Consider the following 57,511-nt stretch of genomic DNA (forward strand, 5'->3'; position numbering starts at 1 on the left):
AGCAATCGCCTCTTCCAGATCAGCAATATCTACTTCTTCAATCAACGCGCCGACGTTTAGCGCCGCCAATAACGTCGCTTCGCCCTTCACCGTCAAATCGTTATAAAGCTGTTGCAGCGCAGTATTCGCAAACACGCCGTTGACGGTCGGATCAGAAATATCGGCCACGCCGTAACGATCCATTTGCAGTTTGATCGCGTCCATATGTTGTTGTTCTGATTGCGCAATTCCGGCAAACGGCGGTGCATTCCACAGCGTATCAAATTGCAAATACACATCACGCGCCACCCGCTCTTCTTCACGCATAAACACCAGCGTTGCGCTTTCGTCTGCGCTCAATGTCGTGGTGACGGGCTGAACTGTGGGCTGAACCGGCGGCGTGGTTGGCGCAGCGCCGCGTCCGTTGCCAGCAAATGCGGCAGGCGTAGCGGTCAACAGAGCGGTCAGCGCGATCGGCAGTAAACGGGATGCAGTGGACATGACGATTTCCTCGTTGATGAATGAACACAGGGTTGTTGCTCATTCAGTTGCACGAGTGATGCCAAGTTTTTAATGCAGTTAAATCAAGTGGTTGGTTCAAAAACGCGGCGGGCAGTTCGACAACAGCGGTTGCGGTTCGACAAAACTGTCGAAATTGGCGGCTGAACGCACCAGCCGCCAAACCGATTTATTGCGGCGCTGGCGCATCCGCCACCAGCGTGATGACAAAAGTGACTGGCACTGCCGAACTGATGGCGCTTAAACCGGCTAATTGACGCAGCTTTTCAACGCCTTCGGTCATTCCAAACTTGGCGGCATCGACAATCAGCGGCTTCACATTCGCCACCATCACCGTTTGCGCATTCACTCGCGCCACTTGCAGCGCCAGCGTCAACGGCTGCGCCAGCCCGTGCAGCAGCAGCGTTCCTTCCGCATTGATTGACGCGATGCTGCCGACCGCCAAATTTGCCAGTTGCTGCGGATCAATCTGCGCCCGCAACACCGCTTCCTGATAATTGGTCGTTTCAAATAAAAACTGGCGCATCCGCTCATTGCGAATAGGAATCAGCGTTTCGACGCTATCGAGCGCCAGCCGCATCGTCACCTGACCAGCGTCAGTCACGCGCCCTTCGATTTTGCCGAACGTGTTGATTTCCGCCACGTTATTGGCTTTGATCGACACAAAATTGAGCTGAGACCGCGCTGGGTCAAGCGTCCAATCCGCGTGAGCGGCTGGCGCGAGCAGGAATCCAAATAATAAACAAGGCAGTAATGGATGACGCATCGAAAGCTCCAGAAAGATAAATGGTTGAGCAGAGAAACTGGTCGCAAAAATTCCAGAAACAAGCGCGAATTACGGCGTCGGTCGAAACAGCCGTGCTGCGTTAATCCGTTCGTCGATCAATTGAATCATTTTTTGATAAACCACATTGTTTTGATTGCCGAAATTCGCAGCAAATGCTTGTTGATCCATTCCTTCCGGCAAACCGTCAATTACCGGCATGAAATCATCTTCGGTCAAGCCAGCCGCGATGCGCTGTTGCACTTGACGCGCACTGTCTGGCGATGCCGTCGCCCGCTGCGCCAGCCGAATGCCTGCACGATTGGCGGACATATCCGCAAAACTAAAACCGCTGCCGCCGTTGGCATCGGACATTTCTTTATACCAACCAATCATTCCCGAAAAGGTATCGCCGCCCTGCGTGACCAACGCAGCCGAAGTCATAAAATGTTGGCCGAGGTCTTGACGCTGGCGCAGCAGCACTGGATGCGCGTAGGGCAAGCGCGTTGCTTTGGTGTCGGCGGGATCGCGGATCGGATGACCGTTGACATAGGCAGCGAGCACGAGAATCACCGCTCGATTTTCGGCGACGGGATCGGCGCTGTCGGGTTGTTCGGCAGCTTTGGTAAACAACAGTTTTAATAAATCAGCGAGTTGCACTGGACGCCCGCGTCGCAGCGTCACCAGCGCGGCGCTCAAATCTCGTTGATAACGCAGCAGCGTTGGCAATGCTGCATCGGCCACAAAACCACTGCCGATGCGTTCCAACAAATCCGGTCGCCACAGATAATTCACGGCTAATTGATCGTGCTGCAAACTAACATGTTGAATAGATTGGGTGCTTTCGATCGCAGCGAGGGCGCGATCCGCCAACATTTGCACCAAGGCGCTCGGCATCGGCAGACCGGCAAGTCGCGCATTATCAATCTTCGGCAGTGCGCCGTTTTCCACCAAATCAAACGCAAGATTGACGAAACTGTCATTTGGGTCCCACGGCAGCGCCAGCGAAATCGTGACCTGCGCCCGTTGCGGTTCCAATTGAACCGCCACGCGCCCACGATCCTGCACAAATTGCGTGAGCAATGTATTGGCAATCAAATTGGTTTGGCGTTCCGACAGATTAAAACTGACTGCGTCGCCGATGCGTTTACGCCGGGGCGGATTATTCGCCAACCATTGTTTCACCCACGCACGTTCGGCTGGCGTCACGGTTTGATCTTGATTGATGAGCGGTTCGTGATCGAGCAGCATCATGCTTCCGACCGTTAACACCGCGATAATCGTCAAAACCACTAACCAACTAAAAGTCGAAATCACACGACGCATGGAACACATACCGGAGTTGAAAAAATAGCGGGCGCTAACATTAGCGAATCGTGTGGATATTAAACCGCAATGAGACCGGAAGATTTCATCGAAATTAGGCGTGACGCAGTTGGCACGAATTTTCCCCCTTAGCAAAAGGGGGGCAGGGGGGATTTAAAGATTTAAGTCTTTGGCATCGAAGATAAATCCCCCTAGCCCCCTTTTTCAAAGGGGGGAATTTTGTAGCACTTGGGAACCAATAAATGCTCAACCGCGTCACTCCTACATTTGTTCATCTCACCTGAATCGGCTCCAACAGCCGCGCTTCAAAATCGGTTAACACGCTGAATTCCACCCGCCGCGATGCGCCAGAAATTTCTCGTCCCGCTGCATCTCGAATCGGACGCGATGAGGACAATCCCACTGCGGCGATCCGCTGCCGAAACCATTGTTCTGATTGCAAATCGGGCAAGTTGTAAGCAAAACGCAACACCGCTTGGGTGCGCTGCTGGCTCAATTCCATGTTGGCGAAATATGCCTCCATCGCGCTGCTTTCCGGTCGCCATTCGCTCGACGTGTGTCCTTCGATCCGAATTTCTCGAATCACGGCTTGAAACGGACGCAATTGCGCGACGTAACGCGGCAGAAAATCCCGCAAAATCGCATCAAACTCCGGCTTAATCCGCGCCGAATTGCGATCAAACAGCACATCCGGTTCCCGAAACCGCAGCGTCAAGGTCGCTTGATCGAACTCGGCATTCCACCGCCGCAAATCCGCCTGAAATTCGGTATCCAATGCGCGATAAATGGCTTGCCGTGCCTCAACCGCAGTCATCCGCACATTTGTTTCAACCACATGATTTTTGTTGACTTGCAGCATGTGCAGCAGCGCGAGAAAGAGAAAAATCATCATCAGCGACGACATCAAATCCGACAGCGCGATCCAGTGAAATTCATCGTCTGCGCCAGCGGTGTTCAGGCGACTGTTGGCGTTCATGTCAGCGTCCTACCACTGCAAATTCAGGATGATGCGACTGCCGAGTGCCAACCTGTTGCGTCACACGCTGCTGGGTACTCAACGCGGAAAGCACTGCATTTTCAATGCTATCGAGCATCGTTTTCAGTCGCTGATCAATCGCCGGAAACGCATCTTTCGCCTTGCCGCGCAATTCCGCGATGCTGCCAAGTAATGCTTCCAATTCAATGCTTTCGCGCCGCAAACCGACCATCGTTTTATTTTGATCTTCGATGTAGCGCGAAATCTGCCGCGCCTGCTCGGTCAACGCCTGCAAACTGGCTTCCGACTGCGCTACGCCGTTGATTGCGTGGTCAATTTGCTGCGTGAGCGTTTCCATGTGCTGACGATATTGATCTTGCCAGCGCACTAATTTTTCCACTGAAACATCCAGTCGCCGAAGTTTTCGCCAAACTGCGCCCCCAAATTGGTATTGAAATCGCGGATCACGGATTCCAATGCCACAATCAATTGCCGCGAACCCATTTCACCCAATTGCGTAGCGAACTGTTGAAACGCCGCAAGCTGTTGATGATGTTGCTGTTCCAGCGTTTGAATTAAGCGATTATCCAATTGCGCAATTTGCGTGACCAATTGGCGCGTCGCGGTCAATTGTGCATCCGCCATGAGCGCCTGATGCTGCAACAACATCGTGGGCGTGACATCGTGCGGCAGCGTGTCGCCGTTGAGTGCAGTCGCCGCTGGCGCAGATGCCGTTCCCGCTTCTGGCCCCAGCACCAGCGCCAGCCGCAGAATAACCGCCAATAAAATGCCAGTAATGCTGGTGATGAATGCCAGTTTGAGCCCGTCAAGCAGCAGCGGAATGCTCGCCTCGATATTGCCGACATCGAAATGCAGCAAGCCGGTCGAGATGCCTAAAAAAGTGCCGAGAATGCCGAACGTGGTCAACAGCGTCGGAACGCTGCGATAAAAGGTCTCGGCGCGGCGCAGCGTGATTAGAATTAACGCGCTGATAAATAAACCGAAAAGCAGAATAGTGAACGTGCCGATGACCAGCATCGCGTCGTTCAAACTGCCGAGAGTGGCGAGTAAACCGTTGGCAATGGATTCGAGCATGGCAATGTTCCGCTGCGTGACATCAGAATGCCCGTAATGAAGCGAGGGCGTTGGTTGCAGTAAAAGCAGAATCTACGCCATGCCGAGATTTAATCACGTAAACAAACATTTAGACTGCATCTTGAACCAGCAAACGCTGCTACTGTCAAAATTATGACGCTGCGTGATTGCGCCAGCCTGCGCTCACAGTACGCCGAACACGCGGCGCAACATTTGCGAAATAGTATGATGTCGCCAAATTCAGACGAAGCAAATCGTCATCAATACCACGAGCTTTTTATGACCAATTCCATGCCCAACCTCCCGCGCCGCCCAGTGCTTCTCGTCATTCTGGACGGTTTCGGTCTCAATCCCGCCAAAGCCAATAACGCCGTCGATCTTGCCCACACGCCGACACTTGATCGCTATTTCGCCACGCATCCGCACACGGCGATTCAAGCCGCTGGGCTGGCGGTTGGATTGCCGGACGGTCAAATGGGCAATTCCGAAGTCGGGCACATGTCGCTCGGTTCCGGCTGCATCGTGCGGCAGGATTTGGTGCTGATTGATGAAGCGATTCGGGACGGCAGCTTTTTTACCAATCCGGTGCTGGTCGCTGCTGCCCAAGCTGCGGCAGCCGCGCAGCGTCCGATTCATTTGATGGGTTTGGTGTCCGACGGCGGAGTGCACAGCCACGTCACGCATTTGGTCGCGTTGATTCAACTGTGCCAGCAGCAGGGCGCACGACCGTTGGTGCACCTGTTCGCTGACGGACGCGACACGCCGCCGCGCTCGGTGCTCGGTTATTTGGACGCAGTGGAAACCGCGCTGGCGCAGGCTGGCGGACAAATTGCGACTGTTTCCGGGCGCTATTACGCGATGGATCGGGACAACCGCTGGGAGCGCACCGAATTGGCATGGCGGGCGCTGGTGGACGGCGAAGGTCGCCGCGCTGCCACAGCTCGCGCCGCGATTGAAGCGGCCTATGCTGCGGGAGAAGATGATGAATTTATCCGCCCGACCGTGATTGATGGCGCGGCGCAGATTCAAAACGGCGATCACGTCATTCACCTCAATTTCCGCAAAGATCGTCCGCGCCAGCTCGTTGCGCCATTATTTCAACCGAATTTCAATCACTTCGACCGACGCGGCGTGACCGCCGTCAACGTCACCTGCATGATGGAATATGACGCGACCTTTGGGCTGCCGTTTGCGTTCGATCACGATATGCCGAAAACCACGCTCGGCGCGATTTTGAGCGACGCGGGGCTGGCGCAACTCCACTGCGCGGAAACCGAGAAATACGCGCACGTCACCTTTTTCTTCAACGGCGGACGCAGCGAGCCATTCTCCGGCGAAGAGCGAGTGCTGATTCCGTCGCCCAAGGTCGCAACCTACGATTTGCAGCCAGAAATGAGTGCGCCAGCGGTCGCTGATGCGGTGATTGCGGCGCTCCACGAACAGCGGTTTCCGTTCATCGTCGTCAATTTTGCGAACGGCGACATGGTCGGACATACGGCAGTGCGCGAAGCAGTGATTGCGGCAGTGGAAGCGTTAGATCGTGAAGTCGGGCGCGTGTTGGATGCAGCGGTGGACTGCGGTTATTCGGTGATTTTGACGGCCGATCACGGCAATTGCGACGAGATGGTTGATCCGATCACCGGCGACCCGCACACCCAGCACACGCTGTATCCCGTGCCCTGTCTGATTATTGACGGAACGCCGTGGCGCTTGGCGATTGGCGGCGAGTTGAAAGATGTCGCGCCGACGGTGCTGGCGCTGATGGGCTTGCCGATTCCGCCACAAATGGACGGACGCTCGCTGCTGCTCGGCGCGGCGGTAAGTTGACGCCATGCAGGTTTATCTCGATTTGCTGCGCGAAGTGCTTGACCACGGCAACGACCGGGGCGACCGTACTGGCGTCGGCACGCGCTCGGTGTTTGGTCGGCAGATTTGGCCTTGATTTACAAGATTTTCCGCTGCGACCACCACCAAACGGGTACACGCCAAAGGGCTGATTCACGAACTGCTGTGGTTTCTGGCGGGCGCGACCGATAATCGGCTGCTGCAGGCACAGATGTGCACATCTGGGACAACTGGGCAACGGATGACGGCGCACTTGGCCCGATTTATGGCGCACAGTGGCGAGCTGGCGCAGTCCCGATGGGCGCGTGATTGATCAAATTGCGGAATTATCGCCACATTCGCGCCGCCCAATCGCGGCGGCTGGTGGTGTCGGCATGGAATCCGGCGGATTTACCGGATGAAACCATCAGTCCGCAGGACAACGCCCGCGCTGGGCGCATGGCGCTCGCGCCCTGCCATTGCCTGTTTCAGTTTTATGTGAATGCAGGAAAACTATCGTGTCAGTTGTATCAGCGCAGTGCCGATCTGTTTATCGGAGTACCGTTCAATATCGCCAGCTACGCGCTATTGACACATTTAATTGCGGCGCAGTGTGATTTGAAGGTCGCGAATTCGTGCACACGTTTGGCGATCTGCATCTGTATCAAAACCATCTGACGGATGAAATCGTGTTGGCGCAATTGGCGCGAACACCGCGTCCATTACCGCAATTACATTTGCGGCGTCGCCCAGCCAATGTATTTGAATACGCGTTTGAGGACATCGAAATCATTGATTACGACCCGCATCCGGTCATTCGTGCGCCGCTGGCGGTTAAGGATTCAGGTTTGGAATTGGGCAACCATTGGCGTTAGGCTTGAAACCAATTCCGCTGCTGCCCGATCAATATCCAATTTAATAGAGAGAGCCATTCCGTGAGCGATTCGCAACGACTGTTTGAGCAGGCTATTGAGCATCAAAACGCTGGGCGTGATGAAGCAGCGAATGGTTATATCGCGCTGTGGTGGCGCTCGATCCGCAACATGCTGAGGCAAATCATCGGCTTGGAGTGCTGGAATGCCAATCCGGTCAAACCGATCCGGGGCTGGCGCATTTGCACACAGCGGTGGATTGCGCCCCAGCATCGGTGGAGTTTCGGCTGGCGCTGGCGAATGCGCTGTTGCAAGCGCAGCGTCCACTGGATGCGCAGGCGGTGCTGGACGCCGCGCCAGTGACATTGCCGAACACGCCAGCGGTGACGGCATTGCGCCAGCAACTCACGCATTCTCAATCCAAATCAACCTGTTGCTGTCAGCCACGATCCGCTCAACGGCAAGCTAGAACAGGCGCTGAAGGAAGTGGGCGACACGCTGCTGGTCACGATTGCCGAGACGTGCGCGTGTGTGTGCCGGCCGATATTCATGCGCAAACGACTTACGTGCTGTTGGAGCAGGGCGATTGGTACGACGCCGAAATGACCTTTGTGCGCCAATTCATTCAGCCCGGCATGGTCGCAGTGGATTTGCGCCCAGCACGGCGCGTATGCCCTGACGCTGGCGAAACGGTTGAATGGCAATGGTAAAATCATCGCGCTGGAACCGGTACAACGTAACGCCGGATTGCTGGCGCAGAGCGTTATTGAAAATGAATTGAGCGACGTGATGACGGTGCTGCCAATCGGCTGGCGGTCACAGCGGACGCGCAGAAATCAGTATTCGCGCTGCGCGTAAACCCAACAGTTTGCAGGGCGATCGCAGCACCGAAGCGGCAACATTGCTCACACTCGATGATTTATTGAAAGATTCGCGCTGGCCAATGACTGCGCCAATTGATTTTCTGCGATCAATGCGGGCGGTCTGGAATTGGACGTATTGCAAAGTGGAGAAATCTTTTTTAAGACCCATGCGCCATTGGTGATGTTGCGTGTGAATGAAACGACATTGTCGCCGCAATTACGCGCTGCTGTGAATAAATTGAATTGGCAGTTTTATCGTTTAGTTCCGGGAATCAATGCGCTTGCGTCAATAGACCCAGATCAACCGCTAGATGCACATCAACGCAATGTTTTTATTTGCAGTAATGCCTGCGCGACAACTCTGCAACAGCGCAATTTGTTAATTGATAACACACAATTAACACCGCTGCCTGCGCTTTCACCTTATGAAATGCTGTGGCCATTAAGTTTGGCGGATTATCATTATGCACAACCGCTGTTGATTGGCTGGCAAATTGCCGATCATTCTAAAGATGAACGCTGGCAAGATTATCAAGCAGCTTTAGATTGTTATCTATTATCGCAGGATCAAAAGCTGCCATTAACTGTGCGTTATCAGCGGTTGCTTGAGAGCTTACGCCGGTTCCATGATCTTATTGAAGCAGGTGATGGACACTTGCAACGAAAATGAGTTTTATTCGCATTCTATTCGATCTTGGCGAACGACAATCTGCGGTGTATCAAATTGAAGAATTGGTGCAGAAAATGACGTGGTTATTAGAACCACTGCATGAAGATTTGCGCATTCAGATTAGCCGTCCATTTTTACCATTGACACATGATTTCGATCAACGTCCGGTGCAGGGTGATATTGGAACTTGGGTGCAAGCCGCAGTGATTGAGGCGTTGGAAACCAAACGTTCGCCATCGTCTTATTTCCACAACGATTTATATTTACTCAAAAAAATATTATCGAATCTGAATCACGGCGCAGCAATGGAACGCCGCGAACGGTTATTGAATCTGCGTTTAGGAATGCCAAAACGCGCTGCATCAACGACCGCTCCAATTGGACGGCGGCGGCAGAAAATTGATCCGAATGCGGCGGCGTGGGAACAGCTCGAAAATAACTCTTAAATCATTGCGGGCAACGTCAATGAAAGCAGTCATTCTGGCAGGTGGTTTGGGAACGCGCATTTCAGAGGAATCGCATTTGCGCCCCAAGCCGATGGTGGAAATTGGCGGAATGCCGATGATCTGGCATATTATGAAACTCTATTCGCATTATGATGTGAATGAGTTTGTCATTTGTTGCGGATATAAAGGCTATGTGATTAAAGAATACTTCGCCAATTATTTTCTGCACATGTCAGATGTGACCTTTGATGTCGCAAATAATCAAATGGAAGTGCATCAGCGTAAAGCGGAACCTTGGAAGGTGACGTTAGTGAATACTGGCGCGGATACCATGACTGGCGGAAGATTAAAACGCATTGCGAATTATGTGCAGAATGAAGAAGCGTTTTGTTTCACCTATGGCGATGGAGTGAGTGATGTTGATATTGGTGCGCTCATTGCTTTTCATCGGGCGCATGGGCGATTAGCTACCGTCACCGCAGTGCAAGCGCCGGGACGTTATGGCGCAATTGAACAAACTGGAAATGAAGTGACCGGCTTTATTGAAAAACCGCGCGGTGATGGCGGTTTAATTAACGGTGGTTTTTTCGTATTATCGCCGCAGTGTCTTGATTTAATTGACGGCGATGAAAGCAGTTGGGAAGGCGAACCACTTGCGCGTTTAACGGCAATGCGGCAATTGATGGCATTCGATCATTTTGGATTTTGGCTACCGATGGATACGTTGCGCGATAAAAATCAGCTTGAAGAACTGTGGTCTTCTGGGCAAGCACCGTGGAAACGTTGGCAATGAACCCAGAATTTTGGCGCGGCAAACGGGTTTTTATCACTGGACACACCGGTTTTAAGGGCGGCTGGCTGGCGTTGTGGTTGACGGAATTGGGCGCGACCGTATGCGGCTATGCGCTTGATCCGCCAACGAATCCGAACTTTTTTACCCTCACTCGACTTGCCGAACGGTTGTCGCAGCAGCAAATTCGAGACGTGCGCGATGCGTCGGCATTAAAACAGGCGTTGATCGCTGCTGCGCCAGACCTTGTGTTTCATCTCGCCGCCCAGCCGCTGGTGCGCGAGGCGTATCGCCTGCCAGTTGACACGTTCGCCACCAATGTGATGGGCACGGTGAATCTGTTAGAAGCGGTGCGCCACAGCGCCAGCATTCGCGCTGTTGTAATCGTAACTTCCGATAAATGTTACCAAAATCAAGATTGGCTCTGGCCGTATCGGGAAACTGATCGACTCAGCGGTCACGATCCCTACGCCAGCAGCAAAGCCTGTGCCGAATTAGTCACTGCTGCGTATCGTCACAGTTTTTTGGCTGCAGCCGAAATTGCCGTCGCTAGCGTCCGCGCTGGCAATGTGATTGGCGGCGGTGATTGGGCTGCAGATCGGCTCATTCCAGATTTTTTGCGAGCACTCGATGCTGGAGAAATACTGAACATTCGTTCGCCCAACGCGATTCGTCCATGGCAGCATGTCCTTGATCCGCTTGCAGGTTATCTGCAATTAGCCGAGCGTCTTCACGATGTAGCAGGTACGGTTTACGCCGAGGCGTGGAATTTCGGTCCCGCGGAAACGGACGCACGCAGCGTGGCTTGGGTGATGGAACGGTTGTGTGCCAAATGTCCCGAAGCCCGTTGGCGCTGCGATCTTGCGTCGCAGCCCCACGAAACCGCGATTTTGAAAGTGGATAGCGCCAAAGCCCGAATGCGCTTGGGCTGGCAACCGCGCTGGGATTTGAATGAGGCGTTGGATCGCACCTTGTCATGGCATCGGGCGTGGCGACAAGATATTGATATGCAACAGTTTTCGCTGGCGCAAATTGTTGCGCATCACATGGTTGATGCTTTATGTTAACAACTGCATCGCGTTTTCATTGCCAATCAACGCTAATTGCTGGCGTTGTAGTGATTGAACGGCGACCAATTCACGACCAACGCGGTTTTTTTGAGCGCGTATTCTGCGCCAATGAATTAACAGAATTCACGCATGGCAAACCGATTGTGCAAATCAATCACACGTTTACAAAACAATGCGGTGCAATTAGAGGATTACATTTTCAGTATCCGCCAGCGGCAGAAATTAAATTTGTAACCTGTGTACGTGGTGAATTATTTGATGTTGCAGTGGATATTCGCGCCGATTCACCGACTTTTTTACAGTGGCACGGCGAGCATTTAACTGCTGATAATTACAAAATGCTGGTCATTCCAGAAGGTTTTGCACATGGATTTCAGGCACTCAGTGATGATTGTGAATTGCTGTATATGAATACGGCATATTACACACCCGAACTAGAATCTGGATTTAACCCAACCGACAAAGCATTCGAGATTCGTTGGCCACAGACAATTACCGATTTATCGCCCCGCGATGCCGTTCACGCCCCACTCGATTCTCAATTTCTAGGAATTTAGTTGTAACTAAACATGACTATGCCACTAATTACAGTATTAGGCGGTCACGGTTTTATCGGAAGCCATTTACTGCAATTTCTAAAACAACAAGGACTTTCTTATTGCGCACCAGATCGAAATGATGCAACAGTTTTTACCCAACCGTTAGGTCACGTTATTTATTGTATTGGATTAACGGCAGATTTTAGAACTCGACCATTAGATACCGTAGAAGCACATATTTGTTTACTTCAACGATTCATTGAAAAAGCTGATTTTGAATCATTCACTTATCTTTCGAGTACCCGCGTTTATGCTGGCGTTGAGAACACACAAGAAGAACAGAATTTATTGGTTAATCCCAATAACGCGAGCGATTTGTATAATTTGTCAAAGCTCATGGGCGAATCCCTATGTTTGCACTGTGGTCGCCCGAATATGAAAATAGCTCGATTATCCAATATCGTTGGTGTTTGTAACGAACCCACTAACTTTTTAACGCAACTATTAGAAGAAGGTTATAAAAATGGCAATTTGCTACTACACACTTCTCTCGATTCAGAAAAAGACTATCTTGGAATTGATGACACGATACAGCTATTAACAAAAATTACGCTTTCACAAACGACTGGCATTTTTAATATCGCAAGTGGTGTCAACACAAAAACTGCTGAAATTGCGAATTTTTTAGCACAAAAATTGGGCTTTAAAATTACTGTAATTGAGAATGTGCCAACTTGGAGTTTTTCCGTTATTGATATTCATAAAATTAAGACTGAATTTCAATTTAATCCCCGACAACTCAATGACTACTTTCCAGATTTTTTGGATTCTTATCATCACCAGAGAAATCAATGCCATATTTAGAAACCACTCCAGATGCTGAAGCGGGTTATTTAGTAGAAAAAAAGACACGTATTGCTGCTTTTGCGCAAGATGAAGCATTTCGCGCCCTGTCGAACGCATGGCGCATTGAAGCCTTAAAAAAGAAATACATGAATAACTATTCATGGCTTGGGCGACCAATTATTCAACTGCCAACGGATATTGTTGCAATTCAAGAAATTATTTGGGCAGTTAAACCCGATCTTGTCATTGAAACTGGCATTGCGCATGGTGGTTCGCTGATTTTATCCGCATCAATACTTGAATTATTAGGTCATGGAAAAGTGATAGGTGTCGATATTGATATACGATCACACAATCGTCACGCAATAGAAAATCATCATCTCGCACATCGTATTCAAATTATTGAAGGCTCAAGTGTTGATCCTGATATTGTTGCAAAAGTTCATTCTGAGGCAAAAGATGCTGCGAAAATCGTTGTTTTATTAGATTCTAATCATACTCATGAACATGTGTTCGCTGAACTGAATGCTTATGCCAATCTTGTAAGTGTGAATAGCTACTGTGTCGTCTTTGACACCTTTATAGAAGATATGCCAGACGATTATATTTGGAATGAACGTCCATGGGGTAAAGGTAATAACCCAAAAACTGCTGTTTGGGAATGGATTAAACATCACCCAGAATTTGCAGTTGATCACTCAATTGAAGATCGACTGTTGGTGACATCAGCGCCAAATGGTTTCTTACAGCGCGTCTCCCAGTTATAGCGATAAAAACAATGAAAAATCTAATTTCAAGTGTCTTTTTTGGTGTTAAAAACCCTGATTTTCTTCAGGGTATTCAGCAAGCAATTAGCAACACTTCTCCTGATGGAATCTATGCAGGAGACAATATTTTTACAATTGGTCGAAATCTTAGTTTTCTTGAAAACGAAGCGTTTGTAAACGCTTGGAAAGCTCACGCTGAAACGAACATTGAACATGCGATTGTTTGGCGAATTTATGTCTTAGCATGGGTCGCAAAAAATGTGTTATCCAGAAAAATACCCGGTGATTTCGTTGAGTGTGCTTGTTACAAAGGTACTTCAGCACGGATCATTTGTGACTATGTTGATTTTGCTCACGTGGATAAAAATTATTATTTATATGATCTTTTTGAACATGATGATTCTATGGTGCATCACGCGATGCCTGATCATGGAGTAACGTTGTTTGAACGAGTTAAAAAACGTTTTGAGAGTTTTTCAAATGTCATTGTTACTAAAGGATTTGTTCCACAAGTTTTAGATAAAATCTCACCAGAAAGCATTTCGTTTTTGCATATTGATTTGAATAACGCACCGGCTGAAATTGGTGCGTTAGATCGTCTTTTTGATCGACTTTCCACCGGTGGTATCTTGATATTAGATGATTATGGCTGGCGGGCTTATCGAGAACAAAAGCTGGCAGAAGATGTTTGGCTGGCAGCACAGGGATACGAAGTATTAGAGTTACCCACTGGTCAAGGATTAGTGATTAAATAGTGAATAGTGAATAAGTTTGTATCTGCTAATGATAAGGTGTTACATGACTAACATTTCTTTGTTACTTAAAGAAGCAATTACTCATTATCATGCGAATCGCTTGAATGTTGCAGAGAGTCTCTATCGTGCAATTTTAGCCTTGGATCAAGATCACGCTGAAGCACATCATAACTTGGGCATGATTGAAATTAAATTAGAAAAACCTGAATCAGGATTAAAACATTTACAACGAGCTGTTGTTTTAGAGTCTCGCAAAGGTAGCTATTGGCTGTCACTAGCGGAAGAACTACTTGCTGCGAAGCGGATTGATGAAGCGCATGATATTTTAAACCATCTTATACGCATGAAGCTCAATACATCAGCTGTACAACGGTTAAGAAAGCAGATTAGCGAGCAAAAAAAAGGTATTTTTTCTGCAAAAGAAACCGCTTCCATTCAAGAACAAAAAGTAGTTGTTTCATTACTTGAAAAAAGGCAATTTATTGAAGCCGAATCGAAGGCTAGAAAACTTGTGGCACGTTATCCAACTGATGCTTTTGGTTGGAAAGCAACAGGAACGTTGCTTTTTAAGCGTGGTTTGTTTGAAGATTCGTTAAATTTTTTACTAAAAGCTGTTCAGTTAAATCCAAAAGATGCAGAATGTTTGAATAATTTAGGAAATACACTTCAAAACCTTAATCGTCCTAACGAGGCGTTGGATTGTTATAAACGATCATTAGAGATTGGTGCTGATTATGCAGCTGCCTATAATAGTGTTGGCGTAACTTTAGAAAGCATCAATCGAATAGAAGAAGCAATTGATAATTATCGCCGAGCGTTGGCACTTGATCCTAATCTATCGGATGCGTTTAGTAATCTCGGTGTTGCACTCAGAAAAATCCAGCGATTATCAGAAGCACTAGACTGTTTTCAGCGTGCATTAAAGGTTGATCCTGATAATGTTAAGGTATACAACAATATCGGTGCGGTTTTAGAAGAAATAGGGCAATTAGATGAAGCAATTGCTGCTTATGAAAAAGCAATTGTTTTAGATAAAAATTCACATTCACTAAACAGTTATTCAAACCTACTTTTTGCGTTAAATTACCATCCAGACAAACCAGCAGAAGATATTTTTTTAGCTTATCAAAAATACGATAAATATGTACAACAAGATCGTCAAATATTTTGGCAAACGCACAAGAACGATCCAAATCCTAATCGGCGTTTACATATTGGCTATATTTCACCAGATTTTCGTGCTCATTCAACATGTTACTTTTTAGAGCCTTTGTTAGCGTATCACGATCAAGACACCATAGAAGTTACGGCTTATGCAGAACTAAAAGTCGAGGATGAAGTTACAGCACGTTATCGCCAATATGTTGATCACTGGGTAGCAATCAGAGGATTGAGTGAAACAACTTTGGCAGAGCGGATTCGCGCTGACGGTATTGATATTTTAGTTGATTTAGCAGGCCAAACGGCAGATAACCGTTTAACAGTCTTTGCGAGGCGTCCCGCTCCAATTGCAGTGTCTTGGTTAGGATATGGGTATACAACAGGATTAAGCGCAATTGATTATTTTTTAACCGATGAAATCATGGTTCCTATTGGCTGTGAAACGCTTTTCAGCGAGCGACCATGGCGTATTGCCGTTCCCTCAATGGTATATCGACCCAATCCCAAGATGGGTGATATTGATAATTTACCTGCATTGACATGCGGAGCAGTTACTTTTGGCACACTTACGCGTGGTATTCGAATCAATCATCATGTCATTCGCGTATGGGTAAAAATTTTACAGCGATTACCAAATGCACGTTTAATTATTAACAGTGGTGGATTTCAAACAACACCAATACAAAATCAATTTTTAGAATTTTTTACGGCGCACGGAATTGCTTCAGAGCGGATTGATATTGGCTACAATACTCCAGGATGGGATGTGCTACAGAAAATGGATATTAGTTTAGATTGTTTTCCACATAATTCTGGTACAACTTTAATTGAATCCCTTTATATGGGTGTCCCTTTCATTACACTAGCATCTCGTCCAAGTGTTGGTCGAATTGGTAGTACGATTTTGCACGGCGCAGGACATCCTGAATGGATTGCACAGACCGAAGATGAATACATTGAAAAAGCAGTTGCACTTGCCAGCGATTTACCCCGTTTAGCTGTAATTCGTGCCAATTTACGCAGTGAACTAGAAGCGAGCCCATGGCGCGATGAAGTTGGATTTGCAAAGCGAGTTGAACAAGCCTATCGGGAAATGTGGCAGATTTGGTGTGCGAATCCCACTTAACCAAACGGTACTGGTCTCATTAACAGAGCCGTACAGATATTTATCTTTTAGTTACAAAGAATTAAGAAATTTTTACCTTATCGATTAGGATCACATTAACTAAGCAAATCGGTATCATTTAAGCAAGTTAAGTGATTCAAGAAATGGTGACACTGATGAGTTTGCCTACGATTGATGCAGTATTTGAATTGTTGAAACAAGGTCAATTTACACAAGCCGAGTATCTTGCTCATCAAATCACGCAACACGATCCACAAAACGCATCTGCTTGGAAAATACTTGGCACTATGATGATGCGTGATTTTGATCGTGTTTCAGCCGCATTGCCGGTGTTAGAGCAGGCGCGACAGTTAGCGCCTAATGATGCAGAAATTCTCAATAGTTTAGGACGAGCATATCAAACCTTAGAACGTTTAGATGATGCAAGTTGTGTTTATGATCAAGCACTGACATTACAACCGAATAGCGCCGAGATTTGGAATAATCAAGGTCTTGTTAAAGAAAAGTTAAAGCATTGGGAATCTGCATTAGAAAGCTATCAACGTGCATTAACACTAAAACCCAATTATATTAAAGCACTAAACAATTGTGGAAACGCATTGCAGGCACTAGATCGAATTGAAGAAGCATTATCTTACTATGTGCAAGTATTAGAATTGGATGCTGGTTTTCCTGATATACATTATAATTGTGGGTGTTTACTGCAACGTCTTAAACATTGGAATCAAGCTCAAGCATTTTTTGGAAAAGCAATTGAACTTAAAAACGATCACGTTGGAGCACTTAACAATTTTGGTTTTTTGTTGATAGAACAGGGATTACTTGATGAGGCGTTGACTTTTTTTGCCCGCGTTGTTCAGCTAAAACCTGAAATGGAAATTGCGCACTCCAATGCGCTATTCACGCTCAATTATCACCCCGACAAATCGGCAGCAGAAATCTTTACTTCCTATCGCGCATTCGATCAGCGCTTTGGCGAACCGCACCGCGCTAAATGGCTACCGCATATGAATAACTGCGATTCTGAACGACGATTGCGAATCGGTTACATGTCGCCAGATTTACGCATTCATTCTTCAAATCATTTTTTAGAACCCTTACTTGCTCATCACGATAAGCATCACTTTGAAATCACCGCTTATAGTCAAACGCGATGCGAAGATCTGATGACAACACGTTATCAATCTTATGTTGATCACTGGGTTGAAGTTGAACGCCTAAATGATGATGCGCTTGCCGAGCGGATTCGCGCCGATGAAATTGATATTTTAATTGATTTAGCTGGTCATTCAGCTGGCAATCGTTTATTAGTGTTTGCTCGCCGACCAACACCAATTGCAGTGTCTTGGTTAGGCTATGGTTATACGACTGGTTTAAGTGCCATTGATTATTTTTTAACTGACGAAGTTATGGTTCCGGCAGGCAGTGAAAACCTGTTCGCCGAGCGCCCATGGCGAATTGCAGCTCCATCAATGGTATATCGACCAGATGATAAAATGGGTGAAGTCAATTCATTACCGGCTTTGGAACGCCATTTTGTGACCTTTGGAACCTTGACGAGAGGGATTCGGATCAATCACCGTGTCATTCGTACTTGGGCGGAAATTCTAAAACGACTGCCAACAGCGCGGCTGGTTGTGAATAGTGATGCGTTTAATGCTCCATCTGGACAACAAGCACTTGTTGATCGTTTTGCAATTTATGGAATTGCCCCAGCGCAATTAGAAATTGGATTTGATAGCCCACCTTATGATGTACTGCGCGGAATAGATATTGCGCTGGATTGTTTTCCGCATAATTCTGGAACCACGTTAATTGAATCGTTGTATATGGGATTACCATTTATTACCCTCGCTGATCGCCCCAGTGTTGGTCGAATTGGCAGCACTATTCTTCACGGCGCTGGGCATCCTGAATGGATTGCAAATAGCGAAAACGAATACATTGAAAAAGCAGTTGCGCTGGCGAGTGATTTGCCGCATTTAGCCGCTATTCGTGCGAATTTACGCACTGAATTAGAAGCCAGCCCGTGGCGTGATGAAGCAGGATTTGCACGGCGCGTTGAACAAGCCTATCGGGATATGTGGCGGCGCTGGTGTGCCGGAGTTGCCCGCTAATACCTCAATAACACTGAGTTGCGCAGTTGAAAATTTGTCAGCAGTATTCGCAGTAATTCTATACACCTTCCCGATGCGAAAATGAAGTTGCCAATTTAACGCCCCGCATTCGCTAATTGGGATCATTTATGATGCGCTTAATTTTATTCATTGGATTGATTGCTGCTGCCTTGTGGAGTCGTCACTGGTGGCGCACTACTCCGCCTGCACAGGTGCGCAGCGTATTGAGTGCAATTTTATTATGGGGCGGAATTGGCTTGCTGGGGCTGGCGCTTATAAGCGGACATCTCAATCCATTATTAGCTGCAATAGCAACATTGGGATTGGCACTGGCGCGATTAGAGCGTGTATTGGAATTGATACCCAAATTGCGCCAGCTTTTTCAACCAGCGAATCAGCAGCAATCGCCACCATCAAATAATGGTCATTTAAGTGATGCGGAAGCCCGCGCCATTCTCGGCGTGGCAGCTAATGCCGACGCAGAAACCATTCGTGCTGCACATCGGCGTTTAATGCAACGACTGCATCCAGATCGCGGCGGTTCGGATCATTTAGCCGCGCAAATTAATGCTGCAAAAAAACGCTTACTCGGAGATTAAACGCCTCATGGCTGCACCCAAACCCCGCACCGCTTACGTGTGCAATGCCTGCGGCGCACGTCACCCGAAATGGGCGGGACAGTGCGCAGATTGCGGCGTGTGGAACAGTTTGACGGAAATGATGGAACCGCGCCGCCCTGTGTTGCGTGGCGGCTACACCGGCGCTGCCGACACTGCGCGAATTGAAATGCTCGCGGCAGTCAATCCCGAAGAACGTTCGCGCATTCAAAGCGGTATCGGCGAATTGGATCGCGTGCTCGGCGGCGGTTTGGTGGCGGGATCGGTGGTGCTGCTCGGCGGCGATCCGGGCATTGGCAAATCGACGCTGCTGCTGCAAGCCTGCGCCGCGCTCGCCGTTGATTTTCCAGTGCTTTATATCAGCGGTGAAGAATCGCCGCAGCAGATCGGATTGCGAGCGCGGCGGCTGGGTTTGACGGGCGACGGCATTCAGTTGCTGGCGGAAACCTGCGTCGAACGCATTTTGGAACAGGTTGCTGCTGCGCATCCGCGCATCATGGTTGTCGATTCGATTCAAACGCTGTTTACGGAAACGCTGCAATCTGCGCCGGGTTCGGTGTCGCAGGTGCGTGATGCCGCTGCGCAGTTGGTACGCTTTGCAAAACAACAGGATACCGTGGTTTTTCTCGTCGGGCATGTCACCAAAGACGGTTCGCTGGCCGGTCCGCGAGTGCTGGAGCACATGGTGGACACGGTGCTGTATTTTGAGGGCGAACACGGCGGCCCATTCCGCATCGTGCGTTCGATTAAAAACCGTTTCGGCGCAGTCAACGAGCTGGGCGTGTTTGCGATGGGCGAGCAGGGACTGCGCGAGGTGAAAAATCCATCAGCGATTTTTTTGTCGCGCCACGATCAACCGGTGCCCGGCAGCGTGGTCATGGTGACGCGAGAAGGAACGCGCCCGCTGCTGGTCGAAGTGCAGGCGCTGGTTGATGAAAGTCCGCTGGCGAATCCGCGCCGCGTCGCGCTGGGTTTGGATCAAAATCGACTGTCAATGCTGCTCGCAGTGCTGCATCGTCACGGCGGAATTGGGCTGTTTAATCAAGACGTTTACGTCAACGTGGTCGGCGGAGTGCGCATTGCCGAGACCGCTGCCGATTTGCCGGTCATCATGGCGGTGCTGTCGAGTTATCGCGACCGTCCGCTGCCGCTTGATCTCGCAGTTTTTGGCGAAATTGGTTTGTCTGGCGAAGTGCGCCCGTGCCGAATGGCGCAGATCGGCTGCGCGAGGCCGTGAAACATGGCATCCGTCGCGCTATTGTGCCCAAGGGCAATGCGCCCAAAGAAGGCGTTGAAGGGTTGGAAATCATCGCGGCACGCACGCTGGGCGAAGCACTCGATGCAGCAACCTAACGATTTGCCTGCTGCGCCAAGGTGATCATCATTTCGGCATTCATTCGCTCACGAACGGAATAAATCAGATGGCAGAGAAAATTGAAGAATTAACCGTCACCTATATTGATGACGAAATTGAAACCGTTAAAGAATTGGATAAGGTCGTTTTATCGAAAGGCAGCTGGACAACAATTCTATTCCGTTATCAGGAATGGGATCGCGCCAAAGCGCAATACGGCGCAGATAAATACACCATTCGCCGCTATCAAAAACGCGATGGTGAATACCGCCAGCAATCCAAATTCAACATTTCCAGTCGGGCGCAGGCACAAGCATTATTGATGCACTACAACGCTGGGTGATTGAAGAATGAAATACTTGCTCCACCCAGCAATAGTACTGCTGTTTTGTGGAATGAATACGCTCACCGTTGCAGAGCAATTGCCGCTGCAATTGGTCGATGGTCAACCGCTAGCGCCGCAATTCAATCTGCCGGGAACCGACGGGAAAATGTATCGGCTGACGGATTATCGCGGTAAGCCGTTGATTTTGAACTTTTGGGCGACTTGGTGTCCGGCCTGTTTAGCGGAAATGCCGTCATTGCAACGCGCCCACCATGCGCTGGCGCGTGACGGCATTCCGGTAATCGCCATCAATGTTGGCGAAGATGCTGAAACTGTTGCAGAATTTACGCAGCGAATGCCGTTGCCATTTCCGCTGCCACTGGATCAAAACAGCGCTGTCGCGCAGCGTTATCCGCTGATTGGCTTGCCGACTACCTTTATCATTGATGCTAAAGGAAAAATCATTTTTAGTGCCCTCGGTGAGTACACTTGGGATGATCCGGCGCTGCTGGCACGAGTGAGGGCATTAAATAAATGAAATCATCAGTTTGCGCCATGTTTGGAGTTGTTCTGTGCTTGAATTAATTCGTGCTGGTGGTTGGCTGATGTGGCCAATCATCGCCTGCTCCATCGTGGCGCTGGCCATTGTGTTTGAACGCAGCTGGTCGCTGCGCCGCCGCCGCATCATGCCGCCGCAATTAGTGGCGCGTATTTGCCAACTTCATCAATCTAATCAACTGCATGATGCTGAAATCGCCGCTATTCGTGACGGCTCACCGCTCGGACGCATTCTCGCTGCGGCGTTGATTAACCGGCAGCATTCGCCCGCCGTAATGAAAGAAGCCATCGGCGACACTGGACGACATGTCGTCGCTAAATTAGAACGTTTTCTTAATACGTTAGGCACGATTGCTGCGATTACGCCACTGCTCGGTTTGCTCGGTACCGTGTTTGGAATGATTGACATTTTCAGCGTGATTCAACGCGCCGGTAATGGCAACGTTGGGTTATTGGCTGGTGGAATTTCCGTGGCATTACTCACCACTGCTGCCGGTCTATGCGTCGCTATTCCTGCGCTAATGTTTCATCGTTATTTTGATGGGCGCGTTGAGCAATTTGCGATTGAAATGGAAGCACAAGCATTGCAATTAGTCGAAGTGATTAAAGGCGAACGCGAGCCGGAAGAAGAAGCAATATGAGTTTGCGTCCGCGTCGCCGTCCGCCAATAGACATCAATATCGCGCCATTGATTGATGTGGTGTTTTTGTTGCTGATTTTTTCATGGTTTCAACCACTTTCCGCGATGAAACGCGGCTGCGTGTACAATTACCGCAAGCGCAGGGTGAATCACTACCAGCAGATGCACCAACGCCAATTCGTCTTGTGATCGATCAAGCCGGACATTATTTCATTAACGATCAAGCAATTGAAAATGAAATTGCGCTGGCGCAACGGCTGACGCAACTCAGCACTGCGCAAGATGCCCAACGCAAATACCAGTGTTAATTCAAGCGGATGCCAAACGCCGCATCAAGCGGTAATGACGGCACTGGATGTTGCCGGTCAAACCGGATTAAAACGCATTGTTTTTGCCGCCACTCACCGCCAATAGCCGCATTCCATGACTCAAGAACTGTATTAAGTAACGCCGATGCAAAAGTCATTTATTATCGTCTTTTGCAACACGTTAAACCCTATTGGCGCATGTTTACATTTTCAATTATTGGAATGCTGATTTTTGCTGCCACCGAACCGCTATTCGCAGCGATGATGAAACCATTAATTGACGGCAGTTTTGTTGAACGCAACGCCGATATGGTACGCACCATGCCATTATTGGTCGGTTATTTTGGTGCGCGGCATTGCCGGTTTTATCAATACGTATTTTTTAAGCTGGGTCGGACGGCGCGTCGTCGCTGATTTGCGGGAACAGATGTTTGCACATCTATTGCGGCCCAACGCGCTATTTCGATCAGCACGGCGCAGGTCATTTATTAGCTAAACTAACCTATAACGTCGAAAACGTTTCAAATGCAGCCACTTCTGCCGTAACCACGTTGGTGCGTGATGGCTTCACCATTGGTTTAATGGGCTTTATGCTGTATCTCAACGCCGGATTATCGGCGATCTTTTTAATTATTGGTCCAGTCATGGCGGGCGCAGTGAAATACGCACCAAGCGTTTTCGCCGTCACAGTCGGCGTATTCAAGATCGCGTTGGCGATTTAACCCAAGTGGCACAGGAAGCAATTGATGCGCAGCGCGTGGTGAAAGCCTTTGGTGGTCAAGCCCGTGAAGCATTGCGCTTTAATACGATCAATGAAAAAACCCGTGCACTACAAATGAAAATGATTGCAACCGAAGCCGCCAGTGTGCCGCTGGTGCAATTGATTTCTGCGGCTGCGATTGGCGTTGTAGTTTATTATCCACGATGCAGGGATTAAAAGAAAACATTTCGGTCGGGACTTTTATGTCATTCGTGGTTGCAATGGGATTGCTTTTACCGCCAGTGAAACGCTTAACTTCAGTGAATGCGCAATTGCAACGCGGCATTATTGCAGCAGAAAGTTTGTTTGAATTGCTAGATGCAGATGAAGAAGATGATTGCGGCACACAAACGCTAATACGCGCTGAAGGGCGATTGAATATCGCGGCGTGAGTCATCGTTATTCCAATGATAAATTGCCAGCATTGAACATTTAGATTTATTTATTGCGCCGGGTGAAAAAGTAGCATTGGTTGGACGTTCTGGCAGTGGTAAAAGTACGGTTGCCAGTCTATTACCGCGTTTTTATGACGCTACCAGCGGCGAGATTTTCATTGATGAAATTCCAATTCGTGCATTAACGCTGGCAGTTTACGGGCGCAAATTTCATTGGTCAGTCAAGAGGTTGTGCTATTTAATGATAGTATTGCCAATAACATCGCTTATGGTTGCGCCGTGCCGCCAACACGAGCGGAATTAGAACAGGTGGCGATGAGTGCCCATGCGTTGGAGTTTATTCAGCGTTACCGCTGGGATTTGACACGATGATTGGTGATCGCGGCGTATGTTGTCTGGTGGGCAGCGCCAGCGATTAGCCATTGCGCGGGCGATGTTAAAAGATGCGCCAATTTTAATTCTGGATGAAGCGACTTCAGCATTAGATACTGAGCCGAGCGCCATATTCAGTCGGCATTACAAGCGTTAATGGCGCGGCGCACCACTTTGGTAATTGCGCATCGGTTATCAACTATTGAAAACGCAGATCGGATTGTGGTATTGCAAGATGGGCGAATTGTCGAACAGGGTCGCCATGCTGAATTGCTGGCATTGGGCGGTCATTATGCGCGGCTGCATCAATTGGGAATTCAAACATAAAAAAATGGGGCGAAGTTTATTCAACTTGACCCCGTTTTTTATTGAGTTGCGCAATTAAAAAATCACATTAGACCGAGCTGCAACCGCGCTTCGTCGCTCATATGTTCTTGACTCCACGGCGGATTCCACACCAAATCCACCCGCACTGCGCCAACGCCTTCCACGCTGGCGACTGCATCGCGCACCATAATCGGCATCATGCCAGCGACCGGACAGGCAGGCGCAGTCAAGGTCATTTCCACTGCTACATCGCCATCCGGCGCAATGTCGATGGTGTAAATCAGTCCCAGATCGTAGATATTCACTGGAATTTCAGGATCATGGACGTTGCGCAATGCGGCGATGATGGGTTCGCGCAATTCTCGGCGACCATTTGCTCTACTGCCACATCCCGATCCACTACCGCCGGTTCGCCCAGCGCCTCGTCGTGGCTGCCGAAACCGGCAAAGCGAGCGAGTCTGTTCATAAAAACCTCAATCAATTCAGTGGCGCGGATTCCAGCCGCTGACCAACTTGCTCCGTAACATAATCGCGGAGCACCTCTTCATGCAGCCGGTGGATAATTTCGCCAGCAAATCCTAAACACAGCATTCGCCGCGCTAACGGTGCTGAAATTCCACGCGAACGCAGATAAAACAACTTTTCCGGTCGAGCTGCCCAACTGTGTTCCGTGACTGCATTTCACATCATCAGCGTTAATTTCAAGCTGCGGTTTGGTATCAACTTCAGCACCTTCCGATAACATTAAGTTATTATTCGACATCGCTGCGTCGGATTTTTGCGCATCTTTAGCAACCAATACGCGTCCATCAAATACTGCTCGTCCTTTGCCATATAAAATACCCTTGAAATTTTCGCGGCTATTACAATTCGGAATGGCGTGTGTCACATCTAAATGATAATCCATCAATTGCCCGTCGCCAGCGAGATATAATCCTTGCAAATCGCATTCAGCATGTTCGCCTATAAATTGCGTCACCAATTCAGTACGCGACCAGCGTGCGCCGAGACCGATATTGACACCCAAATAACGGCTATTGGCATTGATTAAGCGATAACCCAGTAAGATGAAATGCCTTTGCGCTTTCCATTTGCAACCGTTCATGGCGAAATACTGCATCGCGTCCCAGCGCAATTTCTATCACTGCGTTAGTGCAATAACCGCATCATCGAGACCGATATAACGTCAATTACTTGCCTGCGCTCCATCACCGAGCACAATTAAATGACGCGGTTGTGCTACTTGCGGCTGATTCATGCCAGTAGAAATATGAATCAACTCAATCGGTTGCTCTAATACCGCAGCGCGATCAAACAACACCACACCATCATTAAAGCCAGCGGTATTGAGCGCAATAAAAGGCGAATGAATTGCGCTTTGATTAGCCGCGAGCGCACTGCGTCGGGATCATTCTCTAGCAGGGCGCACAAACTGCCGATATGCACACCCGTTGGCAAATCACCGAGCGCCGACAATTCGGGCACATAACGACCGTTAATCAATACCACGCGACGACTGACAAGCTCTGGAATAAAAATCTTATCTAAATCATCACTTCGAGTGCGGGAATTACTGCTTTAGCTGGAGTGAAATCTTGTTCTAAAAGACTTTTTAAATTGGTATAACGCCATGCTTCTGCTTTATTCGTTGGTAATTCTAGCCCAATACATTGCTCGCGGGCAGCGCTGCGCTGCGCTTCAAGCCAGTCTAATTTAGCACTGTCGCGGGTATTCGGCGCAGTAGCTAGCCAATGTGAAAAACCGTTGAAATCATGCTGGTCATGCTGCTTGACCCTCGGCATCAATCCAGCCATAACCCTTTTCTTCCAATTCAAGCGCCAATTCTTTACCACCGGAGCGAATAATTCGTCCCTTGGCTAATACATGCACATAATCTGGTTGAATATAATCGAGTAAGCGTTGGTAATGCGTGACCACAATCATTGAGCGTTCTGGACTGCGCAAGGCATTCACTCCATCAGCGACCACCCGCAGCGCATCAATATCTAAACCCGAATCAGTTTCATCCAAAATTGCCAATTTCGGCTCTAATAACGCCATTTGAAAAATCTCATTGCGTTTCTTTTCACCACCAGAAAAACCGGCATTCACGGCGCGTTTTAACAACGAATCATCGAGATGCAAAATCTTCAGTTTTTCTTTAATTAAACGCAGAAAAGAAACGGCATCAAGTTCTGTCTCGCCGCGTGACTTACGAATGCTATTGAGCGCCGCTTTTAGAAAATAGGTGTTATTCACACCCGGCAATTCAACTGGATATTGAAACGCGAGAAATAAGCCTAATTGCGCCCGTTGTTCGGGTTCTAATGCCAGCAAATTCTGACCTTCAAAAGTCGCAGTGCCTGCCGTCACCGTATAGCCTTCGCGCCCGGACAATACATGTGACAATGTACTTTTGCCCGCTCCATTCGGTCCCATAATGGCGTGAATTTCACCTGGAGCGACCGCAAAATCCAGACCTTTTAGAATCTCTTTATCTCCAACATTAGCGTGGAGACCATTAACTGCTAACATGTTTTGCTCCAATTGAAAACGGGGCGACGGGCGAAAAAAGTTGTGTGGTTCAATACGGTAATTAACCGACTGCGCCTTCTAAACTAATGCTCAGGAGCTTTTGCGCTTCTACCGCAAATTCCATCGGCAATTCATTAAAGACTTCTTTACAAAAGCCGTTGACGATCATTGATACTGCATCCTCTTCGGTTAATCCCCGCGAGCGACAATAAAACAATTGATCGTCACTAATTTTAGATGTAGTTGCTTCGTGCTCCATATTTGCTGATGGGTGCTTGACTTCAATGTAAGGCACAGTATTGGCGCTGCATCGATCACCAATTAACAACGAATCGCATTGGGTGTGATTACGCGCACCTTCAGCGCGTTGACCAATGCGGACTAAACCGCGATAGGTTTGCTGTCCTTCGCCAGCGGAAATGCCTTTAGAAACAATGGTAGAGCTGGTGTTTTTGCCGATATGAATCATTTTCGTTCCAGTATCTGCTTGCTGGCGTCCTTTGCTCACTGCTACCGAATAGAATTCACCAATAGAACCCTCACCGCGCAATAAACAACTGGGATATTTCCAAGTAATTGCTGAACCAGTTTCCACCTGTGTCCATGAAATCTTGGCGCGATCACCTCGGCAGTCGCTGCGTTTAGTGACGAAGTTATAAATACCACCTTTACCTTGCGCATCACCGGGATACCAGTTTTGCACAGTAGAGTATTTAATTTCTGCATCAGTCATCACAATCAATTCAACGACGGCAGCGTGCAATTGATTTTCATCGCGTTGCGGCGCAGTGCATCCCTCCAAATATGAAACATAAGCGCCTTCTTCAGCAATAATTAAGGTGCGCTCAAATTGACCAGTATTGCGGGCATTGATGCGAAAATAGGTGCTTAATTCCATTGGGCAACGCACACCTTTTGGCACATAAACAAAGGTGCCGTCACTGAATACAGCGGCATTCAAACAGGCATAATAGTTATCCGTATGCGGCACAACAGAACCGAGATATTGTTTAACCAGATCGGGATAATCGTGCACTGCTTCGGAAATGGAGCAGAAAATAACGCCAGCTTCTGCTAATGATTTACGAAATGTAGTTGCAACCGAAACGCTATCAAAAACTGCATCAACCGCAATTCCTGCCAGCACCTTTTGTTCTTCTAATGGAATGCCGAGTTTTTGATAGGTTTCCAATAAAATTGGATCAATCTCATCTAAACTTTTAGGCGCATCTTCGGGGCGTTTAGGTGCAGAAAAATATGAAATTGATTGAAAATCAATTTTGGGATAATGAACCGCTGCCCATTGCGGTTCGGTCATCGTTAGCCAATGCCGATACGCTTTCAGCCGCCATTCGGTCATAAACGTAGGTTCACCTTTGCGTGCGGAAATGGCTCGCACCACGTCTTCATCCAATCCGGGTGGAAAGGTATCGGAGGCAATTTCAGTGGTAAATCCATGTTCATATTCGGATTTAACGATGTCATCGACGGCTGGGGTTGCGGTCATCGGATTATTTAGCTCCGCTTTCTTGAGTGTATTGCTTGGTTTTAAATATACGCCCACAGTCGCTTGAATCAAGATTGAGTCTTACGCTGGGAGCATATTAGCAACGGATTATATTCTGGTCGTGAAGATGGTTCAAAACTTTGCTTGTGTGTTTTCGCACAAAAGCGGTGTTAACTTTTGAAAAGCAAAGATCGCGCCAAAAAAACGCCGCTGTTTCCATAAACAGAAACAGCGGCGCGATGATAACAATTAAAGCGAAGCGAAAATTAAAAGCAAACGGCTGATGAAATGTCAATGCTACTGATTGGCTTTCTTCGCCTTCTTTTCAGCCTTCTTTTCTTTCATCGTTTTTGTCGGCGCTTTCTTCGTTTCTTTCTTTTTATCTTCACCCTTGCTCATCGGAAATGCTCCTTGTGAATGCGCCGCAGCGCGGAATTGAATTACCAATGCCCGACACGATTTAACACGCTATTTCAGTAGCGTCAAGAGCACAAGTGCTCGTCAACCTGTGATAGAGTTTAGACGCATTTTTAATGGAGAATTTCAGCAATGTCTCGCTTATCTTTCACCACGCGCTTCGGCATCTTTCTACTCGCCACCACGTTACTGACCAGCTTAACCGGTTGCCAAGTGCCGTTTCTCAAACCAGAACAACTGCCCGCGTTTGTCAGTAAATTGCCATTTATCACCAAACCAGCGCCAACACCTACAACGCTTGATACAACCTGTGCTGCCCGTTGCGACGCCATGCGTCCCCACTGCGAACAGCGCCAGCATCTGCGCGAAACCGAATGCAAACAACATTTTAAGTCCACCAGCGCCGATCATACCGCCTGCGTTACCGATCATCGCGGGCATTGCTTACAACCGGTAGCCTGTTTGGGTGCTGATCTCAGTCTTTGCAATACGCAGCATCAAGAATGTCTCAATGCCTGCCGTCACTCAACTCCAGCGCCAGCGAATAGCGTATTACCAGTGCGTGAAGCGCCCACTGCGCCCGAACCCGCATCATCACCCATGCAGCAAGCAACTGCGGCGCATTAAGTGGTAAATACACACAGCGGCACCATCAATTCTGCGGCGCTTAAACCGCCGTGGACACCAATTTGTACGTAGGGTTTTTCGCTCGGCAGTCGGTCATAAATGACCCGCTGCCCACGCGGCAGTAGACAATAATCACCAATGCGTTCCATGAAATGCGGGTGCGGTGTGCCAAAACCAAACAATCCGTTTTCCACCAGTTGCCAACTCGGAATCATTTCGACCTGCTCGCCCAGCACTTGCTGACAATACTGCTCAAATGCGCGTTCTTTTCCCGCTCGAACATAACAAAACGCTGCGCGTGGTTCGCCGCACAACGGTAGCAGTAAACATTCAGCAAGTTCAGGATGATCGGCCAACTCAATCCGCTCGGCAGGTGAAGTATCCAGTTGACCATGATCGGCGCAGACCAATAACAGCGTATCCGTGCCCGCTGCCGCAGCGAGAAAATTGGCAATTGCGCGTTCAATTTGCGCGAGATGTGCCACCGCCGCAGCACTATTCATGCCCTGCGCATGACCAATGCTGTCGAGCGCAGGCCAATATAAACAGAGAAACCGCTGCGTTCGCCGCAACTGCGGGCGATGCAATACTTGCAGCGTCTGTTGAAAAAGATCGGTGAGTCCGTCATACGCGATGACTTCAGCGCGTCCGGCATGAGCCAGACTGAAATCGGAGCGGGCGATATGTTGCGGCGAAATCATCACGCTGGGCGTGTTGATGCGATCAAAAATCGGTGTATGTCCAAATAATTGGACTGGATCAACGCCCGCCTGCCGATAAGAAATTCCGCCGTAACGTGGTTTGCCGGTCAATATCGTCATCACGCAGCCCAGTTCGCGCAGATAGGTAAACCAACCCGTGATGCCATGTTGCAGCGGCGCAGCGCCAGTGAGATAAGTCGTGATTGCCGAAGCAGTGGTTGACGGAAATACTGAGGTGAGCGTGGTGCGTTGGGCACGATGCAACATGCCGTGTGGTGCGTGATGCGCCAGCCAATGTGCACCTAAACCATCAATTACCAGCAAAATCAGGTTTTTGGCATGAGCAAGCGTATCAACAGGCACTGCGTTCAATGTCGGCACATCAGAATAACCACCTCGTGCATGAATAATGCTGTGCATGAGATTAACGATGCTGCCGCCGTGATAATCAGGAATGTTCATTTTATGCGCGAAGTCATTGATTGCATTAAAGCGCGGCAGTTCATTGCAGATACTGCGGCGCGGCGGCAGAGGAATAATTTAGCGAACATCGACGCTTCTCGGCGAGCGTGGTACAAATCTGCGTTATGTATCGCCGGTTGACCACCTGTTTGTGCATGGGCGCAGGTGAGACGGCACAGCTTTAAGTGGCGGTTTATCATGGAGACGCTTGACTTGCGCGGGGTTAGAATTTTAGTCATCGACGACAGTAAAACCATTCGCCGCACTGCGGAAAATCTGCTGCTGAAAGCTGGCTGCGAAGTCTGTGTGGCAGAAGACGGTTTTGAGGCACTTGGCAAAATTGTGACCTTTAAACCTGAATTAGTGTTTGTGGACATTATGATGCCGCGTTTGGATGGCTACCAAACCTGTGCCCTGATTAAAAGCAACCCGGCGCTGCGCCACACGCCAGTGGTGATGCTGTCCAGCAAAGATGGTTTATTTGATCGCGCTAAAGGACGGCTGGTCGGCGCACAGCATTATTTATCTAAACCCTTCACGGGCGAGGAATTATTGCAGGCGGTGCAAGGCAATCGTCTCACCGCTGCGCCAGACTCGTCACTGTCCTAAGCAGCGTTCCACTTTTTGCTCAGGATGCTTCGGGATCATTCGTTGACAGGCTCGAACACAACACATGAAACATTTATTTCAAAACGCGAACGTTTCCGATCAAGACGCAAATATCGCCAACGCATCAAAAACAGTGCTGATCGTTGATGACTCGCCAACGGAAACCCGCATCTTAGCGACGTTTCTCACTAAAGCTGGCTACCAAGTTGAAGTCGCCATGAACGGCGAAGAAGGTGTTGCGGCAGCGCGACGCCTGCATCCCAATCTCATCCTGATGGATGTCATCATGCCGATTCTCAACGGTTTTCAAGCCACGCGAATGCTGCGTAGTGATGCCAGCACCGCGGAGATTCCGATCATCATGGTCACGACCAAAGACATGCAGACCGACCGCACTTGGGGCTTGCGTCAAGGCGCCAACGATTATCTAGTGAAGCCCGTTGATCGCCAATTGCTGTTAGAGCGGATTCGTCTGCTGCTGGGCGGTTGATCACCATGGCTCGCAGTGATCGCATTCGCACCGATCTCCATGTATTGATTCGTAATCTTGATGAGCGTTGTCGCACCAGCATTGCCGCTGCGCCCGATCCCAGCAAACCGCCAACACAATGGACTGCCGTCCTATTTTTGGTGCGAACGCAACACTTTTTAACACCTCTCGAGCAGGTTTCTGAGGTGTTAGAAATGCCGCGTGACATCACCCGCGTTCCCGGAACCAAACCTTGGCTCGTCGGCGTTGCGAATAATCGCGGCGTCTTACTGCCGATTTTTCATCTCGCCACCTTCATGGAACAAACGCGGCAACAACCGTCGTCTCCTCATACAGAATTCAATCACGAGCGCCGCCGCGAAGGGCGCAGCCGCGAGCGCGTTTTAGTGATTCGGCAAGATGAATTGCCCTGCGGTCTCATTGTTTCTGAAGCAATTGGAATGCGGTCAATTCAATTTAATACCCGCACAACCGTCGTACCAGATGGTTTTGGGGCGTGCCAACCTTATATTGACGCGTCATTTCTATTCGATGGCGCACCAGTGCCAGTGATTCGGCTGGCGCGGTTAATTACTGATCCGCTATTTCAAGCGGCAAACGGATAATGGTTTAAATTGGAAACTCTAATCAGGATGGTTTCTCGTGGAGAGTGCGAATGATGATGCGAAAGATGACAGCAAGCGGTTTCCTTAAAAGTTCTCAATGGACGGCAATTGCGTTATTGCTGACAGGATTACTGTTTGCAGCGTTGGCGCTGTGGAGCTATTTACAACTGAGCGCCAATGACGCGATTCACACACATCGCTCGCTTGATGCCGCAATGCGGCGAGCGCAAGTACAATATCTCATTAAAATAACGCGAGAAGCTGGACATGGAGAGCGCAGTGCTTTAGAACAACTGCGCAGTAAATACGACCAATTTGAGAACGGTTTTGCCGATTTAGTAAGCGACACCTCAAGCGATAATCTTTCATTAACTCAACATGCAACCCAAGCGCGAACTACTTGGAAACGTATTGATACCAAAGTTGAATACATTTTGAATGCGCGTACTGCGTTACTTGAAATGCAACAGCAACAGATGACGCTTGAAAGCCTATTATCTAATTTGCAAAACAGTCTCAAACCAGTTGCTGCTCGCAATGTTGCTGAAGGGTTTAGTCCGAATTTAGCACTGCAACTTGGATTGCAATCAGCGCGATTGGAACGTCTCCGCGCTGTGCAATGGCGATTAACGAATGGTGGCGCAGAAACCGAGCAGGCAATTAAGGATTTCACCACGAATCGTGATGAATTGATTGCGACATTTGATAACCTGACCGAATACGTTAAAACCCGTAATGATGCGAACTTGCGCAGCGTAATAGAAGAAACGACGCGTTTAACTGCGACCTTGCGCACCGTGAGTGATGATTTATTGCAATTAGTGCAAACGCTGCAACCTGTGATTGAACAGTTCAACACACTTGATGCTGACGCTTTGCAATTAGATAGTGCATTAGATGCGCTAGTCACCGATTATCGAAATACTGGGCAATTCGTGCGCTTGGTGGGAATTACGCTCGGTTCCAGTGCCGTATTGCTGTTTGCAGCATTTGCACTATTAAGCCTTACGCTATTGATTTTGTTTATTTTACATGCAGCGCGTAAGCGTGAAGAGCAATCGCGGGCGCAGGCAGCACGCGATGAAGGGGCAATTTTGCGGCTATTGGATGAAATGGGCGATTTGGCGAATGGCGATTTGACAGTTGAAGCGACCGTGACCGAGGAAAAAACCGGCGCAATTGCTGATGCAATCAATTATGCGATTGAGGCGCTGCGCAGCTTGGTCACGACGATCAATGACACCGCCAGCCGGGTGTCTAAATCGGCGCAGGACAGCCGCACCATTTCCCAGCGGTTGGCGGCAGCCAGCAGCACTCAGGCGCTGCAAATTACGCAAGCCTCGGCCGCAGTACAGTCGCTGACCATTCAGATCGACGAAGTAGCACGGAATGCTGGGGAATCCGCTGAAGTAGCGTCGCGCTCGGTGGAAGTTGCCGGACGTGGAGCGCAAACGGTGCGCGATACCATTACTGGCATGGACGCGATCCGCGAGCAAATTCAGGAAACTGCCAAGCGCATCAAACGGTTGGGCGATAGTTCGCAGGAAATCGGCAAGAGCGTCGAGCTGATCGACGACATCGCCGATCAAACCAACATTTTGGCGCTTAACGCCGCGATGCAGGCAGCGATGGCGGGTGATGCCGGACGCGGATTTGCCGTCGTCGCCGATGAAGTGCAGCGGCTGGCGGAAGATTCGCGCAATGCCACCAAACAAATTGAGGTGCTGGTGCGCACCATTCAGGCCGACACCAACGAGGCAGTCAGTTCGATGGAAGACAGCATCGCTGGCGTGGTGGAAGGCGCAAATCTGGCGGAAAACGCCGGTGAAGCACTGCGCGAAATTGAGAATGTATCCGCGTATATCGCTGATTTAACCAAAAGAATTGCCGATTCTGCCCAGCGCCAATCGCGCCAATCCGCAGAAATTAACGACACCGTGCAGGCGATTCGCGCCATCACCGAAGAAAATACTGAAGGCACTCGCCGCGCCGCTGAGGCAGTAGACGAATTGGCCAATCTGTCGAGTGAATTGCAACGCTCAGTGGCTGGATTCCGGCTGCCTTGAGCGATCGCTGAACCATTGAGTAGCGCGGTTATGACAGAGAAAAAAGTGGTTGAAGGCTTGAAATGGGTTAAAGGCGAAATCGCCGCCACCCTGCGCCCACTGCGTGATCTGCTTGAAAGTGCTGCGGATGGAGAAGCAATTGCGCCGCAAGTCGCAGCGGTGATTCCGGCGCTCAATCAGGTGCAAGGCGTGTTATTAGCGTTGCAGTTGACGATGGCAGCGCGGCTGGCGCAGGAAATGCGCTTGTTATTGGAAATGCTGCCGCAAATCAATGACGCAGATGTCACCGCCAGCGCCGCAGTGCTCGACGAAGCGCTGGCGCAGTTGACGGCACATTTGGATCGACTTGACGCTGGCGCAAATGAACTGCCGTTGCAATTAGCGAGCAGCATCAATGCGGTACGCGCTGCACGGAATACTCCGCCGTTGAGCATGGCGGAATTGTTGATGGTGGCGCTGATTCCTGATACCGCAACTGCGTTGACCGCAGACACGTTGGCGCAGCTCGCGCTGACCGTGCGGCAGGTGCGCCCGCACTATCACCGTTATTTGGTCGAATGGTATCGCGGCGATCCGCAATATCGCGTGTTGACCACGCTGGGCGGACTGTTTACGCGGCTGGCGGAAGTGCCAGAAACCAGTATTTTCAAAGACTTATTTCGTTTGGCGCAGTTATTAACTGAGGCAGTGCCGCACGAGCAGCGGGCAATTGATCCGCCGTTGCGGGCGCTGCTCGGTCATTTGGATCGTGTGCTTAAACCACTCGCGCAAACGCCGCCACAGTTGCCAGTGCAGGATACGCTGGGATTGATCGAGCAATTCATCAATCTTTTCAGTAGCATGTCCTTTAGCTCGCCGCTGCTGGCGCAGCTACGCAGCAGATATAGCATTCCCGAAAATCACCAGCGCCAGACTGCGCTAAATACGCCAAAGAATGATCGCCACAGCGAATTATTGCTGACGGCGCTCAGTGAATTTTCCCAAATTAAATCTCAATTCAATCAGTTGGCGACGACGTTAGACGCAGCGGCGCGAGATCAACTGGACACGCAGTTGCGCCAGTTGATCGAAATGCTAGAGCCCGTTGATGGCGGAGAGCTGGCGCAGCGCCTGTGCGATTTTGCAGATGAATTGCGGGCGTTGACGCTGCCGGAGTTGGCACACAATCAAGCGCCGTTGGAAAATTTGGCGATGACGCTGCTGGGCATTGAAGCAACGCTGCATCTGTCAGAAGAACAGCGGGCGCTGAACGCACAAGACGCGCCAGCCTTTGATTTATCAGAATTAACTGCCGCGACGTTGCGTGAAGCCAATTATGAATTGCTGCGCGTTAAAGATGTCATTCTCAATTGGCACGTTGAACAGGGCACGATGGATGCGTTGGCGACGGTCAGACCGCATTTGTTGAACGTATCGGGCGCATTGACCATTTTGGGCGAATATCCCGCTGCGCAGTTAGCGGATGCGATTGGGACGTTAGTTGCGCAGCGTTACATGGCGACGGTGCATCCGCCGAGCGCCGCAGAATTTGAACATCTCGCCGATGCGTTGGCCGCGCTTGAATTGTTCATCGGTCATCTGCAAGACGCAGTGCCGTTTGGCGATCATCTCATTGCGCAAGGCAGTCAATCGCTGGCAGCACTGACCGCGCAAACCCCAGCGATTTCTCCCGCGCCAGCGGACAACACTGCAACTGCCTCAGCATTGCCACCGATTGACGCGCCAGAATTGACGTTTGATCTGCCGTTTGCGGGCGATGCAGTTGAAACCGCTGCGCCAGAAGTGCTGGAGTTGCCGCAACCCGTGTTGGAAGTGTCGCCGCCGTCTGCGCCAGCCGCTACAAATGAAGATGAAGATGACGACAGCGAATTCATTGAAATCTTCATGGAAGAAGCGCGGGAAGAAACTGCATCAGCGCAAATCCAATGTGCGCGTTGGCGAGCCGACCCGACAGATCACACTGCGTTGGGAATGTTGCGGCGCAGTTTTCACACGTTGAAAGGCAGCGGGCGTTTGGTTGGCGCACTGCAAGTCGCTGATTTTGCGCAGGCGTTTGAATTGCTGCTCAATCGAGTGATGGAAGAACATCTCGTGCCGTCGGTCGAAGTGTTAGTCGCAGTGACGGAAGCAGTCGCGCAGTTGCCGGAATTATTAACCGCGCAAGTTGAACAACGTTCATTTCCCATTCAGCCGTTTATTGATCGCGCTACTGCGTTGTTGCACAGCGCCAATCTTGGTGCGAGTGATGAGGCAGCAGCGGCGGCGGAAGCAGAAGCCGCAGTTGAGGCGTTGCCTACGGATTTGGTCGATCAAGTCACCGATCACGACAGCATGTTTATTGCCGATGAAGAATTGCTGCGGATTTTTCAGACGGAAACCCACGAGCATCTAGCGGAAATAAACAACTTTTTGCGGCTGTCTGAAACGAGCGCAGTGCGGATTGATGAAGCGACCCAACGCGCTTTGCACACGCTGACCGGCAGTGCGCGGATGGCGGGAATTGATTCCATCGCAGTGGTGACGAAGGCGCTGGAGCTGTGTTTGAAACCAATTCTCACTGCCGGCAAGGCAATTGATGCGCCGTTGCTGGCGCTGCTGGCGCGAGCAGTTGAGGCAATTGCGACGCGGGTTGACGAATTGCCGACGCTCGGACGGGGCGCAGCGTTGCTGGTGGAATTGGGCGCGGTGCTGGAGCAGCGATTAGCCGTTGAAAATGCCGCAGCAGCAGTGTCTACGATCCCGCCGCTGCTGCCGGAAGTGCCAGAAACGCCATTGCCCGTTGAGGTCGCGCCAGCAGTTGCCGCCAATGACGATGATGACGAACATGCGCTGCTGCCCGTGGATGATTTACCGACTGCGGCGTTGCCGAGCGATGACGTGATGCCTCCACCGGATGCAGAAGCTGCGGCGATTTTTCTCGAAGAAGCGCGAGATTTACTCGATCATCTCGATACGCAATTCCGCGCTTGGCAATTGGCGCCGCAGGATATTCCGGCACTGGACGGCATTAACCGCTGCTGCACACGTTGAAAGGTGGAGCGCGGCTCACTGGTTTAGTGGCGATTGGCGATCTCAGTCATGCGCTAGAAACTCGGTTGAAAGCGGCGAGCCGATCACGCCATCATTAACGACACCACTTGGAATTGGCGCAACGGGCAGTGGATGCGTTGTCGATTCAGGTCGATGCGCTGGAGCAAGGCGCAGCGATTCCGCGCATGAGTCCATTGGTGGCGGCACTTGCCGGACAGGATGAACTGTTGGCGTTGACATGCGCTGCCAGCAGCAGTCGCCGCTGCCGTTGACGCCGCAGGCAGTGCAGCACGTACTTGATGCAGTAGCGACTGCGGTTCCAGCAGCCACGCAGATTCGAGTGCGTTCGGAATTGCTGAATCAGTTGGTCAATCAAGCGGGTGAAATCAGCATTTATCGCGGACGTTTGAGCCAGCGCAATAGCCAGTTTAATTTCAGTTTGGGCGAGCTTGATCAACGGTGCTGCGTTTAAGCGAGCAGCTGCGCCAGCTCGAAATCGAAACCCAAGCGCAAATCATGCACCGCTTTGATCGGCAGCGAGAGGGTGAAAGCTCGGTGTATGACGATGCGTTTGATCCGCTGGAATTGGATCGGTTTTCGCGCTTGCAGCAGCTTTCCGGCAGTTTGGCCGAAACGGTTAACGATCTGGTGAGCGTCAAAGATATGCTGACTGGCCATCAGCGCGAATTCACCGATTTACTGACGCAGCAAGCGCGATTGGCCGATGATTTGCAAGATGGTTTGCTGCGCACGCGCTTGGTGCCCTTTGTGCAGGTCGTTCCGCGTTTGCAGCGGCTGGTGCGCCAAACTGCGGATAGTCTTGGTAAACAGGCGCAGTTGGAAGTGAAAGGCCCGGAAGTAGAATTGGATCGCACCATTCTTGACCGGCTGGTCGCACCGCTGGAACATTTGCTGCGCAATGCCGTCGATCACGGTTTAGAGGAACCAGAAACCCGATTGAAAAACGGTAAACCGGCGCTGGGACTGGTGACGCTGGCGCTGGCGCGAGAAGGCAACGATGCCGTCATTAGCCTGAGCGATGACGGTAGAGGAATGAATTTACAAGCGATTCGGCGCAAAGCGATCAACTTGGGAATGCTGGCAGAAGACACGGTGTTACCGGATGACGCGCTGCTGCAATTCATTCTCGAACCGGGTTTCACCACTTCTGAAAAGGTCACGCAAATTTCGGGGCGCGGCGTGGGTTTGGATGTAGTCGCGTCGGAAATTAAGGCAGCAAATGGCGCGATTGGTTTGGAATCGGTTGCTGGTCAAGGCGCACGATTTACGATTCGGCTGCCGTTGACGCTGGCGATTATCGAGGCGTTTTTAGTCTCTGCTGGCGAGAACATTTACGCCATTCCGCACAGCACGGTTGAAGCGGCAACGCGCATCAATCGCCAAACGCTGCTCGATATTTATCGCGGCGACCTCGAGGAATTCACGCTGCGCGACCAGCGTCATCGCGTGGTTTATTTGGGCGGGGTGCTCGATCCAACGCAACAGCCGGATTTGGGCGAACGGCGCTGGTTGCCGCTGCTGCTCATTCGCCTTGGCGAACAACGGGTTGCGCTGCATGTCGATAGTTTGATTGAAAGCCAACGCATTCTGGTGAAACCGCTTGGCCCGCAATTGGCGCGGGTGCGCTGGTTGAGTGGCGGCACGATTTTGTCGGATGGACGAGTCGCGTTGATTCTTGACGCGCTGGCGCTGCTGCGTTCTGGCGCGGTCGCGGGGTATCGTCCCAACGCTGCGCCAGTCGCTGCGATTAAACCGCAGCATTGCATCATGGTGGTTGACGATTCATTGACGGTGCGCCGTGTGACCAGTCGGCTACTGCGGCGGCAAAATATGGAAGTGTTGACTGCAAAAGATGGCGTTGAGGCACTCACTTTGCTGGATGAAAATCGCCCAGATTTACTATTGCTGGATGTGGAAATGCCACGCATGGATGGCTATGAATTAGCGCGGCATATTCGTCGCGCCGAGCATTTGAAAGATTTGCCGATCATTATGATTACATCGCGCACCAGTGCGAAACATCGTGAATACGCAATGGCACTTGGTGTGGATCGTTATCTCGGTAAACCCTATCAAGAATCCGAGCTGCTCAACGAAATTAATTCTCTATTGGAAGAACGAAAAAATCTACTCAACTAAACTGCGGCATTGGCGAATAGCGCAATAACATTTGCGCTATTCACATGCTGAAAAACTGCGCTAAATACGCATTGGCATCACCACATAGGATTCATCATCAGCATCTTTACCGTGCCACACTGAACTACTGTTCGCATCTTGGAATTGAATATAGACTTCCTTCCCGTCAATAACACCTAATACATCGGTGAGATACGACACGTTAAATCCAATGGAAATAGAATCATCTTGATAATCCAATTCGATCTCCTCCTCCGCCTCTTCTTGCGAAGGGTTTTGCGCCAGCAAACGCAGCATTCCTTGATCGAAAGTTAAACGCACACCACGATATTTTTCGTTGGATAAAATCGCAGTGCGTGACAAAGCGCGTTTTAATTCATCTTTCTTTAATGAGGCTTGTCTGCTCAGTGTATGTGGAATCACTCGTTCGTATTCAGGATAACGACCATCAACTAATTTTGAAGTCATGGTGAGATTTCCCATCACAATGTGAATTGACTTCTCACCCAAACTCATTGTAATCACGTCATCACTGTAATTCAGTTGTCGCCGCAGTTCTGAAATGGTTTTGCTTGGTACAATAATTTGGCGTAATTCACTGATACCCACATCAACTGAACTTTGGAATTTCGCTAACCGATGACCATCGGTAGCAACTGCGGTTAATGTGGATTCACGGAATTCAAGTAATAGACCATTCAAATAGTAACGCACATCTTGCTGCGCCATTGCAAACGCAGTCTTATCTAAAAGACGCTTAAATACTGATTCAGTAATGGATAACTGAAAACCATCCTGTACGGTATCCATCAATGGAAATTCAGATGCTGGCAATAATCCCAAGGTAAAGCGACTGCGCTCTGCTTTGACAGTGCAGCGTTCATCGCTCATCTGGAAATGAATCTCAGTGCCTTCACCTAAACTGCGGCAAATATCAACGAGTTTTTTTGCTGGAATGGTTACTTCACCGGATTGTTTTAATTCAACTGGAAAGCTGGTTTTTACTTCAACTTCTAAATCAGTTGCAGTAAGCATGACGCGATCATCGTTCGCAACCAAGTGTAAATTACTTAAAATTGGCATTGTTTGCCGCCGTTCAACGACGCCAATAACTTTTCCTAAAGCAGGCAGCAAAGTTTCTCGACTGACTGTAAATTCCATTAGATTCTCCGAATAGAAATAAATAATATAGGCTGATAACAAAGTTTAGAGTGAAGACGCGAATAACTTTGCTGTAACAGCGTACACTGTACGACACTAGATAAAATTTGTCTAATCTTTATTGACTTTAGTTTAAAAATTGCTTATGTTTCCAACCCTTTTCCGGTCGGTTGTTATACGATCAAACTCTTACCCATTTCGGAGTCTCTTTACAGATGAAACGTACTTTTCAACCCAGTCGCTTAAAACGTGCACGTACTCATGGATTCCGTGCGCGTAGTGCTACTCGCAATGGCTTAAAAGTGTTGAGCGCCCGCCGTGCTAAAGGGCGTGCACGTCTTTCTCCAGTCTGAAGCGGATTAGACCAATCGATTCTCTGTCTCGCCTGCGTTTTTCGCGGGCACAGCGCCTGTGCAATGCAACCCAATTTAAGCGGGTATTTGCACATCCAATGCGAACAGGAAAAGCAGGTTTCATTGTACTTTGTCGTGCCAACGATCTTACTGAAGCACGACTTGGTCTTGCAATCTCTAAGAAATGTGCGCGTCGCGCTGTTGATCGGAATCGACTTAAACGAATTGCCCGTGAGAGCTTTCGGATTCATTGTCAATCAATTCCTCCGGTAGACATCGTTATTCTTTGCGTTCACGGCGCACCAAAAATCCCCAACACGCAACTTTTTTCATACTTAGAACGCGCTTGGGTCATCATTAGGAATCCGTCATGCGTCGCATCTTGATCATACCGATCAAGGTATATCAATACCTGATTAGTCCATTGATTGGGCCGCATTGCCGTTTTTATCCTTCCTGTTCCCAATACGCCGTAGAAGCTATTGAACGCCACGGAATACTTTACGGCATTTATTTAGCCGTGCGCCGTCTTGCGCGTTGTCATCCTTGGCACGCTGGCGGTATTGATCCAGTCCCACATGAAAGGCAGACCAAGACTCATGGATAATCAGCGATTAATCCTATTTTTTTCACTCGCAGCAGTGCTGTTTTTAATTTATGAGTCATGGATGCAAGACTACGGTCAGCCCACCTTGGCTCCTGTCACACAAGAACAGCAGCAAATTGCAACAGCTATTCCGCAAACGAATCAGGCAGATATTCCGGTTATTGCGACCAATGCCGATACGGCTGATATGTCAATGTCGGAACCAAGCAATGATCGTTTTATTCGCGTTGAAACCGATCTTTTGAAACTAGATATTTCACCGCGTGGCGGCACCATTAGTAATGCTTGGTTATTAAACTATGCAATTACACCTGAAAAACCTGAAGAGCGGTTACAACTGCTCAAAGCTATTCCGCCGAATATGTTTATTATTCAATCAGGGCTTATCAGTAAAGACGCAGCAGTATTACCAACTCACGAAGCAGTTTTTCAAAGCACTGCTGCTGATTATCGACTTGAAGAAAATGCAGATCGGCTTGAGGTAGTTTTAACATGGCGTAATGACTTCGGAATAGAGGTGCAAAAAAATTACATCTTTACCCGTGGTAGCTATGTTGTCGAAATTCGGCAAACTGTAAACAACGCGACAGAAGCGCCACTAATTGCTCGTGAATACAATCAGCTTCAACGTACCGATTTTACTGATCTTCACGAATCGCGGTTCGTTAGCAATTATACTGGCGGCGTGTATTACAGCCCTGAAGACAAGTATAAAAAAGTTTCATTTCAAGAAATGAGTAAGGGTAAATTGGATCGTGTTGTCACCGATGGCTGGATTGCAATGATTCAGCATTATTTCATGGCAGCTTGGATTCCACCGCGTCAAGCCTCAGAAAACTTCTATACCAATGTTTTAGGCAGCTCACGCTATATTATTGGTAAATACTCGCCAGTCATTACCATCGCGCCAAAAGCCAGTTATACCTTTGAAAACCAGCTTTTTATTGGCCCCAAACTTCAAGACACGCTTTCAAGTGTCGCGCCTGGTCTCGAACTTGCGGTGGATTACGGCTGGCTCACTGTCATTGCCCAACCAATTCATTGGGTACTTGCTAGTATTCATGCCGTTGTTGGTAATTGGGGCTGGTCTATTATTTTCCTGACTATTCTTATTAAACTCGCTTTTTATAAGCTGTCTGAAACCAGCTACAAATCAATGGCGAATATGCGTCAACTGACGCCACGAATGCAGGCACTTAAAGATCGTTATGGCGATGACAAACAACGTCTCAATCAAGCGATGATGGAGATGTATAAAACTGAGAAAATCAATCCTCTCGGTGGCTGTCTGCCTATTCTTATTCAGATTCCGGTCTTTATTGCGCTGTATTGGGTATTGCTTGAAAGTGTTGAAATGCGTCAAGCACCCTTTGTGTTGTGGCTAAATAACCTTTCTGCGCCAGATCAATACTTCGTATTACCGCTGATCATGGGCATATCCATGTTTATTCAGCAAAAACTCAATCCAGCACCACCTGATCCAATTCAGGCAAAGGTAATGATGAGTCTGCCATTTGTCTTTACCGTGTTCTTTGCATTTTTCCCATCAGGATTAGTGCTGTATTGGACGGTGAATAATCTGCTCTCTATTGCCCAGCAATGGCATATCACCCGCAATATCGAACGTGCTGCAGCAAAACATAAACGCTAATTTAGGCGTTTGATTTCATTGATCGTATGACGCCAGAAACTATCGCCGCAATAGCCACGCCACCAGGTCAAGGTGGCGTTGGTATTGTGCGCGTCAGTGGCGCTCAGGTTCCGGCAATTGCAGAAGCAATTCTTGGACGTTCACTCATTCCCCGCACAGCAAATGTTGCTGTTTTTCAAGATGTTAATGGCAATTTCATTGATGAAGGAATTGCAATTTTTTTTCAAGCGCCAAAGTCATTTACTGGAGAAGATGTTTTAGAATTACAAGGGCATGGTGGATCAATTGTTCTTGACTTAATTTTGCAACGTTGTTTGGCACTAGGTGCTCGCATGGCGCGACCCGGTGAATTCACGCAACGCGCCTATCTCAATGGAAAACTTGATCTTGCGCAGGCAGAAGCAGTTGCAGATTTAATTGAGAGCACAACGACATTAGCTGTGCGATTAGCAGGTCAAAGTTTGCAGGGTGTTTTTTCACGGCGTATTGATGCGCTCATTGAGCAGTTAATTCAATTGCGCATGTTGCTGGAAGCAACGCTTGATTTTCCTGATGAAGATGTCGATTTCGTAGCAGAATTATCTGTTGCAGAACAATTGCAACAAATGATTGCCATGACGCAACAAATTATGCGCGAAGCGCATCAAGGACAACGGATTCGAGAAGGCTTAACCGTAGTGATTGCGGGATTACCAAATGCTGGAAAATCGAGCATTTTAAATATGCTTTCAGACAGTGACGCAGCAATTGTAACGCCGTTACCGGGTACGACTCGTGATTTACTTAAACTTCATATTCAAATCGATGGTTTACCAATTCAGATTATTGATACTGCGGGCATTCGTAATACCGATGATTTAATTGAACGTGAAGGAGTACGTCGGGCGCAAGATCAACTACAAAAAGCAGATTTGGTACTCTGGATTTATGATGCAACTGAAAGTGTTGCACTAGCATTTCCTGAAGAGTTGTTATTGAATTGTCCCGTTATTAAAATTAAGAACAAAATTGATTTACTTGGCTTAGAACCGCAATTGATCGAAATGCCTGATGGAGTTGAAATTGCACTATCAGCGGTCACAGGTGCGGGATTCGATTTACTGCGCACGCATCTAAAAACTTGTGCTGGAGTAAATATGCTTCCTGAAGGAGCATTTATTGCACGGCGTAGACATCTGGACGCGTTACAGCGTGGTTTAACATCACTGGATATGGCACTTGTTAATTTGACTGAACAATTGGGAATAGAATTCGTTGCAGAAGAGCTTTTTCAAGCGCAGCAGTCATTTGGAGAAATCACCGGAAAAGTTACTTCCGATGATTTGCTGGGTCGCATTTTTTCCAGTTTTTGTATTGGAAAATAATGCCTTTTTTCATTCAATCCACTGCGACATCATTTGATGTTAATTTACGACGACGCCGCCGTTTTAATTTTTGTGCACGGCTCTCCATGTCTTCAGGCGGAACGGCAAGAATAGGATTAGAAATAGGAGCAAATGGTGGCGGACTGGTGAGTGCGGCGGGTTCGACACGCCACCGACTGGGAACGGTACGACGAATTCTGGGAAATGGAGCGATGGTTTCAGGTGTAAAATTCTCCACATCCTGTTGTATTGGTTGTATTTTTACTGGTGGTTCTGGGTTCATCGCTGGACGAGATTTGCGTATTTGCGCTTTTTGAGGCGCGGCAGTTCTGATGGAGCGATCTGGTTCGCGGCGGTTTTCTCGATCTTCCTGATCTGGACGTAACTGACTGTTTGCATTGATTTTTGCGAGCAATTCACTCTCAATTGGCAATACTGGAATTTTCGTATTGATAAAAGTTTCAATATCGGGCAAATAAAACGCATAGGTTTCGCAGACAAAACCAATTGCTTCCCCAGCTGCACCAGCACGAGCAGTGCGACCAATACGATGTACATAATCTTCAGGATCATCAGGCAGATCATAATTGATTACATGGGTGACATCGGGAATATGTAAACCCCGTGCTGCAACGTCAGTACCAACCAATACGGGCAATTTACCAGCAGTAAAATCATGTAATAACTTTAGGCGTTTATTCTGTGGTACATCGCCGGAAAGCACAGCAGTATTGATCCCGTTGCCTTGCAAATAACCCCATACTCGATCTGCTTCGCGTTTCGTATTCACAAATACCATGATTCGCGCATTTTCCCAACTGCGCACCAAGCCAATTAACAGTGGGATTTTTTCATCATTTGCTGTCATATAACAGCATTGCCGCACACGATCAGCGGTAATGGTATCGGTCGCAATTTTAACCAATTGCGGACGATTCATATATTCATAGGCTAATTCAGTAACGCGATACGATAGCGTTGCCGAAAATAATAAACCGAGTCGCGCTTCTGGTGGCGGCATTCCGCGTAATAAAAAGCGAATATCTTTAATAAAACCGAGATCAAACATGCGGTCTGCTTCGTCAAGCACAGCAACTTCAACTGATTGAAGATCAAAGATTTTCTGTTTGAAATAATCAATTAAACGCCCTGGTGTACCGATTAAAATATCAACACCCGCAGCGAGATCATCGCGTTGTTGTTGATAACCAGTACCACCGTAAACCAGCCCGATGCGCAGTCCAGTATGCGCAGCAAGTAATTGTGCATCGCCATGAATTTGCACAACTAATTCACGAGTAGGCGCTAAAATCAGCGCACGGGGATGACTGATTTGACGCAATGGTGGCGGCGCAGTCTTGAGCAACCGCTGCATCACTACCAGCAAAAACGCGGCGGTTTTACCGGTTCCGGTTTGCGCCTGTCCCGCAACATCGCGTCCAGCCAACGCCAGCGGCAAGGTTTCCGCTTGAATTGGCGTGCAGTGTGTAAAACCGGCGTCAGTAAGACCGGCAAGAATGCGCGTATCGAGGTCAAAACCATCGAAACGGGTCTGCGTTAAGTGTTTATTGGTCATAACATTTTGACATTGAGATTGGCGATTACGTTTCAATCGTGGCTAAATTAACCGGCTTGCTTGCCAATCTCAACCAAATTGCTCCGATTTTGCACAGTGATTCGTTATCGCGTCGCGCTTGCTGCGAACAAATGGCAAATGATGCGGATAAAAAAACCAGCATTAATTGTATTTGAGAGCACGATTTTTATTCAGCATGTGCAGCAATATGATGACATCAAAAAAACAACCGTCGGCTGGGTTGATGCAATCAACTAAACTGCAAAATTCATCGCTGTTTTAATGACGGTTTAATTCAATCCCAGTGATGCTGGTGTCAGTTGTTGGGTTCCAACAGCGGCAACCCAATTTACGATTATTTGAAAGATATTTTTAGAGATGACAGCCATGTTTTTTCGTCGATTTTATTCTGTTCCAATCGGTCTGTTGGTCGGAATCATCCTTGCTTTATTATTTCCCGCTGGAGCGCCAGCGGTTGCTTGGCTGGGACAAATTTTTATTGCCTTGCTCAAATTACTCATTCTGCCACTGATTTTAGTATCCATTTACGCTGCACTCGCCGGCGGAAATGAATTGCGCCGAGTTGGTGGACGCACTTTTGGCTATTACGCTGCAACCTCCGCAGTCGCAGCAATAATTGGCACACTGCTCGGTTTATTTTTTTCGCATAATTTACCGGTCGGTTTACTGCATTTGGAACAAGTTACAACTACCGAAGTGGCGTTTAGTTTAGATCGACTGATTGATTATTTTATTCCCAGCAATTTATTCGCTTCACTCGCTGCCGGAAATGTATTGCACATCGTGCTCATTGCCGTCATTGCTGCGCTCGCGTCGCGCCAACTTGCCGCTAATCACCGCGCAACCTTAATTGGCGGAGCGCAGGCACTTGATGCGCTGTTCATGCAAACACTGAATGGAGTGCTCGCCATCGCGCCAATTGGAATCGCGGCGCTGGTTTATGACAGCCTTGCCACGATGGATTGGACGGGCGTATTTCAATTGCAAGCCTTTGTATGGGCGGTCAGTTTGGGTGTGATCCTTCATGCGTTATTCGTGATGCCACTACTTTATTGGCTGCGCACACATCGCTCGCCGTGGCAATTGCTTATTGCCTGCCGCGAACCGTTATTCACTGCGTTATCCACTGCATCGAGTTCAGCAACTTATCCGGTTTCAAAACGCGCATTGGAAAATTTCGGTGTTAGCGAACAAGTCACCAGTTTGACGTTACCGCTGGGCGCGACGCTTAACATGCACGGTTCAGCAATTTATCAATCCATCTTACTTATTTTTATGGCGCAATTGGCGGGAATTGAACTCAGTCCGCTGCAATCGCTATTGATCGTATTATTAACCATGGCGTCTTCCGCAGGTACTGCCGGTATTCCCAGCGGCGGCATTGCAATGATGGCATTCATGCTGACGCTGCTTGGTTTACCGCCAACTTATTTGGCACTATATTTAATTGTTGACCGCTTTTTCGATTATCCAATTACCGCTGTCAATGTCTGGGGCGATTTGGTAGTTGCAGCGATTGTGGATCGAGAATTGAATCACGCCTGATACACTTTCACGAACAGCATTCTGAATGAAATCACGGTGACAACCATGCCATCACGCTTTTTTCAATACGGCATCTTCGCGCTGGCACTTTGGGTGATTGGTGCGCCAGCAGTTTTCGCTGCGCCGGATTGCCAGCAAAGTCCGCAAACGCACATTTGGACTTTTCCGCAACAGCCGCAGCCCGGCGCTCCGCTGGAAGTGCTGGCGGTCGCAACGGACACTGCCATTGATCAACTCACGATGATCGATCCCGGTGGCGAGCAAATGCCGCTGCGCAGCATTGCCAGCGCCGGTCCGCCGTGGTCGCGTCATGCCACGCTGTTTCGACCCAGCGCCGGAATTTATCGGCTTGAAGCGTTGCGGGGCGGTCAAATCGTTGCCTGTACCGAAGTTGATGTTGGCGGTGCGGCAGCGCAGCAGAGCAGTGGCGAATGGGATTTAGCGACCGAGGCGCTGTATTCCGTGTGGATTGAAAAGCTCTTTGATGCGCCGCCAGAAGAAGCTCTGAGTTTTAATTCGCTCGCGCCGTCATTGCGCGATCCAGAACGCAATTTACTTTTTAACGCGCTGGGTGCGGATGAAGAGCGCCGCTTGCCTGCAACGCCGGATTGCGCGGATTTACCGTATTTTTTGCGCAGTTATTTCGCGTGGAAAATGGGTTTGCCCGTTGGGTATCGCGCCTGCAATCGCGGCAGTCGCAATCGTCCGCCGAGCTGTGAAGTGCAAACCATTGATCGCCGTTTCGTCGGTGACGCTGCGCCGTTGAGCAGTTTCCGCGAACTAAGTCGGCGCATCATGACACGGTACATTCCGGCAGTGGGCGCACCAGTTTGACCGATGATGCCACTGATTTTTATCCGGTTGCGCTGGAGCGGGCGAGTCTGTGGCCGGGCACGCTATATGCCGATCCCTACGGTCACACGCTGATGTTGGTGAAATGGATCGCGCCGAGCGCAGGACGCAGCGGATTGCTGTTGGCAGTGGATGCGCAGCCGGACAATTCCGTCACGCGGAAACGGTTCTGGGAAGGCACATTTTTATTTGCGCACACGCCGAGCAGCGGACCGGGATTTAAGGCGTTTCGTCCGTTATTGCGCACCGCGTCGGGCGAACTGCGAGCGGCCACCAATGCAGCGCTCGACGGTGCGAATGGTCGCCCCGCGTTTTCGACCGAACAGAATGAACTCGCGCCAGCCGATTTTTATGCGCGAATGGAGCAACTCATCAATCCCAACGGTTTGACGCCGGAGCTGGCATATCAAACCAAACTAGCGGCGCTCATGGAGCAATTAGAAACCCGTTTAACTTCAGTGGATAACGGCGAGGTGTACATGCGCGATCATCCCAGCGCGGAGGTGGCGATGCCCAGCGGCGCGGCGATTTTCGAGACCATCGGCGCGTGGGAGGATTACGCCACGCCATCGCGGGATATGCGCTTGCTTATTGCGATGAATGTGGTGGAAGGATTGCCGGAGCAATTCGTCGTTATCCGCAGTTGTATCAATTGCGTGGCACGACACCAGAACGCGCCGCTGCCGCAGTAGAACAACTGCACAATCAATATCTTGATGAACGATTCATTAGTTATAGCCGCAGCGATGGCAGCCCGTGGCGACTGCCTCTGCGCGAGCTTTACGTTCGCCGTGCGGGGCTAGAAATTGCTTATAATCCAAATGATTGCATCGAGCGGCGCTGGGGCGCAGATGCAGACAGCGCCGATGTTGCGACCTGCACCCGGCGAGCGCCGCCGGAGCAACGGGCAAAAATGGAGGAATATCGTCCGTGGTTTCACAATACGACGCGCCCACCACGATGATGTCTTTACTTTACAAGTGGTTACGTTTCGCGGTGCTGGGCGCAGTGTGTTTGGCGCTATTGGCTGCGCCACGCCACCCGAGCGTTCCGGTTCCGACAGCGGTCGTAACAAAAACGGCAGTTGGGCTGGCGTGCCCATCGGCGCTCCGCCAACGCCAAATAGTCGGGTGAAGCAGGCGATTTTGTCGCGTGCCCATCGAGAATGGGAATTTTTCGGGCGACAAACGGTGGTGTTAAAGGTGGCGAAGAAAGCATTCCGCACGTTGGCGCGTGGGAAGATGACAGCGACCGCCACAGCGACCGCGTGAATGTTTATTGGCGAATCGTCAAGGAACCGCAATTAACCGGCATGGATTGCAACAAACCGTGGTCGGCCGCGTTTATCAGTTGGATCATGCAGGCAGCAGGAGTGCCGACAACCCAGTTTCCACTGGCAGAAGCGCATTCCACCTACATCGCCAGCATCATTGCTAACGCCAGCGAACCGCGCCGTTGGTTTGTGCCGCGTCGCATCAGCGATTACAGCCCTAAACCCGGCGATTTAATCTGCGCTTCACGCGGCAAAGCTCGCCCGCGTTTCGTCAACGGCTACATCAGCGCCAGCAGTTTGCAAGGCATGAGCGGTCACTGCGATTTGGTGGTTGGCGCGAGCGCCCGCAGTTTGGAAGCCATCGGCGGTAATGTGCGTAATTCAGTTTCAAAAACCACGCTGGAACTTGATCAAAAAGGACGTTTGCAGCCATCAGCCAAGCGCCCGTGGTTTATCGTGCTGGAAAATCGCTTGTGATTGAAGCGATCACCACATTAAATCGTCTGGAATCTGATAAGCCGCGTAGGATCATCCTCGGTCGCGAGCGCAACAGGTTCGTTGAATACCAGCACTAAACTGGGATCACGTTCACGTACTCGCGCCACAGCTCTGCCGGAATCACTTCATAAAACGTATCTTGCCGCACGATTGCCAGCCGTCCGGCAACCAATTTGGCTTGTTGTTCTTTGTTGACATAAATGCGTTTGAGCGTCACGCCATCGGTGAAGTTGTAGACGAGATCGCCGCCGTCGCGCACGACGCGATTGGCATGAATCAATTGACGAATTTCGTTTACCGCCGCATGTAACGCCGCTTCTTCCTGACGCTGCCGATTGAGTTCACGGTCGCGCTCCAGCTTCTCAATTCGCGCCCGTTCCGCAGCAGCTCGCGCCTCAGCGGTTTCGGTCGTTTCCACCGATTTACCGCCACTTTGTTTGCTCTGTTTATGCTGGGTGGAACGCGCTTGTTTGAGCGATTGCGCTTTCACCAATCCTGCTTTAAGCAGTTGATCTTGCAACGAATTAGCCACAACGGCGATGCTCCGAAATGAATTTGGAATTTTCTCAGTCCTTGCATTAAAGGACGTTCGGGTGATTTGTCATCCAACCCGCAGCGGCGGGATCGGATTGCCAACGAATGCGGTGGTGGCTGTGGTCGCTGGAGGCGTAAAAAGTGCGGGTGAGCAGTTCGGCAAGGACACCCGTCGTTAAAAACTGCGCCGCTGCGAGCAGCAGCAAAATCGCAATCAGCAGCAGTGGACGATGACCAATGTCTTCACCCAGTGCGAATTTGACGAGCAGCAAATGTCCCATCAGCACTGCGCCGATCCCGCCAAAACTGAGGCCGATCATGCCGAAAAAATGCCCCGGTCGTGCACCAAAACGCAGAAAGAAAAATGCTGCCAGCAAATCAAGCAATACGCGAAATGTCCGTGAAATCCCATATTTAGACACGCCAAATTGCCGGGCTTGATGCGCGACCACGCTCTCACCGATGCGCTGCGGAGCGGTGACACCCGCCATCCATACCGGAATGAAACGGTGCATTTCGCCAAGCAGCCGCACTTCTTTAATAACGATGGCACGATAGATTTTTAAACTGCACCCGTAATCATGCAGCGCCAGCCCCGTTACTTTACCAATCAAGGCGTTAGCGAATCGTGACGGGATTTTGCGCAGCAGCAATCCATCTTGGCGCTGCTGCCGCCAGCCTTGTAGTAAATCAAGGTCTCGCGCCAGCAATTCGTCAACCAAACGCGGAATCTCCGCCGGATCGTTTTGCAAATCGCCGTCAAGGGTCGCAATCAATTCGCCCCGCGCTGCATCAAATCCGGCTTGCATTGCTGCGGTTTGCCCAAAATTGCGACGCAAGCGAATGACGCGCATGTGCTCACCAACGCGAGCGATTTGTGCGCAGAGCTGCTCGCCAGTTCCATCGCGGCTGCCGTCATCGACACAAATCAATTCCCACGCGCCGGAATAGTGCGCCAAACCTTCTTGCACTCGCGTGACCAATGGTTCCACATTGTCGATTTCTTGATACAACGGAATGACTACCGATAATGATGGTGACGTGGTAAAGCGCGACATAATGGACAACTAATGTAATTAAAAACCGAATTAAATTGCCGAATAATATCCACAAAAACTGCAGTTTTATTCAGCAAAATTGGCAATGGTTGCTGTAATACGTTTAGAATGCAGTGCCGCTGGTTTTACCCAATTTTTTCAAAATCAACGCCAGCGGACAAAAGCCGGTAAACGCGGATTGAAAAAGATTTGCACCGACAAAAGCTGTAAACCACAGCCAATTGAGATTGACATAAACTGCCAGCAATATGGAAATCACAATGAAAGCGCCAGCAACTGCGAATACGATGCGTTCGATAGACATGCAATGCTCCAAAATGTGTGGTGATACAGATGAAATAGCGCAGCGATCTTAACCATTCCCAAGTGTTTCATTCAACCGTGTTGGTCGTTGCGCCGCTTGTGGTTTGCAACGGTGTTTTGGGTTTAGTATTCAACTCATCTGAGTGCGCGACCATGCCGTCTTGAGGTGTTCATGCCATCGTTTGATGTTGTTTCTGAAATAGATTTGCAGGAAGTGCGCAATGCGGTCGATCAGGCCAAGCGCGAAATTGGAACGCGGTTTGATTTTAAGGGCGTCGATGCCGATTTTACTCTGAGCGATAACGCCATTTTGATGACCGGCGAGCAGGAATTTCATTTGCAACAGATGATGGACATTCTGCGTCAGAAGCTGGTGAAGCGGAAAGTTGATCTGGCGTGTTTGGAACCGGCAGCGCCGATCACAACGTTAAATGCAGCGCGTCAGGAAATTACGTTGAAGCAGGGCGTGGATACGGAAACCGCCAAGCGGATGGTGAAGGCGATTAAAGCGAGCAAGCTCAAGGTTCAAGCGCAAATTCAAGGTGATCAAGTGCGGATCACCGGTAAAAAGCGCGACGATTTGCAGGAAGCGATTGCGCATCTGCGTGAAACCGACTGGGGTTTGCCGTTGCAGTTTACTAATTTTCGTGACTAATCAAACCAATAGAGAATTCATTATGCCTTTTTTGTTACCGATTGCCCGCATCGTTGCACCTTTCATTTTGGCTGCCAGCACCTGTGCGGCGTTAGCGGCTTCACCCGAACAAACTGTCCGCGAGGCGCTCGAAAAGGTTGCGCCCGGCGTCAAAATTGGTGCGATTGCGCCTGCACCGGTGGCTGGATTGTATGAGGTGATGATCGGTACTGAGTTGATGTACGTCACTGAAGATGGTCGTTATTTTATTAACGGACACATTGTTGATTTGAAAACCCGTGAGGATTTGACGGAGCCGCGTTTGGCGCAGGTGCGTAAAGAACGCATCGAGCGTCTCGGCGAGGACAAAATGGTAGTTTTTGGACCGGCAGACGCCAAACACACTGTGACCGTGTTTACTGATATTGAATGCGGGTATTGCCGCAAATTGCACAGTCAAATCAATGACTACAACAAAGAAGGCATTCGAGTTCGTTACCTGTTCTTCCCGCGTGCTGGCAAAGGCAGCCCAGCCTACGATGAAGCGGTTTCCGTGTGGTGCGCTGGCGATGAAGCAGCACGGCGAGCTGCGTTGACCGAAGCGAAATCGGGCAAACCAATCCCGAATAAAACCTGCGCCAATCCCATTGATGCGCACATGAAACTTGCTGATGAGCTGGGCTTACGCGGCACTCCGGCAATTGTGACTGCAACTGGCGACATGATTCCCGGTTATGTTGATCCCAAGCGTCTCGCCGCCGAACTTAACGGCACTGGCGGACATTAAATCGCAGCAACGGCAGCAAGTGGTTAACGTTATGGCGCATGGTCCAATCTCCGCTTTTTCTTTGGTTTATGCGGCACGTACCGACACTGGGCGAGTGCGGGCACGCAATGAAGACGCGGTCATCATTGATCCCGATTGGGGTTTGGTGGTGGTCGCTGATGGTGTTGGCGGTGCTCACGCCGGCGATGTCGCCAGCCGGTTAGCGACTGCGACCATTGCCAATTGCATTCACGACCACCCCGTGCCGCGTCACGATTCCGAGCAAACGCGCTTAACGATTGAGAAATGATCGAAGAAGCGAATGTTGCGATTTGGCGACACAGCAAGGAAAACGAAAAACAATCGGGCATGGGAACGACGGTCGTTGTCGGTGCGGTGGGTTGGGAATGGCTGGTCGTAGCACACGTTGGCGATTCGCGTATTTATCGCCTGCGAGCGGGTTGTCTTGAACAATTATCGCGGGATCATTCCTTTATTCAAGAAGTAATTGATCAAGGTTTTTTTGCCAGCCGTGAAGATGCAAAACGCTATGGAATTGGTGAAAACATTTTAACGCGAGCACTGGGCTCTGCTGCCGCAGTAAAAATTGCTTCTGCGGTCGTCGAATTAATGACTGGTGACGTGTTTTTATTCTGTACCGATGGCTTAACTGGAATGGTTCCAGATGAGTGGATGCAGCAGATTTTAATGTCGATAGAAGAGAATTCGGTAGAATCTGCGGCTGATGCGTTATTACGCATCGCCAATGAACGCGGCGGCAATGACAACATTACGCTGGCGCTGCTACAAGTTGGTCAACGCGTCGTTTAACGCGCTATTTTTGCCAATTAAAAACCCGCTCTTAATTGCGTTGAGAGCGGGTTTTTTATTCTTCGTTTGTAATTAAGAAAAGTGCTAATAAAAGTTGCTGGGATTCTTTTTCATATAAGGTAGAAATCCAGTATCCATTTTCGCAACGTGATCAACAATCCAACTACGGGCAAGCGCGAGAATGTGCTTATCTAATCCTCCTTCAGCAAGAATTTCTGCACTCAATCCTTGTTCTGAAGCAGCAATTTTTTGAACCTTATCATTGAGTTCTTGAAGACGTTCCAGAATCCGCTGATGTTCCATCTTGTGCGCAAGATAGCCGCTATAACCAATTTCTAATTGAATGCCTTCCTCACGCACAAAATGTTCATCGGTATAAGCCAATAGCTGTTTAAAAAATAGCGGAATGTGCTTAACTTGATCCGGTGAACTCAGCGCCATTTCAATGCAGTTAAAAATGCAGAACAGATATTTATGATCTTGATCGATTTGATCGTTACCTGTTGTTAACTGTGGTCGCCATAGAATTGGCATAATAATTTACTTCGCAATGTCAGTTGAACTGCACCAAAATGATTATAACTGTTAATAACTTTTAGTTGTAGCCGTGCGCTAATCTACACGGCTACAACTAATAATTAACAGTACGGTTAATTTAGGTTTTCACCATTTATCAACACCACGAAATTTAACACCTATGCGGCATTGTCCATTAGTAGGATGTGGATCAACCCACATGACTGATGCAGTGCAAGAAAACGGTCCCCAACCCAATTCTTTACAATCAAAAGCAACCATTACTTCAGAATTGAGAGGATAGGTTTTATCGGCAAGAAGCTGCATTCCACCAACACTTAAATCAAGTGAAATAAAACGTTCAGGACGTTTTATTTGAGTGTCGGTAAGCGGCTGTAATTCGACCTCACAGCGCACGGGAACGCGGAGGTCATTACGACGATTGAGATGTGCGTGCGGATGTGCGTGCATGGCAGATACCAAATGAGATTGCGTGCAGTAGCACGGGTTGTTTAATAATAAACTCAGCATTGCTTCTTGACAAACTCAGAAAATCGCGGAACGAAATAATCCCACATATATTGCGGTGTTGTTTTTTAATCACACCAGCCGGCGCTCGCCAGATGGCTAAATAAGAAAACAATTAAATTAATTCACTGCGCCAGCAATTCCGCCATTCGTGCTCCCATTAACGCCGGTGAACGCACCGTGACCGCGCCCGCCATTTCCAACGCCGCATATTTGCCTTCAGCCGTGCCCTGACCGCCAGTGACAATTGCGCCCGCGTGTCCCATCCGTTTACCCGCTGGCGCAGTCACTCCCGCGATGTAGGCAACTACTGGCTTGGTCATTTCCACTTGAATAAACGCCGCTGCTGCTTCCTCCGCGTCGCCGCCGATTTCGCCGACCAGAATCACGCCGTCGGTCGCAGCATCTGCCTCAAACAGCCGCAAACAATCCACAAAATTTAATCCTTGAATCGGATCGCCGCCGATACCGATGCAAGTGCTTTGTCCCAGCCCAGCTTGTGTCGTCTGCAACACCGCTTCATAAGTCAACGTCCCCGACCGCGATACGATGCCGACGCGCCCCGGTTGATGAATGTGCCCGGGCATGATGCCGATTTTGCACGCGCCGGGCGTGATGATGCCCGGACAATTCGGCCCAATCAGCACACTCGACCGCCGCGCCAGCGCCGCTTTCACCCGCAACATATCCAGCACCGGAATGCCTTCGGTGATGCACACGATGACGGCAATCCCCGCGTCGGCAGCTTCCAAAATCGCGTCCGCCGCATACGCCGCTGGAACATAAATCATGGTGGCGTTCGCGCCGGTGACACGCACTGCCTCGTGCACGGTGTCAAATACAGGGCGATCTAAATGGCGCTGTCCGCCTTTACCGGGTGTGACGCCGCCGACCAAATCGCTGCCGTAAGCGATGGCTGCTCGCTGTGAAAAGTACCCTGTTTACCGGTAAATCCCTGACAAATCAACTGGGTATCTGCATTAATCAAGACGCTCATGCTGTTGCCTCCGCCGTGTGATTGCGCCCAGCCGCAGCAGCGACCACGCGATTTGCTGCGTCGCTCAAACTGCTGGCAGTGATCAGCGCCAGCCCGCTATCGGCGAGCAGTTGCAGTCCCTGCGCGGCATTGGTGCCTTCCAAACGCACAACAATCGGCACCTGCACCGCCACCTCGCGCACTGCCTGCATGATGCCCTCGGCAATCAGATCGCAGCGGACGATGCCGCCGAAAATGTTGACCAATACCGCCGTCACTTTTGGATCGGACAGAATCAGTTTGAACGCCTCGGCCACTCGCGCTGCCGTCGCGCCGCCGCCAACATCGAGGAAATTGGCTGGCGCACCACCGTGGAGCTTAACCAAATCCATCGTTGCCATCGCCAGCCCCGCGCCGTTGACCATGCAGCCGATGTTGCCGTGCAGACTGATGTAATTGAGTTCATGCGCCCGCGCCAGCGCCTCACGGCATCTTCTGACTGGGATCGCGCAGCGCCTCCAAATCGGGATGACGAAACAGCGCGTTGTCGTCCAGCGTGAGCTTGGCATCCAGCGCAATCAAATCGCCCAAGTCGTTAATCACCAACGGATTAATTTCCACCAAACTGGCGTCGCACTCGGTCGCCAACTGATACAGCCCGTGCATCATCGTCGCCAACTGCTTGATTTGCGCTGCGTTCAAACCCAGCCCAAAACCGATGCGCCGCACCTGATACGGCTGCACTCCCGCTGCCGGATGCACCTCAACCAACAGAATCTGCTCGGGCGTGGCAGCAGCGACTGCTTCGATATCCATCCCGCCGCGCTGGACGCCATAAACAGAAATTGCTCGGCAGCGCGATCCACCAGCAGGCTCAAATAGCGTTCGCTGGCAATTGCGGTCGGCTGCTCGATCAGCAGTTGCGTGACCGGCAAACCGTCCGCACCGCTTTGGTGGGTGACGAGACGACTGCCGAGCAACCGCTGCGCGGCGTCCTCAACCTGTGCGACGGAATCCGCCAGCACCACGCCGCCAGCCTTGCCGCGTCCGCCGGCGTGAATTTGCGCCTTCACCACCCAGCGCGAACCGCCGAGT

61 protein-coding genes and 9 pseudogenes (2 of these 70 running past the window's edge) are annotated in these 57,511 nt (G+C 49.6%); 48 read left to right on the top strand and 22 right to left on the bottom strand.

Going from position 1 to position 57,511, the window contains the following annotated elements; translation table 11 throughout:
* The 5 genes and pseudogenes from CXB77_RS08430 to CXB77_RS08450 all read right to left on the bottom strand — a co-directional run.
* Positions 1-480: the 5' portion of a DUF2202 domain-containing protein gene (locus CXB77_RS08430; RefSeq protein WP_105073545.1), read on the bottom strand. It extends 249 nt beyond the left edge of the window; the window shows 480 of its 729 coding nt (coding positions 1-480); it begins with the start codon at positions 478-480; its stop codon lies off the left edge, out of view.
* Positions 481-667: 187 nt separating this feature from the next.
* Positions 668-1,264 (bottom strand): YceI family protein, encoded by a 597-nt coding sequence (locus CXB77_RS08435; protein WP_105072734.1) that lies wholly within the window; start codon positions 1,262-1,264, stop codon positions 668-670.
* A gap of 69 nt (positions 1,265-1,333) precedes the next feature.
* Positions 1,334-2,587 (bottom strand): hypothetical protein, encoded by a 1,254-nt coding sequence (locus CXB77_RS08440; protein ID WP_242445570.1) that lies wholly within the window; start codon positions 2,585-2,587, stop codon positions 1,334-1,336.
* 271 nt (positions 2,588-2,858) lie between these two features.
* Entirely contained in the window at positions 2,859-3,563 is a 705-nt protein-coding gene (locus CXB77_RS08445) for an OmpA/MotB family protein (RefSeq protein ID WP_105073547.1), read from the bottom strand.
* Between the two features lies 1 nt (position 3,564).
* Positions 3,565-4,658, bottom strand: a pseudogene (locus tag CXB77_RS08450) (hypothetical protein).
* Between the two features lie 279 nt (positions 4,659-4,937).
* On the opposite strand from CXB77_RS08450, the gene gpmI reads away from it, so the two are divergent.
* The 21 genes and pseudogenes from gpmI (at position 4,938) to msbA (ending at position 24,160) form a co-directional block, all read left to right on the top strand.
* Positions 4,938-6,485 (top strand): 2,3-bisphosphoglycerate-independent phosphoglycerate mutase, encoded by a 1,548-nt coding sequence (gpmI, locus tag CXB77_RS08455; RefSeq protein WP_105074004.1) that lies wholly within the window; start codon positions 4,938-4,940, stop codon positions 6,483-6,485.
* 4 nt (positions 6,486-6,489) lie between these two features.
* Positions 6,490-7,357 (top strand): annotated as a pseudogene (locus tag CXB77_RS08460) (thymidylate synthase).
* 146 nt (positions 7,358-7,503) lie between these two features.
* Positions 7,504-8,064: a tetratricopeptide repeat protein gene (locus CXB77_RS08465; RefSeq protein WP_105073548.1), complete on the top strand. Its 561-nt coding sequence runs from the start codon at positions 7,504-7,506 to the stop codon at positions 8,062-8,064.
* Positions 8,048-8,212, top strand: coding sequence for a hypothetical protein (locus CXB77_RS19680; RefSeq protein ID WP_172452603.1), 165 nt, complete (start codon positions 8,048-8,050; stop codon positions 8,210-8,212). Before CXB77_RS08465 ends, CXB77_RS19680 begins: the two co-directional genes overlap by 17 nt.
* Positions 8,213-8,344: 132 nt before the next feature.
* Positions 8,345-8,887 (top strand): hypothetical protein, encoded by a 543-nt coding sequence (locus CXB77_RS08470; RefSeq protein WP_146108775.1) that lies wholly within the window; start codon positions 8,345-8,347, stop codon positions 8,885-8,887.
* Positions 8,884-9,333, top strand: a complete 450-nt coding sequence (locus CXB77_RS08475; protein ID WP_105073550.1) for a hypothetical protein — start codon at positions 8,884-8,886, stop codon at positions 9,331-9,333. Before CXB77_RS08470 ends, CXB77_RS08475 begins: the two co-directional genes overlap by 4 nt.
* 19 nt (positions 9,334-9,352) lie before the next feature.
* A complete protein-coding gene (gene rfbF / locus CXB77_RS08480; RefSeq protein ID WP_105073551.1) occupies positions 9,353-10,126 on the top strand; it encodes a glucose-1-phosphate cytidylyltransferase in 774 nt (257 codons plus the stop codon).
* A complete protein-coding gene (rfbG, locus tag CXB77_RS08485) occupies positions 10,123-11,190 on the top strand; it encodes a CDP-glucose 4,6-dehydratase (protein WP_105073552.1) in 1,068 nt (355 codons plus the stop codon). Before rfbF ends, rfbG begins: the two co-directional genes overlap by 4 nt.
* Positions 11,184-11,750: a dTDP-4-dehydrorhamnose 3,5-epimerase gene (rfbC, locus tag CXB77_RS08490; protein WP_105073553.1), complete on the top strand. Its 567-nt coding sequence runs from the start codon at positions 11,184-11,186 to the stop codon at positions 11,748-11,750. The genes rfbG and rfbC overlap by 7 nt, the downstream gene beginning before the upstream one ends.
* Before the next feature lie 12 nt (positions 11,751-11,762).
* The gene (locus CXB77_RS08495) at positions 11,763-12,596 is read left to right on the top strand and encodes an NAD-dependent epimerase/dehydratase family protein (RefSeq protein WP_105073554.1); all 834 of its coding nucleotides are present in this window, start codon (positions 11,763-11,765) and stop codon (positions 12,594-12,596) included.
* Positions 12,584-13,345, top strand: a complete 762-nt coding sequence (locus CXB77_RS08500) for a cephalosporin hydroxylase family protein (protein ID WP_105073555.1) — start codon at positions 12,584-12,586, stop codon at positions 13,343-13,345. Before CXB77_RS08495 ends, CXB77_RS08500 begins: the two co-directional genes overlap by 13 nt.
* Positions 13,346-13,356: 11 nt before the next feature.
* The gene (locus CXB77_RS08505) at positions 13,357-14,100 is read left to right on the top strand and encodes a TylF/MycF/NovP-related O-methyltransferase (RefSeq protein WP_105073556.1); all 744 of its coding nucleotides are present in this window, start codon (positions 13,357-13,359) and stop codon (positions 14,098-14,100) included.
* Positions 14,101-14,143: 43 nt separating this feature from the next.
* Positions 14,144-16,387, top strand: a complete 2,244-nt coding sequence (locus CXB77_RS08510; protein ID WP_105073557.1) for a tetratricopeptide repeat protein — start codon at positions 14,144-14,146, stop codon at positions 16,385-16,387.
* 155 nt (positions 16,388-16,542) lie between these two features.
* Complete coding sequence (locus tag CXB77_RS08515) at positions 16,543-18,504, top strand: tetratricopeptide repeat protein (protein WP_172452604.1); 1,962 nt, start codon at positions 16,543-16,545, stop codon at positions 18,502-18,504.
* A 128-nt stretch (positions 18,505-18,632) separates the two neighbouring features.
* The gene (locus tag CXB77_RS08520) at positions 18,633-19,103 is read left to right on the top strand and encodes a DnaJ domain-containing protein (RefSeq protein ID WP_105073559.1); all 471 of its coding nucleotides are present in this window, start codon (positions 18,633-18,635) and stop codon (positions 19,101-19,103) included.
* A 7-nt stretch (positions 19,104-19,110) separates the two neighbouring features.
* A pseudogene (radA, locus tag CXB77_RS08525) lies at positions 19,111-20,474 on the top strand (DNA repair protein RadA).
* A 68-nt stretch (positions 20,475-20,542) separates the two neighbouring features.
* A pseudogene (locus CXB77_RS08530) lies at positions 20,543-20,829 on the top strand (hypothetical protein).
* Positions 20,826-21,338: a peroxiredoxin family protein gene (locus CXB77_RS08535; RefSeq protein WP_105073560.1), complete on the top strand. Its 513-nt coding sequence runs from the start codon at positions 20,826-20,828 to the stop codon at positions 21,336-21,338. Before CXB77_RS08530 ends, CXB77_RS08535 begins: the two are co-directional and overlap by 4 nt.
* A 34-nt stretch (positions 21,339-21,372) precedes the next feature.
* A complete protein-coding gene (locus CXB77_RS08540) occupies positions 21,373-21,999 on the top strand; it encodes a MotA/TolQ/ExbB proton channel family protein (protein WP_105073561.1) in 627 nt (208 codons plus the stop codon).
* Positions 21,996-22,412 (top strand): annotated as a pseudogene (locus tag CXB77_RS24585) (ExbD/TolR family protein). Before CXB77_RS08540 ends, CXB77_RS24585 begins: the two are co-directional and overlap by 4 nt.
* 92 nt (positions 22,413-22,504) lie before the next feature.
* Positions 22,505-24,160: pseudogene (gene msbA / locus CXB77_RS19215) on the top strand (lipid A export permease/ATP-binding protein MsbA).
* 62 nt (positions 24,161-24,222) lie between these two features.
* On the opposite strand, the pseudogene CXB77_RS08575 reads toward msbA, so the two are convergent.
* From CXB77_RS08575 to sufB, 7 genes and pseudogenes are all read right to left on the bottom strand, one after another.
* Positions 24,223-24,626: pseudogene (locus CXB77_RS08575) on the bottom strand (SUF system Fe-S cluster assembly protein).
* A gap of 78 nt (positions 24,627-24,704) precedes the next feature.
* Complete coding sequence (locus tag CXB77_RS21620) at positions 24,705-25,265, bottom strand: SufD family Fe-S cluster assembly protein (RefSeq protein WP_277949383.1); 561 nt, start codon at positions 25,263-25,265, stop codon at positions 24,705-24,707.
* Positions 25,266-25,346: 81 nt separating this feature from the next.
* Entirely contained in the window at positions 25,347-25,481 is a 135-nt protein-coding gene (locus tag CXB77_RS23065) for a hypothetical protein (RefSeq protein ID WP_277949384.1), read from the bottom strand.
* Complete coding sequence (locus CXB77_RS21625; RefSeq protein ID WP_242445572.1) at positions 25,454-25,669, bottom strand: hypothetical protein; 216 nt, start codon at positions 25,667-25,669, stop codon at positions 25,454-25,456. Before CXB77_RS21625 ends, CXB77_RS23065 begins: the two co-directional genes overlap by 28 nt.
* Positions 25,670-25,704: 35 nt before the next feature.
* Positions 25,705-25,974, bottom strand: coding sequence for a hypothetical protein (locus CXB77_RS21630; RefSeq protein WP_242445573.1), 270 nt, complete (start codon positions 25,972-25,974; stop codon positions 25,705-25,707).
* A complete protein-coding gene (gene sufC, locus CXB77_RS08585; protein ID WP_105073566.1) occupies positions 25,940-26,695 on the bottom strand; it encodes a Fe-S cluster assembly ATPase SufC in 756 nt (251 codons plus the stop codon). Before sufC ends, CXB77_RS21630 begins: the two co-directional genes overlap by 35 nt.
* A 61-nt stretch (positions 26,696-26,756) precedes the next feature.
* On the bottom strand, positions 26,757-28,202 hold the full coding sequence (gene sufB, locus CXB77_RS08590; RefSeq protein ID WP_105074005.1) for a Fe-S cluster assembly protein SufB: 1,446 nt from the start codon (positions 28,200-28,202) through the stop codon (positions 26,757-26,759).
* 549 nt (positions 28,203-28,751) lie between these two features.
* Here sufB and CXB77_RS08600 point away from each other — a divergent pair.
* Positions 28,752-29,246 (top strand): hypothetical protein, encoded by a 495-nt coding sequence (locus CXB77_RS08600; protein WP_105073568.1) that lies wholly within the window; start codon positions 28,752-28,754, stop codon positions 29,244-29,246.
* Here CXB77_RS08600 and CXB77_RS08605 read toward each other — a convergent pair.
* A complete protein-coding gene (locus tag CXB77_RS08605) occupies positions 29,243-30,409 on the bottom strand; it encodes an alkaline phosphatase family protein (protein ID WP_105073569.1) in 1,167 nt (388 codons plus the stop codon). The two genes, CXB77_RS08600 and CXB77_RS08605, sit on opposite strands and share 4 nt — an antisense overlap.
* A 3-nt stretch (positions 30,410-30,412) precedes the next feature.
* Here CXB77_RS08605 and CXB77_RS19685 point away from each other — a divergent pair, with 3 nt between their 5' ends.
* From CXB77_RS19685 to CXB77_RS21655, 10 genes are all read left to right on the top strand, one after another.
* On the top strand, positions 30,413-30,550 hold the full coding sequence (locus CXB77_RS19685) for a hypothetical protein (protein ID WP_172452605.1): 138 nt from the start codon (positions 30,413-30,415) through the stop codon (positions 30,548-30,550).
* Positions 30,551-30,607: 57 nt separating this feature from the next.
* Entirely contained in the window at positions 30,608-31,018 is a 411-nt protein-coding gene (locus CXB77_RS08610) for a response regulator (protein WP_105073570.1), read from the top strand.
* A gap of 64 nt (positions 31,019-31,082) precedes the next feature.
* Positions 31,083-31,508: a response regulator gene (locus CXB77_RS08615; protein WP_105073571.1), complete on the top strand. Its 426-nt coding sequence runs from the start codon at positions 31,083-31,085 to the stop codon at positions 31,506-31,508.
* Positions 31,509-31,513: 5 nt separating this feature from the next.
* Positions 31,514-32,113 carry a chemotaxis protein CheW gene (locus tag CXB77_RS08620; protein WP_105073572.1) on the top strand — a complete coding sequence of 200 codons (600 nt, stop codon included), beginning with the start codon at positions 31,514-31,516 and terminating at the stop codon, positions 32,111-32,113.
* A 53-nt stretch (positions 32,114-32,166) separates the two neighbouring features.
* The gene (locus tag CXB77_RS08625) at positions 32,167-34,179 is read left to right on the top strand and encodes a methyl-accepting chemotaxis protein (protein ID WP_242445574.1); all 2,013 of its coding nucleotides are present in this window, start codon (positions 32,167-32,169) and stop codon (positions 34,177-34,179) included.
* Positions 34,180-34,209: 30 nt separating this feature from the next.
* A complete protein-coding gene (locus CXB77_RS21635) occupies positions 34,210-37,209 on the top strand; it encodes an Hpt domain-containing protein (RefSeq protein ID WP_105073574.1) in 3,000 nt (999 codons plus the stop codon).
* A 26-nt stretch (positions 37,210-37,235) separates the two neighbouring features.
* Positions 37,236-37,307, top strand: coding sequence for a hypothetical protein (locus tag CXB77_RS21640; protein WP_242445656.1), 72 nt, complete (start codon positions 37,236-37,238; stop codon positions 37,305-37,307).
* Between the two features lie 9 nt (positions 37,308-37,316).
* A complete protein-coding gene (locus tag CXB77_RS21645; RefSeq protein WP_242445575.1) occupies positions 37,317-37,481 on the top strand; it encodes a hypothetical protein in 165 nt (54 codons plus the stop codon).
* On the top strand, positions 37,448-37,681 hold the full coding sequence (locus tag CXB77_RS21650; RefSeq protein WP_242445576.1) for a hypothetical protein: 234 nt from the start codon (positions 37,448-37,450) through the stop codon (positions 37,679-37,681). Before CXB77_RS21645 ends, CXB77_RS21650 begins: the two co-directional genes overlap by 34 nt.
* Positions 37,669-39,369: a hybrid sensor histidine kinase/response regulator gene (locus CXB77_RS21655; RefSeq protein WP_242445577.1), complete on the top strand. Its 1,701-nt coding sequence runs from the start codon at positions 37,669-37,671 to the stop codon at positions 39,367-39,369. The genes CXB77_RS21650 and CXB77_RS21655 overlap by 13 nt, the downstream gene beginning before the upstream one ends.
* Before the next feature lie 60 nt (positions 39,370-39,429).
* On the opposite strand, the gene dnaN is transcribed toward CXB77_RS21655, so the two are convergent.
* Positions 39,430-40,530: a DNA polymerase III subunit beta gene (dnaN, locus tag CXB77_RS08645; RefSeq protein WP_105073576.1), complete on the bottom strand. Its 1,101-nt coding sequence runs from the start codon at positions 40,528-40,530 to the stop codon at positions 39,430-39,432.
* Positions 40,531-40,745: 215 nt separating this feature from the next.
* Between dnaN and rpmH the strand changes: the two genes are divergently transcribed.
* From rpmH to mnmE, 5 genes are read left to right on the top strand one after another with little or no spacing between them, the layout of a single operon-like run.
* The gene (gene rpmH / locus CXB77_RS08650) at positions 40,746-40,883 is read left to right on the top strand and encodes a 50S ribosomal protein L34 (protein ID WP_105073577.1); all 138 of its coding nucleotides are present in this window, start codon (positions 40,746-40,748) and stop codon (positions 40,881-40,883) included.
* A 32-nt stretch (positions 40,884-40,915) separates the two neighbouring features.
* On the top strand, positions 40,916-41,269 hold the full coding sequence (gene rnpA / locus CXB77_RS08655) for a ribonuclease P protein component (RefSeq protein WP_277949396.1): 354 nt from the start codon (positions 40,916-40,918) through the stop codon (positions 41,267-41,269).
* Complete coding sequence (gene yidD / locus CXB77_RS08660; RefSeq protein WP_105073579.1) at positions 41,254-41,490, top strand: membrane protein insertion efficiency factor YidD; 237 nt, start codon at positions 41,254-41,256, stop codon at positions 41,488-41,490. The genes rnpA and yidD overlap by 16 nt, the downstream gene beginning before the upstream one ends.
* Positions 41,483-43,141 carry a membrane protein insertase YidC gene (gene yidC, locus CXB77_RS08665; RefSeq protein ID WP_105073580.1) on the top strand — a complete coding sequence of 553 codons (1,659 nt, stop codon included), beginning with the start codon at positions 41,483-41,485 and terminating at the stop codon, positions 43,139-43,141. The genes yidD and yidC overlap by 8 nt, the downstream gene beginning before the upstream one ends.
* A gap of 26 nt (positions 43,142-43,167) precedes the next feature.
* Positions 43,168-44,505 (top strand): tRNA uridine-5-carboxymethylaminomethyl(34) synthesis GTPase MnmE, encoded by a 1,338-nt coding sequence (gene mnmE, locus CXB77_RS08670; protein WP_105073581.1) that lies wholly within the window; start codon positions 43,168-43,170, stop codon positions 44,503-44,505.
* Between the two features lie 13 nt (positions 44,506-44,518).
* Here mnmE and CXB77_RS08675 read toward each other — a convergent pair whose 3' ends face one another.
* Positions 44,519-46,081 (bottom strand): DEAD/DEAH box helicase, encoded by a 1,563-nt coding sequence (locus CXB77_RS08675; protein ID WP_105073582.1) that lies wholly within the window; start codon positions 46,079-46,081, stop codon positions 44,519-44,521.
* 96 nt (positions 46,082-46,177) lie between these two features.
* Here CXB77_RS08675 and CXB77_RS19690 point away from each other — a divergent pair, with 96 nt between their 5' ends.
* The 7 genes from CXB77_RS19690 to CXB77_RS08695 all read left to right on the top strand — a co-directional run bounded on the left by CXB77_RS19690 (position 46,178) and on the right by CXB77_RS08695 (position 50,249).
* Positions 46,178-46,339: a hypothetical protein gene (locus CXB77_RS19690; RefSeq protein ID WP_172452606.1), complete on the top strand. Its 162-nt coding sequence runs from the start codon at positions 46,178-46,180 to the stop codon at positions 46,337-46,339.
* 129 nt (positions 46,340-46,468) lie between these two features.
* Positions 46,469-47,647, top strand: coding sequence for a dicarboxylate/amino acid:cation symporter (locus tag CXB77_RS08685; protein WP_105073584.1), 1,179 nt, complete (start codon positions 46,469-46,471; stop codon positions 47,645-47,647).
* 45 nt (positions 47,648-47,692) lie between these two features.
* Entirely contained in the window at positions 47,693-48,481 is a 789-nt protein-coding gene (locus CXB77_RS21660; RefSeq protein WP_242445579.1) for a hypothetical protein, read from the top strand.
* Positions 48,478-49,191, top strand: a complete 714-nt coding sequence (locus CXB77_RS21665) for a hypothetical protein (RefSeq protein ID WP_242445580.1) — start codon at positions 48,478-48,480, stop codon at positions 49,189-49,191. The genes CXB77_RS21660 and CXB77_RS21665 overlap by 4 nt, the downstream gene beginning before the upstream one ends.
* Entirely contained in the window at positions 49,143-49,463 is a 321-nt protein-coding gene (locus CXB77_RS21670) for a hypothetical protein (RefSeq protein ID WP_242445581.1), read from the top strand. The genes CXB77_RS21665 and CXB77_RS21670 overlap by 49 nt, the downstream gene beginning before the upstream one ends.
* A 16-nt stretch (positions 49,464-49,479) precedes the next feature.
* Entirely contained in the window at positions 49,480-49,770 is a 291-nt protein-coding gene (locus CXB77_RS21675) for a hypothetical protein (protein ID WP_242445582.1), read from the top strand.
* Positions 49,665-50,249: a DUF2272 domain-containing protein gene (locus CXB77_RS08695; RefSeq protein ID WP_242445583.1), complete on the top strand. Its 585-nt coding sequence runs from the start codon at positions 49,665-49,667 to the stop codon at positions 50,247-50,249. Before CXB77_RS21675 ends, CXB77_RS08695 begins: the two co-directional genes overlap by 106 nt.
* A 94-nt stretch (positions 50,250-50,343) precedes the next feature.
* Here the strand turns inward: CXB77_RS08695 and CXB77_RS08700 are convergent, their stop codons facing one another.
* The 3 genes from CXB77_RS08700 to CXB77_RS08710 all read right to left on the bottom strand — a co-directional run bounded on the left by CXB77_RS08700 (position 50,344) and on the right by CXB77_RS08710 (position 52,166).
* On the bottom strand, positions 50,344-50,802 hold the full coding sequence (locus CXB77_RS08700; protein WP_347338090.1) for a DUF2058 domain-containing protein: 459 nt from the start codon (positions 50,800-50,802) through the stop codon (positions 50,344-50,346).
* A 46-nt stretch (positions 50,803-50,848) separates the two neighbouring features.
* On the bottom strand, positions 50,849-51,862 hold the full coding sequence (locus CXB77_RS08705) for a glycosyltransferase family 2 protein (protein WP_105073585.1): 1,014 nt from the start codon (positions 51,860-51,862) through the stop codon (positions 50,849-50,851).
* Positions 51,863-51,965: 103 nt separating this feature from the next.
* A complete protein-coding gene (locus CXB77_RS08710) occupies positions 51,966-52,166 on the bottom strand; it encodes a YgaP family membrane protein (RefSeq protein ID WP_105073586.1) in 201 nt (66 codons plus the stop codon).
* Between the two features lie 171 nt (positions 52,167-52,337).
* Between CXB77_RS08710 and CXB77_RS08715 the strand changes: the two genes are divergently transcribed.
* The 4 genes from CXB77_RS08715 to CXB77_RS08725 are packed head-to-tail and all read left to right on the top strand — an operon-like array spanning position 52,338 to position 54,396.
* Entirely contained in the window at positions 52,338-52,820 is a 483-nt protein-coding gene (locus CXB77_RS08715) for a YajQ family cyclic di-GMP-binding protein (protein ID WP_105074006.1), read from the top strand.
* Between the two features lie 22 nt (positions 52,821-52,842).
* Positions 52,843-53,586: a DsbC family protein gene (locus tag CXB77_RS08720; RefSeq protein ID WP_105073587.1), complete on the top strand. Its 744-nt coding sequence runs from the start codon at positions 52,843-52,845 to the stop codon at positions 53,584-53,586.
* Between the two features lie 31 nt (positions 53,587-53,617).
* Complete coding sequence (locus CXB77_RS23750; RefSeq protein WP_347338091.1) at positions 53,618-53,875, top strand: PP2C family protein-serine/threonine phosphatase; 258 nt, start codon at positions 53,618-53,620, stop codon at positions 53,873-53,875.
* Entirely contained in the window at positions 53,872-54,396 is a 525-nt protein-coding gene (locus tag CXB77_RS08725; RefSeq protein WP_347338092.1) for a PP2C family protein-serine/threonine phosphatase, read from the top strand. The genes CXB77_RS23750 and CXB77_RS08725 overlap by 4 nt, the downstream gene beginning before the upstream one ends.
* 84 nt (positions 54,397-54,480) lie before the next feature.
* Here CXB77_RS08725 and CXB77_RS08730 read toward each other — a convergent pair whose 3' ends face one another.
* From CXB77_RS08730 to sucC, 4 genes and pseudogenes are all read right to left on the bottom strand, one after another.
* Positions 54,481-54,930 carry a bacteriohemerythrin gene (locus CXB77_RS08730; protein WP_105073588.1) on the bottom strand — a complete coding sequence of 150 codons (450 nt, stop codon included), beginning with the start codon at positions 54,928-54,930 and terminating at the stop codon, positions 54,481-54,483.
* Between the two features lie 129 nt (positions 54,931-55,059).
* Positions 55,060-55,383: a PilZ domain-containing protein gene (locus CXB77_RS08735; protein ID WP_172452607.1), complete on the bottom strand. Its 324-nt coding sequence runs from the start codon at positions 55,381-55,383 to the stop codon at positions 55,060-55,062.
* A gap of 182 nt (positions 55,384-55,565) precedes the next feature.
* Positions 55,566-56,437, bottom strand: a pseudogene (gene sucD, locus CXB77_RS08740) (succinate--CoA ligase subunit alpha).
* Positions 56,434-57,511 (bottom strand): annotated as a pseudogene (sucC, locus tag CXB77_RS08745) (ADP-forming succinate--CoA ligase subunit beta); it runs 110 nt beyond the window's last position. Before sucC ends, sucD begins: the two co-directional pseudogenes overlap by 4 nt.

This window comes from Chromatium okenii (genome assembly GCF_002958735.1).
Taxonomy (GTDB): Bacteria; Pseudomonadota; Gammaproteobacteria; order Chromatiales; family Chromatiaceae; genus Chromatium; species Chromatium okenii_A.

Coding starts and splice junctions, on each gene's coding strand:
- CXB77_RS08435 (WP_105072734.1), bottom strand. CDS start 1,264: ATGCGTCATCCATTACTGCCTTGTTTATTATTTGGATTCCTGCTCGCG.
- CXB77_RS08440 (WP_242445570.1), bottom strand. CDS start 2,587: ATGCGTCGTGTGATTTCGACTTTTAGTTGGTTAGTGGTTTTGACGATT.
- CXB77_RS08445 (WP_105073547.1), bottom strand. CDS start 3,563: ATGAACGCCAACAGTCGCCTGAACACCGCTGGCGCAGACGATGAATTT.
- gpmI (WP_105074004.1), top strand. CDS start 4,938: ATGACCAATTCCATGCCCAACCTCCCGCGCCGCCCAGTGCTTCTCGTC.
- CXB77_RS08475 (WP_105073550.1), top strand. CDS start 8,884: ATGAGTTTTATTCGCATTCTATTCGATCTTGGCGAACGACAATCTGCG.
- rfbF (WP_105073551.1), top strand. CDS start 9,353: ATGAAAGCAGTCATTCTGGCAGGTGGTTTGGGAACGCGCATTTCAGAG.
- rfbG (WP_105073552.1), top strand. CDS start 10,123: ATGAACCCAGAATTTTGGCGCGGCAAACGGGTTTTTATCACTGGACAC.
- rfbC (WP_105073553.1), top strand. CDS start 11,184: ATGTTAACAACTGCATCGCGTTTTCATTGCCAATCAACGCTAATTGCT.
- CXB77_RS08495 (WP_105073554.1), top strand. CDS start 11,763: ATGACTATGCCACTAATTACAGTATTAGGCGGTCACGGTTTTATCGGA.
- CXB77_RS08500 (WP_105073555.1), top strand. CDS start 12,584: ATGCCATATTTAGAAACCACTCCAGATGCTGAAGCGGGTTATTTAGTA.
- CXB77_RS08505 (WP_105073556.1), top strand. CDS start 13,357: ATGAAAAATCTAATTTCAAGTGTCTTTTTTGGTGTTAAAAACCCTGAT.
- CXB77_RS08510 (WP_105073557.1), top strand. CDS start 14,144: ATGACTAACATTTCTTTGTTACTTAAAGAAGCAATTACTCATTATCAT.
- CXB77_RS08515 (WP_172452604.1), top strand. CDS start 16,543: ATGAGTTTGCCTACGATTGATGCAGTATTTGAATTGTTGAAACAAGGT.
- CXB77_RS08520 (WP_105073559.1), top strand. CDS start 18,633: ATGATGCGCTTAATTTTATTCATTGGATTGATTGCTGCTGCCTTGTGG.
- CXB77_RS08535 (WP_105073560.1), top strand. CDS start 20,826: ATGAAATACTTGCTCCACCCAGCAATAGTACTGCTGTTTTGTGGAATG.
- CXB77_RS21620 (WP_277949383.1), bottom strand. CDS start 25,265: ATGAACGGTTGCAAATGGAAAGCGCAAAGGCATTTCATCTTACTGGGT.
- CXB77_RS21630 (WP_242445573.1), bottom strand. CDS start 25,974: ATGGCTGGATTGATGCCGAGGGTCAAGCAGCATGACCAGCATGATTTC.
- sufC (WP_105073566.1), bottom strand. CDS start 26,695: ATGTTAGCAGTTAATGGTCTCCACGCTAATGTTGGAGATAAAGAGATT.
- sufB (WP_105074005.1), bottom strand. CDS start 28,202: ATGACCGCAACCCCAGCCGTCGATGACATCGTTAAATCCGAATATGAA.
- CXB77_RS08600 (WP_105073568.1), top strand. CDS start 28,752: ATGTCTCGCTTATCTTTCACCACGCGCTTCGGCATCTTTCTACTCGCC.
- CXB77_RS08605 (WP_105073569.1), bottom strand. CDS start 30,409: ATGAACATTCCTGATTATCACGGCGGCAGCATCGTTAATCTCATGCAC.
- CXB77_RS19685 (WP_172452605.1), top strand. CDS start 30,413: ATGCGCGAAGTCATTGATTGCATTAAAGCGCGGCAGTTCATTGCAGAT.
- CXB77_RS08610 (WP_105073570.1), top strand. CDS start 30,608: ATGGAGACGCTTGACTTGCGCGGGGTTAGAATTTTAGTCATCGACGAC.
- CXB77_RS08615 (WP_105073571.1), top strand. CDS start 31,083: ATGAAACATTTATTTCAAAACGCGAACGTTTCCGATCAAGACGCAAAT.
- CXB77_RS08620 (WP_105073572.1), top strand. CDS start 31,514: ATGGCTCGCAGTGATCGCATTCGCACCGATCTCCATGTATTGATTCGT.
- CXB77_RS08625 (WP_242445574.1), top strand. CDS start 32,167: ATGATGCGAAAGATGACAGCAAGCGGTTTCCTTAAAAGTTCTCAATGG.
- CXB77_RS21635 (WP_105073574.1), top strand. CDS start 34,210: ATGACAGAGAAAAAAGTGGTTGAAGGCTTGAAATGGGTTAAAGGCGAA.
- CXB77_RS21650 (WP_242445576.1), top strand. CDS start 37,448: ATGCGCTGCCAGCAGCAGTCGCCGCTGCCGTTGACGCCGCAGGCAGTG.
- dnaN (WP_105073576.1), bottom strand. CDS start 40,530: ATGGAATTTACAGTCAGTCGAGAAACTTTGCTGCCTGCTTTAGGAAAA.
- rpmH (WP_105073577.1), top strand. CDS start 40,746: ATGAAACGTACTTTTCAACCCAGTCGCTTAAAACGTGCACGTACTCAT.
- yidD (WP_105073579.1), top strand. CDS start 41,254: ATGCGTCGCATCTTGATCATACCGATCAAGGTATATCAATACCTGATT.
- yidC (WP_105073580.1), top strand. CDS start 41,483: ATGGATAATCAGCGATTAATCCTATTTTTTTCACTCGCAGCAGTGCTG.
- mnmE (WP_105073581.1), top strand. CDS start 43,168: ATGACGCCAGAAACTATCGCCGCAATAGCCACGCCACCAGGTCAAGGT.
- CXB77_RS08675 (WP_105073582.1), bottom strand. CDS start 46,081: ATGACCAATAAACACTTAACGCAGACCCGTTTCGATGGTTTTGACCTC.
- CXB77_RS08685 (WP_105073584.1), top strand. CDS start 46,469: ATGTTTTTTCGTCGATTTTATTCTGTTCCAATCGGTCTGTTGGTCGGA.
- CXB77_RS21660 (WP_242445579.1), top strand. CDS start 47,693: ATGCCATCACGCTTTTTTCAATACGGCATCTTCGCGCTGGCACTTTGG.
- CXB77_RS08695 (WP_242445583.1), top strand. CDS start 49,665: ATGGGAATTTTTCGGGCGACAAACGGTGGTGTTAAAGGTGGCGAAGAA.
- CXB77_RS08705 (WP_105073585.1), bottom strand. CDS start 51,862: ATGTCGCGCTTTACCACGTCACCATCATTATCGGTAGTCATTCCGTTG.
- CXB77_RS08710 (WP_105073586.1), bottom strand. CDS start 52,166: ATGTCTATCGAACGCATCGTATTCGCAGTTGCTGGCGCTTTCATTGTG.
- CXB77_RS08715 (WP_105074006.1), top strand. CDS start 52,338: ATGCCATCGTTTGATGTTGTTTCTGAAATAGATTTGCAGGAAGTGCGC.
- CXB77_RS08720 (WP_105073587.1), top strand. CDS start 52,843: ATGCCTTTTTTGTTACCGATTGCCCGCATCGTTGCACCTTTCATTTTG.
- CXB77_RS23750 (WP_347338091.1), top strand. CDS start 53,618: ATGGCGCATGGTCCAATCTCCGCTTTTTCTTTGGTTTATGCGGCACGT.
- CXB77_RS08725 (WP_347338092.1), top strand. CDS start 53,872: ATGATCGAAGAAGCGAATGTTGCGATTTGGCGACACAGCAAGGAAAAC.
- CXB77_RS08730 (WP_105073588.1), bottom strand. CDS start 54,930: ATGCCAATTCTATGGCGACCACAGTTAACAACAGGTAACGATCAAATC.
- CXB77_RS08735 (WP_172452607.1), bottom strand. CDS start 55,383: ATGCACGCACATCCGCACGCACATCTCAATCGTCGTAATGACCTCCGC.